Origin of the sequence: Mesorhizobium sp. WSM4311, assembly GCF_002295115.1 — a bacterium.
Classification (GTDB): domain Bacteria; phylum Pseudomonadota; class Alphaproteobacteria; order Rhizobiales; family Rhizobiaceae; genus Mesorhizobium.
Genome location: NZ_NSFV01000009.1, coordinates 221,388 through 275,458 on the forward strand (window position 1 = coordinate 221,388; position 54,071 = coordinate 275,458).

At 64.2% G+C, this 54,071-nt stretch carries 59 protein-coding genes and 1 tRNA gene (2 of these 60 cut by a window edge); 29 read left to right on the forward strand and 31 right to left on the reverse strand.

Annotated elements, in window-relative coordinates; all coding sequences use genetic code 11:
• On the reverse strand, positions 1–836 hold the 5' portion of the coding sequence (locus CK226_RS23960) for a threonine/serine dehydratase (protein ID WP_095793228.1). The gene continues 106 nt to the left of window position 1, outside the view; 836 of the gene's 942 nt are visible here — the first part of the coding sequence; its start codon is at positions 834–836; its stop codon lies beyond the left edge, outside the window.
• 50 nt (positions 837–886) lie between these two features.
• On the opposite strand from CK226_RS23960, the gene CK226_RS23965 reads away from it, so the two are divergent.
• Positions 887–1,189: a metalloregulator ArsR/SmtB family transcription factor gene (locus CK226_RS23965; protein WP_095793229.1), complete on the forward strand. Its 303-nt coding sequence runs from the start codon at positions 887–889 to the stop codon at positions 1,187–1,189.
• An 18-nt stretch (positions 1,190–1,207) separates the two neighbouring features.
• Here CK226_RS23965 and lysA read toward each other — a convergent pair whose 3' ends face one another.
• From lysA to argH, 3 genes are all read right to left on the reverse strand, one after another.
• Positions 1,208–2,476: a diaminopimelate decarboxylase gene (lysA, locus tag CK226_RS23970; RefSeq protein WP_095793230.1), complete on the reverse strand. Its 1,269-nt coding sequence runs from the start codon at positions 2,474–2,476 to the stop codon at positions 1,208–1,210.
• A gap of 66 nt (positions 2,477–2,542) precedes the next feature.
• Positions 2,543–2,749, reverse strand: coding sequence for a hypothetical protein (locus CK226_RS23975; RefSeq protein ID WP_019861402.1), 207 nt, complete (start codon positions 2,747–2,749; stop codon positions 2,543–2,545).
• A gap of 116 nt (positions 2,750–2,865) precedes the next feature.
• Complete coding sequence (gene argH, locus CK226_RS23980) at positions 2,866–4,266, reverse strand: argininosuccinate lyase (RefSeq protein WP_095793231.1); 1,401 nt, start codon at positions 4,264–4,266, stop codon at positions 2,866–2,868.
• Positions 4,267–4,301: 35 nt separating this feature from the next.
• Between argH and CK226_RS23985 the strand changes: the two genes are divergently transcribed.
• Positions 4,302–4,982 carry a TlpA disulfide reductase family protein gene (locus CK226_RS23985; protein WP_095793232.1) on the forward strand — a complete coding sequence of 227 codons (681 nt, stop codon included), beginning with the start codon at positions 4,302–4,304 and terminating at the stop codon, positions 4,980–4,982.
• 4 nt (positions 4,983–4,986) lie between these two features.
• Here the strand turns inward: CK226_RS23985 and CK226_RS23990 are convergent, their stop codons facing one another.
• Positions 4,987–5,172 carry a hypothetical protein gene (locus tag CK226_RS23990; RefSeq protein ID WP_095793233.1) on the reverse strand — a complete coding sequence of 62 codons (186 nt, stop codon included), beginning with the start codon at positions 5,170–5,172 and terminating at the stop codon, positions 4,987–4,989.
• A 235-nt stretch (positions 5,173–5,407) separates the two neighbouring features.
• On the opposite strand from CK226_RS23990, the gene CK226_RS23995 reads away from it, so the two are divergent.
• From CK226_RS23995 to CK226_RS24015, 5 genes are all read left to right on the forward strand, one after another.
• Complete coding sequence (locus CK226_RS23995; RefSeq protein ID WP_095793234.1) at positions 5,408–6,760, forward strand: extracellular solute-binding protein; 1,353 nt, start codon at positions 5,408–5,410, stop codon at positions 6,758–6,760.
• A gap of 104 nt (positions 6,761–6,864) precedes the next feature.
• The gene (locus CK226_RS24000; protein WP_095787875.1) at positions 6,865–7,749 is read left to right on the forward strand and encodes a sugar ABC transporter permease; all 885 of its coding nucleotides are present in this window, start codon (positions 6,865–6,867) and stop codon (positions 7,747–7,749) included.
• Between the two features lie 7 nt (positions 7,750–7,756).
• The gene (locus CK226_RS24005; protein ID WP_095772370.1) at positions 7,757–8,671 is read left to right on the forward strand and encodes an ABC transporter permease subunit; all 915 of its coding nucleotides are present in this window, start codon (positions 7,757–7,759) and stop codon (positions 8,669–8,671) included.
• Positions 8,672–8,681: 10 nt separating this feature from the next.
• Positions 8,682–9,782: a sn-glycerol-3-phosphate import ATP-binding protein UgpC gene (locus tag CK226_RS24010; protein ID WP_095772276.1), complete on the forward strand. Its 1,101-nt coding sequence runs from the start codon at positions 8,682–8,684 to the stop codon at positions 9,780–9,782.
• A 7-nt stretch (positions 9,783–9,789) separates the two neighbouring features.
• Positions 9,790–10,599, forward strand: coding sequence for a phosphodiesterase (locus CK226_RS24015; protein ID WP_095793235.1), 810 nt, complete (start codon positions 9,790–9,792; stop codon positions 10,597–10,599).
• A gap of 132 nt (positions 10,600–10,731) precedes the next feature.
• On the opposite strand, the gene CK226_RS24020 is transcribed toward CK226_RS24015, so the two are convergent.
• The 3 genes from CK226_RS24020 to CK226_RS24030 all read right to left on the reverse strand — a co-directional run bounded on the left by CK226_RS24020 (position 10,732) and on the right by CK226_RS24030 (position 14,574).
• Positions 10,732–11,814 carry an ABC transporter ATP-binding protein gene (locus tag CK226_RS24020; protein ID WP_095787873.1) on the reverse strand — a complete coding sequence of 361 codons (1,083 nt, stop codon included), beginning with the start codon at positions 11,812–11,814 and terminating at the stop codon, positions 10,732–10,734.
• Positions 11,811–13,391 (reverse strand): iron ABC transporter permease, encoded by a 1,581-nt coding sequence (locus CK226_RS24025; protein ID WP_179301116.1) that lies wholly within the window; start codon positions 13,389–13,391, stop codon positions 11,811–11,813. Before CK226_RS24025 ends, CK226_RS24020 begins: the two co-directional genes overlap by 4 nt.
• Before the next feature lie 175 nt (positions 13,392–13,566).
• Positions 13,567–14,574, reverse strand: coding sequence for an iron ABC transporter substrate-binding protein (locus CK226_RS24030; RefSeq protein ID WP_095793285.1), 1,008 nt, complete (start codon positions 14,572–14,574; stop codon positions 13,567–13,569).
• Positions 14,575–14,892: 318 nt separating this feature from the next.
• On the opposite strand from CK226_RS24030, the gene CK226_RS24035 reads away from it, so the two are divergent.
• The 3 genes from CK226_RS24035 (at position 14,893) to CK226_RS24045 (ending at position 18,209) form a co-directional block, all read left to right on the forward strand.
• Positions 14,893–15,444 carry a sigma-70 family RNA polymerase sigma factor gene (locus tag CK226_RS24035; RefSeq protein ID WP_095787871.1) on the forward strand — a complete coding sequence of 184 codons (552 nt, stop codon included), beginning with the start codon at positions 14,893–14,895 and terminating at the stop codon, positions 15,442–15,444.
• A gap of 1 nt (position 15,445) precedes the next feature.
• Positions 15,446–16,084: an NrsF family protein gene (locus CK226_RS24040; RefSeq protein WP_095787870.1), complete on the forward strand. Its 639-nt coding sequence runs from the start codon at positions 15,446–15,448 to the stop codon at positions 16,082–16,084.
• A gap of 163 nt (positions 16,085–16,247) precedes the next feature.
• Entirely contained in the window at positions 16,248–18,209 is a 1,962-nt protein-coding gene (locus CK226_RS24045; RefSeq protein WP_245437823.1) for a PAS domain S-box protein, read from the forward strand.
• A 96-nt stretch (positions 18,210–18,305) separates the two neighbouring features.
• Here the strand turns inward: CK226_RS24045 and CK226_RS24050 are convergent, their stop codons facing one another.
• The 7 genes from CK226_RS24050 to CK226_RS24080 all read right to left on the reverse strand — a co-directional run bounded on the left by CK226_RS24050 (position 18,306) and on the right by CK226_RS24080 (position 23,865).
• Positions 18,306–19,184, reverse strand: coding sequence for a 3-hydroxybutyryl-CoA dehydrogenase (locus tag CK226_RS24050; protein ID WP_015315562.1), 879 nt, complete (start codon positions 19,182–19,184; stop codon positions 18,306–18,308).
• Positions 19,185–19,300: 116 nt separating this feature from the next.
• Positions 19,301–20,230 carry an electron transfer flavoprotein subunit alpha/FixB family protein gene (locus tag CK226_RS24055; RefSeq protein ID WP_095793238.1) on the reverse strand — a complete coding sequence of 310 codons (930 nt, stop codon included), beginning with the start codon at positions 20,228–20,230 and terminating at the stop codon, positions 19,301–19,303.
• A 158-nt stretch (positions 20,231–20,388) separates the two neighbouring features.
• Positions 20,389–21,138: an electron transfer flavoprotein subunit beta/FixA family protein gene (locus CK226_RS24060; protein WP_095793239.1), complete on the reverse strand. Its 750-nt coding sequence runs from the start codon at positions 21,136–21,138 to the stop codon at positions 20,389–20,391.
• Positions 21,139–21,341: 203 nt separating this feature from the next.
• Positions 21,342–22,142, reverse strand: a complete 801-nt coding sequence (locus tag CK226_RS24065; protein ID WP_095772285.1) for a rhomboid family intramembrane serine protease — start codon at positions 22,140–22,142, stop codon at positions 21,342–21,344.
• A 39-nt stretch (positions 22,143–22,181) separates the two neighbouring features.
• A complete protein-coding gene (locus tag CK226_RS24070) occupies positions 22,182–22,763 on the reverse strand; it encodes a cob(I)yrinic acid a,c-diamide adenosyltransferase (RefSeq protein WP_095772286.1) in 582 nt (193 codons plus the stop codon).
• 18 nt (positions 22,764–22,781) lie between these two features.
• Positions 22,782–22,973, reverse strand: coding sequence for a twin transmembrane helix small protein (locus tag CK226_RS24075; RefSeq protein WP_095772287.1), 192 nt, complete (start codon positions 22,971–22,973; stop codon positions 22,782–22,784).
• 25 nt (positions 22,974–22,998) lie between these two features.
• Positions 22,999–23,865 carry an SDR family oxidoreductase gene (locus CK226_RS24080; RefSeq protein ID WP_095793240.1) on the reverse strand — a complete coding sequence of 289 codons (867 nt, stop codon included), beginning with the start codon at positions 23,863–23,865 and terminating at the stop codon, positions 22,999–23,001.
• A gap of 58 nt (positions 23,866–23,923) precedes the next feature.
• Here CK226_RS24080 and CK226_RS24085 point away from each other — a divergent pair, with 58 nt between their 5' ends.
• Positions 23,924–24,775 (forward strand): YihY/virulence factor BrkB family protein, encoded by an 852-nt coding sequence (locus tag CK226_RS24085; protein WP_027047430.1) that lies wholly within the window; start codon positions 23,924–23,926, stop codon positions 24,773–24,775.
• A gap of 149 nt (positions 24,776–24,924) precedes the next feature.
• Here CK226_RS24085 and CK226_RS24090 read toward each other — a convergent pair whose 3' ends face one another.
• Positions 24,925–25,839, reverse strand: coding sequence for a DMT family transporter (locus tag CK226_RS24090; protein ID WP_095772288.1), 915 nt, complete (start codon positions 25,837–25,839; stop codon positions 24,925–24,927).
• Between the two features lie 149 nt (positions 25,840–25,988).
• Entirely contained in the window at positions 25,989–26,864 is an 876-nt protein-coding gene (gene gluQRS, locus CK226_RS24095; protein ID WP_095793241.1) for a tRNA glutamyl-Q(34) synthetase GluQRS, read from the reverse strand.
• 75 nt (positions 26,865–26,939) lie between these two features.
• On the opposite strand from gluQRS, the gene CK226_RS24100 reads away from it, so the two are divergent.
• The 3 genes from CK226_RS24100 (at position 26,940) to CK226_RS24110 (ending at position 28,561) form a co-directional block, all read left to right on the forward strand.
• Positions 26,940–27,581, forward strand: coding sequence for a DNA-3-methyladenine glycosylase (locus CK226_RS24100; protein WP_095788036.1), 642 nt, complete (start codon positions 26,940–26,942; stop codon positions 27,579–27,581).
• Positions 27,582–27,709: 128 nt separating this feature from the next.
• Positions 27,710–28,267 (forward strand): HNH endonuclease, encoded by a 558-nt coding sequence (locus CK226_RS24105; protein ID WP_010911702.1) that lies wholly within the window; start codon positions 27,710–27,712, stop codon positions 28,265–28,267.
• 30 nt (positions 28,268–28,297) lie between these two features.
• Entirely contained in the window at positions 28,298–28,561 is a 264-nt protein-coding gene (locus CK226_RS24110) for a hypothetical protein (protein ID WP_095787863.1), read from the forward strand.
• Between the two features lie 18 nt (positions 28,562–28,579).
• On the opposite strand, the gene CK226_RS24115 is transcribed toward CK226_RS24110, so the two are convergent.
• On the reverse strand, positions 28,580–29,098 hold the full coding sequence (locus CK226_RS24115) for a disulfide bond formation protein B (protein ID WP_095772290.1): 519 nt from the start codon (positions 29,096–29,098) through the stop codon (positions 28,580–28,582).
• A gap of 28 nt (positions 29,099–29,126) precedes the next feature.
• Positions 29,127–29,711 carry a YqaA family protein gene (locus CK226_RS24120; protein WP_095772374.1) on the reverse strand — a complete coding sequence of 195 codons (585 nt, stop codon included), beginning with the start codon at positions 29,709–29,711 and terminating at the stop codon, positions 29,127–29,129.
• A 276-nt stretch (positions 29,712–29,987) separates the two neighbouring features.
• Between CK226_RS24120 and CK226_RS24125 the strand changes: the two genes are divergently transcribed.
• A tRNA-Leu gene (locus CK226_RS24125) sits at positions 29,988–30,072 on the forward strand.
• Positions 30,073–30,093: 21 nt separating this feature from the next.
• Here CK226_RS24125 and CK226_RS24130 read toward each other — a convergent pair.
• From CK226_RS24130 to secA, 5 genes are all read right to left on the reverse strand, one after another.
• Entirely contained in the window at positions 30,094–31,266 is a 1,173-nt protein-coding gene (locus tag CK226_RS24130) for a YncE family protein (RefSeq protein WP_095793242.1), read from the reverse strand.
• Positions 31,263–32,117, reverse strand: a complete 855-nt coding sequence (locus tag CK226_RS24135; RefSeq protein ID WP_245437824.1) for a creatininase family protein — start codon at positions 32,115–32,117, stop codon at positions 31,263–31,265. The genes CK226_RS24130 and CK226_RS24135 overlap by 4 nt, the downstream gene beginning before the upstream one ends.
• A gap of 89 nt (positions 32,118–32,206) precedes the next feature.
• On the reverse strand, positions 32,207–33,487 hold the full coding sequence (locus CK226_RS24140) for a GNAT family N-acetyltransferase (RefSeq protein WP_095793244.1): 1,281 nt from the start codon (positions 33,485–33,487) through the stop codon (positions 32,207–32,209).
• Positions 33,487–34,887, reverse strand: coding sequence for a lipopolysaccharide biosynthesis protein (locus tag CK226_RS24145; RefSeq protein WP_095793245.1), 1,401 nt, complete (start codon positions 34,885–34,887; stop codon positions 33,487–33,489). The genes CK226_RS24140 and CK226_RS24145 overlap by 1 nt, the downstream gene beginning before the upstream one ends.
• Positions 34,888–35,289: 402 nt before the next feature.
• Positions 35,290–38,022: a preprotein translocase subunit SecA gene (gene secA / locus CK226_RS24150; RefSeq protein ID WP_095793246.1), complete on the reverse strand. Its 2,733-nt coding sequence runs from the start codon at positions 38,020–38,022 to the stop codon at positions 35,290–35,292.
• A 262-nt stretch (positions 38,023–38,284) separates the two neighbouring features.
• Here secA and CK226_RS24155 point away from each other — a divergent pair, with 262 nt between their 5' ends.
• Positions 38,285–39,196, forward strand: coding sequence for a peptidylprolyl isomerase (locus CK226_RS24155; RefSeq protein WP_095787858.1), 912 nt, complete (start codon positions 38,285–38,287; stop codon positions 39,194–39,196).
• A 68-nt stretch (positions 39,197–39,264) separates the two neighbouring features.
• Here the strand turns inward: CK226_RS24155 and CK226_RS24160 are convergent, their stop codons facing one another.
• Positions 39,265–39,861, reverse strand: coding sequence for a TetR/AcrR family transcriptional regulator (locus CK226_RS24160; RefSeq protein ID WP_095793286.1), 597 nt, complete (start codon positions 39,859–39,861; stop codon positions 39,265–39,267).
• A 259-nt stretch (positions 39,862–40,120) separates the two neighbouring features.
• On the opposite strand from CK226_RS24160, the gene CK226_RS24165 reads away from it, so the two are divergent.
• Complete coding sequence (locus CK226_RS24165; RefSeq protein WP_095793287.1) at positions 40,121–41,338, forward strand: MFS transporter; 1,218 nt, start codon at positions 40,121–40,123, stop codon at positions 41,336–41,338.
• Between the two features lie 22 nt (positions 41,339–41,360).
• Here the strand turns inward: CK226_RS24165 and CK226_RS35620 are convergent, their stop codons facing one another.
• The gene (locus tag CK226_RS35620) at positions 41,361–41,750 is read right to left on the reverse strand and encodes a hypothetical protein (RefSeq protein WP_245437825.1); all 390 of its coding nucleotides are present in this window, start codon (positions 41,748–41,750) and stop codon (positions 41,361–41,363) included.
• A gap of 73 nt (positions 41,751–41,823) precedes the next feature.
• On the reverse strand, positions 41,824–42,588 hold the full coding sequence (locus CK226_RS35625; RefSeq protein WP_245437826.1) for a caspase domain-containing protein: 765 nt from the start codon (positions 42,586–42,588) through the stop codon (positions 41,824–41,826).
• A 167-nt stretch (positions 42,589–42,755) separates the two neighbouring features.
• On the opposite strand from CK226_RS35625, the gene argJ reads away from it, so the two are divergent.
• The 5 genes from argJ to CK226_RS24195 all read left to right on the forward strand — a co-directional run bounded on the left by argJ (position 42,756) and on the right by CK226_RS24195 (position 46,018).
• Positions 42,756–43,997, forward strand: a complete 1,242-nt coding sequence (gene argJ / locus CK226_RS24175) for a bifunctional glutamate N-acetyltransferase/amino-acid acetyltransferase ArgJ (RefSeq protein ID WP_095793247.1) — start codon at positions 42,756–42,758, stop codon at positions 43,995–43,997.
• Between the two features lie 29 nt (positions 43,998–44,026).
• A complete protein-coding gene (locus tag CK226_RS24180) occupies positions 44,027–44,779 on the forward strand; it encodes a GNAT family N-acetyltransferase (RefSeq protein WP_095787856.1) in 753 nt (250 codons plus the stop codon).
• Positions 44,780–44,787: 8 nt separating this feature from the next.
• Positions 44,788–45,210, forward strand: coding sequence for a (deoxy)nucleoside triphosphate pyrophosphohydrolase (locus tag CK226_RS24185; protein ID WP_095772298.1), 423 nt, complete (start codon positions 44,788–44,790; stop codon positions 45,208–45,210).
• 203 nt (positions 45,211–45,413) lie between these two features.
• The gene (locus CK226_RS24190; RefSeq protein ID WP_095793248.1) at positions 45,414–45,731 is read left to right on the forward strand and encodes a hypothetical protein; all 318 of its coding nucleotides are present in this window, start codon (positions 45,414–45,416) and stop codon (positions 45,729–45,731) included.
• A gap of 107 nt (positions 45,732–45,838) precedes the next feature.
• Positions 45,839–46,018: a Flp family type IVb pilin gene (locus CK226_RS24195; protein ID WP_095793249.1), complete on the forward strand. Its 180-nt coding sequence runs from the start codon at positions 45,839–45,841 to the stop codon at positions 46,016–46,018.
• A gap of 24 nt (positions 46,019–46,042) precedes the next feature.
• Here CK226_RS24195 and CK226_RS24200 read toward each other — a convergent pair whose 3' ends face one another.
• Complete coding sequence (locus tag CK226_RS24200) at positions 46,043–46,915, reverse strand: methyltransferase domain-containing protein (RefSeq protein WP_095793250.1); 873 nt, start codon at positions 46,913–46,915, stop codon at positions 46,043–46,045.
• 65 nt (positions 46,916–46,980) lie between these two features.
• Here CK226_RS24200 and CK226_RS24205 point away from each other — a divergent pair, with 65 nt between their 5' ends.
• The 4 genes from CK226_RS24205 to CK226_RS24220 are packed head-to-tail and all read left to right on the forward strand — an operon-like array spanning position 46,981 to position 49,376.
• Positions 46,981–47,781 (forward strand): ComF family protein, encoded by an 801-nt coding sequence (locus tag CK226_RS24205; protein ID WP_095793251.1) that lies wholly within the window; start codon positions 46,981–46,983, stop codon positions 47,779–47,781.
• 26 nt (positions 47,782–47,807) lie between these two features.
• Positions 47,808–48,077, forward strand: a complete 270-nt coding sequence (gene grxC / locus CK226_RS24210; protein ID WP_095772303.1) for a glutaredoxin 3 — start codon at positions 47,808–47,810, stop codon at positions 48,075–48,077.
• Positions 48,078–48,087: 10 nt separating this feature from the next.
• Positions 48,088–48,954 (forward strand): carbon-nitrogen hydrolase family protein, encoded by an 867-nt coding sequence (locus CK226_RS24215; protein WP_095793252.1) that lies wholly within the window; start codon positions 48,088–48,090, stop codon positions 48,952–48,954.
• The gene (locus CK226_RS24220) at positions 48,951–49,376 is read left to right on the forward strand and encodes a DUF1178 family protein (RefSeq protein WP_095793253.1); all 426 of its coding nucleotides are present in this window, start codon (positions 48,951–48,953) and stop codon (positions 49,374–49,376) included. The genes CK226_RS24215 and CK226_RS24220 overlap by 4 nt, the downstream gene beginning before the upstream one ends.
• Before the next feature lie 3 nt (positions 49,377–49,379).
• On the opposite strand, the gene CK226_RS24225 is transcribed toward CK226_RS24220, so the two are convergent.
• Positions 49,380–49,865: a MarR family transcriptional regulator gene (locus CK226_RS24225; RefSeq protein ID WP_095793254.1), complete on the reverse strand. Its 486-nt coding sequence runs from the start codon at positions 49,863–49,865 to the stop codon at positions 49,380–49,382.
• Between the two features lie 117 nt (positions 49,866–49,982).
• Here CK226_RS24225 and CK226_RS24230 point away from each other — a divergent pair, with 117 nt between their 5' ends.
• Positions 49,983–50,891, forward strand: coding sequence for a DMT family transporter (locus tag CK226_RS24230; protein WP_095793255.1), 909 nt, complete (start codon positions 49,983–49,985; stop codon positions 50,889–50,891).
• Between the two features lie 6 nt (positions 50,892–50,897).
• On the opposite strand, the gene CK226_RS24235 is transcribed toward CK226_RS24230, so the two are convergent.
• Positions 50,898–51,494, reverse strand: a complete 597-nt coding sequence (locus CK226_RS24235; protein WP_179301118.1) for a winged helix DNA-binding protein — start codon at positions 51,492–51,494, stop codon at positions 50,898–50,900.
• Between the two features lie 110 nt (positions 51,495–51,604).
• Between CK226_RS24235 and CK226_RS24240 the strand changes: the two genes are divergently transcribed.
• Together CK226_RS24240 and CK226_RS24245 are read left to right on the forward strand one after the other, a co-directional pair.
• Entirely contained in the window at positions 51,605–52,729 is a 1,125-nt protein-coding gene (locus tag CK226_RS24240; protein ID WP_095793257.1) for an LLM class flavin-dependent oxidoreductase, read from the forward strand.
• Between the two features lie 24 nt (positions 52,730–52,753).
• Positions 52,754–53,251: a flavin reductase family protein gene (locus CK226_RS24245; protein WP_095787850.1), complete on the forward strand. Its 498-nt coding sequence runs from the start codon at positions 52,754–52,756 to the stop codon at positions 53,249–53,251.
• 121 nt (positions 53,252–53,372) lie between these two features.
• On the opposite strand, the gene ubiG is transcribed toward CK226_RS24245, so the two are convergent.
• Positions 53,373–54,071 carry the 3' portion of a bifunctional 2-polyprenyl-6-hydroxyphenol methylase/3-demethylubiquinol 3-O-methyltransferase UbiG gene (ubiG, locus tag CK226_RS24250; RefSeq protein ID WP_095772310.1) on the reverse strand. It continues 51 nt past the right edge of the window, so only the last 699 of its 750 coding nucleotides appear in the window; the start codon falls outside the window, past its right edge; its stop codon occupies positions 53,373–53,375.

Here is a 54,071-nt window from a genome sequence, read left to right on the forward strand (position 1 = left end):
CCACCCGGCTCGGAGATGATGCGCACCCGATGCCACAGCGCCTTCTGCGCGGCGATGATGTCGTCATCACTGACCAGGATGGAGCGCTCGACGAAGGCCTCGGCGATCGGGAACATCATTTCGCCGACGCGCTTCGGCGCCAGCGAATCGGCGGCGATGCCTTCCGCCGGCGCGTCGACGGGATGGCCGGCCTCGAAGGCGCGATGAAGCGTCGGCGCGCCCTCGGGCTCGATGGCGATGATGCGGATGCGGCCGGCATACCAGGCGGCGATGCCGCCGATCAGGCCGCCACCGCCGACGGCGACCAGCAGCGTGTCGATCTCGGGCAGGTCGTTCTCGATCTCGAGCCCAAGCGTGCCCTGTCCGACCAACGTTTCCTCCTGGTTGAAGGCATGGATCTGCAAGGCGCCGGTCTCCTGCGCGAAACGTTCGCTGGCGGCCAGCGCCTCGGCATAGCGGGCACCACCAACCACCAGGTCGGCGCCATAGCCGCGAATGCGGTCCAGCTTAGCCTGCGGGCTCACTTCGGGAACGAAGATGGTCGCCTTGTGGCCGAGCCGCATGGCGGCATAGGCGACGGCAGCGCCATGGTTGCCGCCCGAGGCGGCGACGACGCCGGCCTTGGGAACCGGCCTTTCCAAAAGATTGGTGAAGGCGCCGCGCGCCTTGAACGAACCGGAATGCTGCAGGCATTCGAGCTTGAGGTCTACCGCCAGCGGCGGCCGGTCGAAGTCGGCCATGTCGACGCGCAGCACCGGCGTGTGCCTGATATAGGGCCGGATGCGCGGTTCCATCGCGGCAATGCGCTCGCGTGTAACGGGGTTGCCCTGCGCCATGGCGATCTCCTTGGGATTGACAGCAATTAGTAACTTGGCAAAATGACTAAATGCAAGAGGTTGATGTCTTCAAGGCGATCGCCAACGAACGCAGGCTGCAGATCCTCAACTGGCTGAAGGATCCGCGCGCGCATTTCCCGGCTCAGGCCGACGGCGATCTGATCGAGGACGGCGTTTGCGCGCTGCTGATCGCCGAAAAGCTCGGTATCACGCAGGCGACGCTCTCCGAGCATATGCGCGTGCTCACCCAGGCCGGCCTGCTGCGGCCCAAGCGCATCAAGCAATGGACGTTCTACCGCCGTGACGAAGACAGGATCGCCGAGACAAGGACGCTCCTGCAGAACCGGCTGTAGCGCTGCCGGCTGTGGCTTCTATGCCAGCCAGTCAGGCACCGAATCCAGCCCGATCAGATCGTCATAGGTCAGGCGCGGGCGCACGATGTGGAACCGGTCGCCGTCGACCAGCACCTCCGGCACCAGCAGGCGGGTGTTATAGGTGCCTGCCTGCACCGCGCCATAGGCACCGGCGGTGGAAACGGCAATGAGATCGCCGGCCTTCAGCCTGGGCAAGTCGCGGTCGAGACCGAGATAGTCACCGGTCTCGCAGACCTGGCCGACCACGTCGACCATCATGCGCGGCGTGTCGGCCGGCGGCTGCACGACCGGCCTGATGTCGTGGAAGGCGTCATAGAGCGTTGGCCGGATCAGATCATTCATGGCGGCGTCGACGACCAGAAAATTCTTGGCGTCGCCTTCCTTCACGAAGATCACTTCCGAAACGAGGATGCCGGCATTGCCAACGATCAGCCGGCCCGGCTCGAACATCACCTTCAGACCGAGCTTGGTGACATGCTTCCTGACGATCTGGGCATAGGCGTCGGGCAAGGGCGGTGGGTTGTTGTCGACACGGTAAGGGATGCCGAGGCCACCGCCGACATCGACATGCTCGATGGCGTGGCCATCAGCGCGCAGCGCGCCGACCAGATCGACCAAAAGGGCGAAGGCGTCGTCGAAGGGCTGCAACTCGGTGATCTGGCTGCCGATATGGGTGTCGATGCCGGTGATCTTGATACCCGGAAGCGTCGCCGCGCGGGCATAGACCTGCCGTGCGCGCTGCCAGGCGATGCCGAACTTGTTCTCGGCCTTGCCGGTGGAAATCTTCTTGTGGGTCTTGGCGTCGACATCGGGATTGATGCGCAGCGAGACCGGCGCCACCTTGCCGAGTGCCGTGGCTCGCGCCGACAACAGTTCAAGTTCAGGCTCCGATTCAACGTTGAAGCAAAGGATGCCGGCTTCGAGCGCAAGGTCCATTTCGCGCGCGGTCTTGCCGACGCCGGAAAACAGGATCTTACTTGCCGGGATGCCGGCCGCCAGCGCCCGGCGCAGCTCGCCTTCCGAGACCACGTCGGCGCCGGCGCCGAGCCCGGCAAGGGTGCGCAGCACGGCCTGGTTGGAGTTGGCCTTCATGGCGTAGCAGACCAGTGCGTCGAGGCCGGCAAAAGCCTGGGCAAAGACGCGGTAGTGCCTGGTCAGCGTGGCCGTCGAATAGCAGTAGAACGGCGTGCCGACCTGAGCGGCGATATCAGGGATTGCCACGTCCTCGGCATGCAGCACGCCGTCGCGGTAGTCGAAATGGTTCACGAGGGTGATTCCGGAAGTTGGAGCACGATAAGATCGGGCTGGAAGCCAAACCCGGCCTGATCGGTTCTAGATCAGCGGGTCGAGGATGAACTTCTTGTCCTTGACTGGTTTTTCCGGCTCCGGCGGCAGCGGCTGCTTGGCCTTCTCGGCATCCTTTCGCGCCTGGACGGCCGCCTCATAGGGCGTGTCGAGACCGGCCTTGCGGCCGCAGGCGGTCACGGCGGCCATCGCCGCCAGCAGCGTCAGCGTCACCAAAATCCTGCTTCCGGTCATCGATCCATCCGTCCGAAACGTTTTGTCAGCCGCCGCTTTTAGCCGAGTTCTCGGCGCATTGCACCCCGGATATTGCCGGTTGCAATATCCGGGATATTGCCGTCGCATATCGGGCTTCAGGCTTTGACCAGCCGCTTTTTCCAATAGCGGATCTGCTTCCTCACTTCCGACGGCGCGGTGCCGCCGAAACTGGTGCGGCTCTTGACCGAATTCTGCACCGCCAGCACCGAGAAGATATCCGATGTGATGCCGGGATTGATCGACTGCAGATCCACCAGCGAAAGCTTTTCCAGGCTTACCTTCTTCTCCTCGGCCAGCGCCACCGCACGGCCGGTGACGTGATGCGCCTCGCGGAACGGCAGGCCCAGCGTGCGCACCAGCCAGTCGGCGAGGTCGGTCGCGGTCGCGTGGCCGGAGCCGGCGGCCCTCTTCATCGCGGCCGCGTTGATAGTCATGTCGGAGACCATGCCGGTCATCGCCGCCAGCATCAGGTCGAGCGTCTCGGCGGCGTCGAAGACCGATTCCTTGTCTTCCTGCATGTCCTTGCCATAGGTCAAAGGCATGCCCTTCATCACCGTCAGCAGGCCGACCAGATGCCCGTTGACGCGGCCGGTCTTGCCACGCACCAGTTCGGCGGCGTCGGGGTTCTTCTTCTGCGGCATGATCGAGGAGCCGGTGGAAAAACTATCCGACAGCCTGATGAAGCCGAATTGCGGCGTCGACCAGATGATGATCTCCTCGGCCAGCCGCGAAAGATGCGTGGCGCAGACCGCCGCCATGGCGAGGAAGTCCAGCGCGAAGTCGCGATCGGAAACGCTGTCCAGCGAATTGCGCATCGGCTCGCGGAAACCCAGCGCCTTGGCGGTTCTGTGGCGGTCGATCGGGAAGCTGGTGCCGGCAAGGGCGGCGGCACCGAGCGGGCTCTCGTCCATGCGTTCGATCGCATCGCGCACGCGCGACAGGTCGCGTGCAAACATCTCGACATAGGCCATGCAGTGGTGGCCGAAGGTCACCGGCTGCGCCGCCTGCATATGGGTGAAGCCCGGCATCACGGTCGCCGCGTGCTCCCCGGCCCGCTCCAGCAGCGCCGCGATCAGGCCCTTCAGCGCCTCGGCGACGCGGAAGCACTCGTCCTTGACCCAGAGCCTCAGATCCACCGCCACCTGGTCGTTGCGTGAGCGCGCGGTGTGCAGGCGGCCGGCGGCCGGGCCGATCAGGTCGGCGAGACGGGCCTCGACATTCATGTGGATGTCTTCGAGCTTCGTCGAAAACTCGAAGCGGCCGGCCTCGATCTCTTTCAGGATCGTGTTCAGCCCGTGAGCGATTTTTTCTTGATCGGCCGCCGAAATAATGCCCGTTTGCGCCAGCATCTCGCTGTGGGCGATCGAGCCGCGTATGTCCTGTGCGTAGAGTTTGCGGTCGAACGAGATCGACGCGTTGATCGCTTCCATGATCGCGGCCGGACCCGAGGCAAATCGTCCGCCCCACATCTGGTTGCTGGTCTTCTTGTCGCTCATCGCTATAAAACCCGTGCTTCGGAGCAGTTTGAGAAATGGCAGACGGAAACAGATTTTTCCCGGCCCCGCGCCTGATCCTCGCCGCTTTGGTGGCGGGAGCGCTGGCCGGCGCGGTCGCGGTATATGTCAGCGAGAGCCGGTCTGGCAACAATGCACCGGCCCAGGTGGCGGTCGGCGGCAGCAAGGATGACGTCGCCTGCGCCGCCAAGAGCGACCGCGCCAAGAAGATCGCGGCTGCCGCCACCGGCCAGGTCGCGGCCCTGTTGCCCGCCGATCCGCCGCAGTCGATGAAAAGCCTTGCCTTCAATGGCCCGGACGGCAAGCCAATGACGATCGCCGACCATGCCGGCAAGACGGTGCTGCTCAACCTCTGGGCGACATGGTGCGCGCCTTGCCGCGCCGAAATGCCGGCGCTCGATGCGCTGCAGAAGGAGAAGGGCAGCGACAGCTTTCAGGTGGTCGCCGTCAATGTCGATGCCGGCGACGATGTGAAGCCGAAGAAATTCCTCAAGGAAACAGGTGTCGAAGCGCTCGGCTATTACCGGGATTCGACGGTGGCCCTGTTCAACGACCTTAAGACGCGCGGCCTGGCGCTCGGCCTTCCCGTCACCATGTTGATCGACGGCGAAGGCTGCCTGATCGCGCATATGAACGGCCCGGCTGAATGGTCGGGGCCTGACGCCAGGCGGCTGATCGACACGGCGCTCGGATCGTGAGCGGTCAAGCCGAGCGCACGCCTGGCTTGAGCAATACGAGACTGCCATCCCGCTGGTCGGTGCGCGCCGGAGTGCGCTTGCCGTGGCCTGTCAGGTCGTCGAACGCCTCGATGGGCGCCAGTTTGCCGAGATAGTAGCCCTGGCGTGCTTCCCCGGCGCATTTACGCCCGCTGCGGCACCTGGATATCATTGTCCCCTTAGCCGGATAATCATGGCGGCCGATGCGGTCTTTACGTCTTCGACAGTCGCCCTAGCTACCTAAAACGCCGGTGCGTTTTAATGCCGGCCAAAGCCGCCGAGGGAGAGGAACGGGCAGCTGTGCAAAGGCCGGGGAGCCACAACAGAACTGTCACATACCTTCTCTAAGAGAGCGGGCAAGGACTTGCGCAAGACCCTTGTCACCAGCCACTCAAGAGGGAAAAACCATGACCATGATCAAGCGGGGCTTTGCTGCCCTTGCCGCTGGTGCGCTCAGCACCGCGCTGGCAATGCCTGCCTCTGCAGAACCGGTAAAATTCGACTTCTGGTTCGGCCTTTCGGGCGACCTTGCCCGTGTCGTCGACACGCTGTGCAAGAACTTCAACGCCTCGCAGAAGGACTACGAAGTCGTCTGCACCAGCCAGGGCAATTATGACGCCACGCTGCAGAACACCATCGCGGCCTTCCGCGCCGGCAAGCAGCCGGCCGTCGTCCAGGTCTACGATGTCGGCACCGCCACCATGATGCTGTCGGGCGCCTACAAGCCCGCCGACAAGCTGATGGAAGAAAACGGCTACAAGATCGACTATGCCGACTATTTCCCAGGCATCGCGCGCTACTACGCCACGTCGAAGGGCGAGATGCTGTCCTTCCCGTTCAATTCCTCGACCCCGCTGATGTACTGGAACAAGGACGCCTTCGCCAAGATCGGCAAGACCGAAGCACCCAAGACCTGGGAAGATGTCGGCGCCGACCTCAAGGCGTTGAAGGACGCCGGCTACGAGTGCCCGATGGCGATCAACATCTCTGCCAATGAAAGCTGGCAGCTGATGGAGCAGTTCTCGGCGCTCCACAACCAGCCGATCGCCACCAAGAACAATGGTTATGACGGTCTCGACGCGCGTCTGGAAGTCAACAAGACCAAGTTCGTCCAGTATGTCACCGATCTCAAGAAGTGGTATGACGCCGGCCTGATCAAGATCAAGTCCAAGGATCTCGGCCAGGATATGGTCCAGGCCTTCGCCTCGGGTACCTGCCAGGTCATCCTGACCTCGGTCGGCGACCACGGCACGGTCGGCAGGACCCAGAAGGAAGGCATGAAGTGGGATGTCGCCGAATTGCCGGTCTATGCCGGCACCGAGCGCAAGAATTCGCTCGTCGGCGGCGCTTCGCTATGGGTGCTCTCCGGCAAGTCGGACGCCGAGTACAAGGGCGCTGCCGCCTTCCTGAACTTCATCCACGACCCCAAGACCGCGCTGTTCTGGTCGACCAACACCGGCTACATCCCGGTGACCAAGTCTGGCTTCGACTACATGAAGGGCCAGGGCTTCTACGACAAGGCGCCCTACAAGGGCCGTGAAGTCGCCATCGCCAGCCTGACGGCGTCCGAGCCGACCGAAATCACCCGCGGCATCCGGCTGGGCAACTTCACCCAGATCCGCGCCGAGTTCGGCACGCAGATGCAGGCGATCTTCGCCAACAAGGTCAGCGTCCAGGAAGGCCTCGACACTCTGGTCAAGAACGGCGACGCCATCCTCGAACGCTTCCAGCAGACCTATCCGGGCAAGACCCTGCCCTGACCTCCGATTGCGGAACGGCCGTCCGTCGAGATTCGACGGGCGGCCATTTCATATCTAGTCTTGCCCAAGAAGCGGGCTGACGGTTCAACGGCATCGGCGGATCGATGGAAAAACGCGTCACTTTCGGCAAATGGACGATCGGCATCCTTTTCGCGGTGCCGCAGCTCCTCCTGATCTTCACGTTCTTCTACTGGCCGGCCGGCCAGGCCGTGTACTGGTCGCTGACGCTGCAACAGCCCTGGGGCGGCGGCAACATCTGGGTCGGGCTCGACAATTTCCGCTCGATCCTGTCCAACGCCGACTACTGGAACTCGATCACCGCCAGCCTTGTCTTTGCCGGCATCAGTACCGGTCTCGCAATGTTCATCGCGCTTGTGCTCGCCGCCTTGACCGACCGGCAGCTCGCCGGCTCGCGTCTCTATCGCGTGGTGCTGATCTGGCCCTATGGCATCGCCGCGCCCGCGCTGGCGATGGCGTTCCGCTTCATCCTGGCGCCGGAGGCTGGCTTCATGGCCGTGGTCAACCGGGTCTGGCCCGGCTTCTGGGATCCCGGCCTCGACGGCGCCGACGCCATGGCCTCGATCATCGTCGCCTTCTCGTGGAAATATGTCGGCTACAACTTCATCTTCTTCCTGGCGGCGTTCCAGGCCATCCCGCGTTCGCTGATCGAGGCCGCGGCGATGGACGGTTCCGGTGTCATCAGGCGTTTCTGGGACGTGCAGTTTCCGCTGATCACGCCGACCATCTTCTTCCTGCTGGTCATCAACATCACCGAGAGTTTTCAGGACTCCTTCGGCATCGTCGACATCATGACCGCTGGCGGTCCGGCGAACGCGACCAATCTGATGGTCTACAAGATCTATTCCGACGGCTTCAAAGGCCTCGATTATTCAGGTGCCGCCGCGCAGAGCATCATCCTGATGCTGCTCATCATCGTGCTCACCATCTTCCAGTTCCGCTTCATCGAGCGGCGCGTGCACTACAGGTGAGATGGATATGGTCGAGCGCACCCCGTTCCTCAATTTCTTCACGCATCTGATCCTGTTCATCGGCTTCATCTTTTGCATTGCGCCGTTCGTGGTCGTGGTGATCGCGGCGTCGCACAACCTCAAGGATGTCAACGATGTGCCGATGTCGCTGCTGCCGGGCAGCGACTTCTGGGTCAACATCAAGACCGCCTGGACGACCGCCGATCTCGGTCCCAAGCTGCTCAACAGCTTCATCATGGCGACCGGCGTCGCCGCCGGCAAAGTGATCGTCTCGGCGCTCACCGCCTTCTCGATCGTCTACTTCCGCTATCCCGGCCGCATGCTGATCTTCTGGCTGATTTTCATCACACTGATGCTGCCGCTCGAAGTGCGCATCGTGCCGACCTACGCCGTGGTCGCCAACGTGCTCGAGCCGTACCAGGCGATCCTGGACCTGACCGGCATTTCCTGGCTGATCGAAAAAGTCTCGGGCGTGCAGGTCCAGCTCAGCCTCGGACTGCTCAATTCCTACAGCGGCCTGATACTGCCGCTGGTTGCCACTGCGACCGGCACCTTCCTCTACCGGCAGTTCTTCCTGACCGTGCCGGACGAACTGACCGAGGCCGCGCGCATGGACGGCGCGGGCGCGCTGCGCTTCTTCATCGATATCTTGCTGCCGCTGTCGCGCAACAACATGGCGGCGCTCGGCACCATCATGTTCCTGTGGGCCTGGAACCAGTATCTGTGGCCGCTGCTCATCACCACCGATCAGTCGCATGCGATGGCGGTGACCGAGCTCAAACAACTGATCCCCAATGTCGGCGGCATTCCGGAATGGCACATCGCCATGGCCGGCACGCTGATCGTCATGTTGCCGCCGCTGATCGTCGTGGTGCTGATGCAGCGCTGGTTCGTGCGCGGCCTGATCGCCACCGAGAAATAAGGAGACAAAAATGGCCTCCATCACAATACGCGGCGTCAAGAAGAACTACGCCAAGACGCAGGTCGTGCACGGCGTCGACCTCGACTTCGCCTCAGGCGAATTCGTCGTCATCCTGGGACCTTCCGGCTGCGGCAAGTCCACGCTGCTCAGGATGATCGCCGGGCTGGAGGAGATTTCCGCCGGCGAGATCGCGATTGACGGCACGGTGGTCAACAGGCTGGAACCGCGCGAGCGCGGCTGCGCCATGGTGTTCCAGAATTACGCGCTCTATCCGCACATGAGTGTTTCGCAGAACATCGGCTATTCGCTCAAGGTCGCCGGCGTTCCCTCGGCCGAGCGCCAGCAGCGCATCCAGGCGGTCGCCCGCACACTGGAGCTCGAACATCTGCTCGACCGCAAGCCGATGGCGCTTTCCGGCGGCCAAAGGCAGCGCGTCGCCATGGGCCGCGCCATGATCCGCGAGCCGAAGGTGTTCCTGTTCGACGAGCCGCTGTCCAATCTCGATGCCAAGCTGCGCGTGCAGATGCGCTCGGAAATCCGCAAGCTGCATCGCCGGCTGAACGCCACCTCCGTCTTCGTCACCCACGATCAGGTCGAGGCGATGACGCTGGCCGACCGGCTGGTGGTGATGAATGGCGGACGCGTCGAGCAGGTCGGCACGCCGGGCGAAATCTATACCCGCCCGGCCAGCCGCTTCGTCGCCACCTTCGTTGGCGCGCCGGCCATGAACATTCTGGAAGGCACGGTCGAGCTCGACGGGCTGTCGCTGCTTGGCGGCAGCCGGCGCCTGGCCATGGCACGCACCGGCCTGCCGGTTGGCGCGAAGGTCGCGATGGGCATCCGGCCCGAGGCCGTCCGGCTGGTGGCGCCCGGCACGGCCGGCGCGCTCAACGCCACCGTCGATCTGGTCGAGGAATTGGGGGCGGGGCGGGTCATCTATGTCGATCTCGACGGCGCACCGTTTTCGGTGATGACGTCGGAGGCGGTCCATCCCGAGCCCGGCAGCCAGGTCGGCCTGAAGATTTCGCCTGAAGACATGCATTTCTTCTCGTCGGAGACGGGAGCCCGCCTCGATGTCTTCAAGGCGTCCGTACCCGAGCCGGCGCTCTGAAAGCGTGATGAAAATCATCCAGGTCACCGATGTGCATCTTGGCCGGCAAGGCGAGCGCCGCTATGGCGCGGACCTGCATCAAAGGCTGGCGTCCTGCATCGCGCATATCAATGCGCATCACGCCGACGCCGCCCTTTGCGTCTTCACCGGCGACCTGACCGAGAGCGGCGCGCCGGAGAGTTACGCGGATCTGCGCGCTGCCCTGAACACGCTGTCGGTGCCGTACAGGCTGCTGCCCGGCAACCATGACCGGCGGGCCAATCTCATCGCGGCGTTCCCGGAAAATCCGGTCGACGAGAATGGCTTCGTGCAGTCGGTCCATGACACCGGCAACGAAGTGCTGCTGTTCCTCGACTGCCTGGCGGAAGGGCGCATCGAAGGCGAATTGTGCGAAAGGCGGCTCGCCTGGCTCGAAGCCCGCCTGAACCGATCAGCCGGCAGGCCCGCCTACATCTTCCTGCACCATCCGCCGGTCGCGCTCGGCCTGCAGCAGCTCGATCCGCTGGCGCTCGAGCAGCCCGAGCGGTTGCTCAGCCTACTGAAGCGCCATGGCGATGTCCGCCACATCTTCTTCGGCCATGTCCATCGCGACATCGCCGGCACAGTCGCCGGAATTCCGTTCTCGGCGCAGCGCGGCCTGCACGCAAGGTTCGAACTTGCGCTTGATCGGTCGAGCGAAATTGTCGAGCAGGCGCCGCCCGCCTACGCCGTCATCCTTGTCGACAGCGCCAACGAGACGGTTGTCGTGCATGGCTGTGATTTTCTCGAGCGCTGGCCGATCTATTCAGCCGAAACCGGCGAACGCATCACGGCATGAACCGCGCGCCGGGCGCCGGCCTTCGGTCGCCTAATGCATGTCGCCCAAAAGTGACCTCGGTTTTGGGAGAACGACATGCATAAAGCAGAGACCTAAAGCGCGTCGCATGAATCCATTTCAACGCGACGCGCTTTAGACGAACACATGCGCCTTTCCCGACACGGTGAGCCGGACGATCTCACCGACCGTCGGTGCGTCCATGCCGGATTTGCGCAGGATCAGCGGCGTGTTGCCGATGGCGGCGGCGTCCGGGGGATCGGCATTGTTCAGGAGCCGCACCGCGATCATGCATGTCGAGCCGGCGAATTCCGATTCCGTCACTTCGCCGAACAGCATGTCTGGGGTGCCCGACATGCCTTCGCGCGACGTGCGTTTCAGCCCGATCTGCTCCGGCCGCAGCATGATGCGGGCGACATCGCGGCTGTCATTGGTATCGACGGCGATGCGGCCGAGCGGCGAGTTGGCGAAGCCGCCCGAAATGCTCGCCGGCAGGATGATGGCGTCGCCGAGGAATTCGGCGATCATCCTGTCCTTCGGCTTGAGGTAGAGATCGCGAGGCGTGCCGACCTGCGAGAATTTTCCATCGCGCATCACCGCCACCTGGGCAGCGAAGGACAGTGCTTCGGCCTGGTCGTGTGTCACCAGGATGGTGGTGATGCCGGCCGCCTCCAGAAGTTCGGCCACGGCCTTGCGCATCGAGGCGCGCAAGCCGGTGTCGAGCGCCGAGAACGGCTCGTCGAGCAGCATCAGCCGCGGCTTCATCGCCATGGCGCGGGCGAGCGCCACGCGCTGCTGCTGGCCGCCGGAAAGCTCGTGTGGGCGGCGCTTGAGGATCGCCTTGTCGAGCCCGACGATGTAGGCCAACTCGACGATGCGCTCGGCGCGTTTGTCATCGCCGCGGCCCATGCCGAAACCGATATTGTCGCCGATGGTCAGATGCGGGAACAGGGCGCCGTCCTGCGCCACCACGCCGATGCCGCGGCGATGCGCCGGGACGGCGGCGCCGCCATTGGCCAGCACCTCGCCACCGAGCACGATGCGGCCCTGGTCCGGTGCCTCGAAGCCGGCGATCAGCCGCAGCAAGGTGGTCTTGCCGCAGCCGGAGGGGCCGACGATCGCGGTGCGGCTGCCGCTGGCGACATCGAGGTCGACACCGGCCAATGCGGCGACCGGGCCGTAATGCTTGTGCAAACCGCGGATTTCGAGAAAGCTCATCGTCCGGCCATCCGTTTCGACTGGACATAGAGCAGCCAGGTCAGGGGCAGCGACATCGCCACCATGATGAAGGCGTAGGGGGCCGCCGAGGCGTAGTCGATCTCGCTGCTGTAGGACCAGAATGCCATCGCCAGCGTGCGGGTGCCGTTCGGTGCCAGCATCTGGGTCGCGGTCAGTTCGTTCATGATGCCGAGCGCCACCAGCGCCATGCCGGCCGCGGCACCAGGGGCCGACAGGCGGATGGTGGTCGACCACAGCGCGTTGAGCGGACGCCTGCCGAGGCTGGACGCGGCGCGCTCGAGCTCGACCGGCGCCTGGGCGATCGAGGCGCGCAGGCTGACCAGGGCGCGCGGCAGGAACATGAGGGCATAGGCGACCAGGATGGTGAACAGCGTCTGATAGAGCGGAAGCGCGATGCGCACGGTGATGGTGACCAGCGCCAGCGCGATGACGACACCCGGTAGCGATCCGACGATGTAGTTGCAACCTTCCAGCAGGCGCTGCAGCGGCCCTGGGGCGCGGATCGAGATCCAGGCCATCGGCATGGCGGCGACAGTGGCAAGCAGTGCCCCGGCAAGCGACAGGAACAGCGTCTGGCCGAGCGCCAGGCCAATCTCGTCGAGACGCCAGACCTCGGCGCCGCCGGCGATGAGCCAGCGGCCGATGGTCACGAACGGCACGCCGAGCGCCAGCAGCGTGGTGGCGACCAGCAAGAGCAGGCTCGGCATGGTGGCGCGGCCGAGGTTCGTGCGCTGCTGGGAACGCGCCGCGCCGGCGCCGACACGGGCATAACGCTCCTCGCCGCGCACCAGCACTTCGAGGCCCAGGAGCACGAAGCAGCAGGTCACCAGCACGCCGGCCAGCATGTTGGCGGCCGGTCCGTTGAAGGTCGATTGAAACTGGTCGACGATCGCCGTGGTGAAGGTGTCGAAGCGGATGAAGACATAGAGGCCGTATTCGGCCAGCAGATGCAGTCCGACCAGCAGCGAGCCGCCGCAGATGGCGAGCCTGAGCTGCGGCATCACGACACGCCAGAAGACGCGCGATGGCCCAAGGCCAAGGGCGGCTGCCGCGTCCTCCAGGGCCGGATCGAGACGGCGCAGCGCTGCCGATATGGGCAGATAGAGGAAGGGAAAATAGGCGATCACGGACACCAGCACGCCGGCCCACAGGCCATGCAGGCCGGGCACCATGGTGATCCAGGCATAGGAGTGCACGAAAGCGGGGATGGCGAGCGGCGCCACGCACAGCCAGGCCCACAGCCTTGCGCCGGGCAGGTCGCTGCGCTCGGTCAGCCAGGCCAGCGCGACAGACAGAATGATGGCGATCGGCACGGTCAGCAGCACCAGCAGCGTGGTGTTGAACAGCAGTTCCCCGACGCGCGGCCTGAAGACCAGCGCCGACACGGTCTCCCAGCCGGTCTGCACCGCGATCCAGACGATGAAGGCAAGCGGCAAAAGGGCGAACAGCGCGACGAAGACGGCGGCGGAGACAAGCCAGCGTGCCGCCCGCCGATGCGGCATTCGGCGCATCTTCGACGGCAAGCCGGCGCGCCCGAGATCTACGGCGGACTGCATCAGCTCGGACGCCCGACGGTTGCGGCGGCGTGCCGGCAATCGAGGGACCACTGTCGGAGGTCAGGAACGCAGCGTGTCGTCATCGACGAATGCCATCTCGAAAACAAAACGCTCCCGCGGAAGGTGGATTCCCGCGGGAGCACGGTCTGTTTGTCCTTATTAGGACGAACGGCAACTAAAGCAAGCCGGCTGCCGTCATCAGGTCGGTGACCTTCTTGGAGTTCAGCGTCGCGGCGTCGACTTTCGGTGCCTGCAGGTCGGCCAGCGGAACGAGCTTCGGGTTGGACCCGGCACCCTTGCCGACGGCGTATTCGAAGGAGTTTCCGTTCTTCAGCACATCCTGGCCGCCCTTGCCGGTCACCCATTTCAGGAAGGCCTGGGCTTCCTTCTGATGCTTGCTCGAGGCGAGCACGCCGCCACCCGAGACCGAGACGAAGGCGCCTGGATCCTGGTTCTTGAAATAGTGCAGCGCGACGTTCTTGCTGTTCTCGCCGGTCTTGGCCTGATCGCCGAAGTAGTAATAGTGGTAGATCACCCCACCCTCGATCTCGCCGGCGTTGACCGCCTTCATCACCGTGCTGTTGCCCTTGTAGGCGGTGAAGTTCTCCTTCATCGCCTTCAACCAGTCCGCCGTGGCGGCCTCGCCCTTGAGCTGCAGCAGCGCGCTGACGATGGCCTGGAAATCGGCGCCCGACGGCGAGGCCGCCCAGCGGCCCTTCCAACTCGGGTCGGCGAGGTCGAGCAGCGACTTAGGCAACTGCTCGGTCTTGAGCTTGGTCGTGTTGTAGGCAAAGACGGTGCTGCGCGCGGCCACGCCCACCCATTTGCCGCTGGCCGCCTGATAGTCCTGCGGCACCTGTGCCAGCGTGTCGGCATCGACGGGCGCGAACAGGCCGGCATTCTCGACCAGCACCATGGCGGGCGAATTCTCCGTCAGGAACACGTCGGCGGGCGAGGCGGCCCCTTCGGCAACGATCTGGTTGGAGAAATCGCTGTCGCCGCCATTGCGCAGCGTGACCTTGATGCCGGTCTCCTTGGTGAAACCTTCAGCCCATTCCTTGCCAAGGCTTTCGTGCTGGGCGTTGTAGACGATGATGCCGGCATCCTCGGCCCGCGCCGGACCGGCGGCCAGGCCGATTGCAAGTGCGGTGGCGCCGACAAGGGCGGAAAGGGTGTATCTCATGGCGTCATCCTCGCTTTCGTTGGTCTTGGCACGCCGCACCTATCGATACATGACACGAATAGTCAACATTGTTGGCCTGCTTCAATCGGTCGCTGAGGCACAAAGAGCGGCGCGAGGCGGACAATTCCATGTGATGGCATCCCGGACCGACGGTTTCCGCAAGACGTACGAGCAAGGCCCATGAGGTCGTCCGGCCTGAGGCTGAGCCTCCAGGACCCGCAAACTTTCGTGATTTGCCCGCAGTTTGGCTTGGACATTATTTCGCCGGCCACGTAACAAATCAGTGCCGAGGCACGAAAATCGGGGGAGTGAACTCTTGTGAGCGGCAAGGACGAGGCCGAGCTTTCCCGGCTGTTGCGGGCCGCGATCGCCGGAGATGAAAAGGCCTATGCCGACTTTCTGCACCGGATTGCCGCGCTGGTGCGCGGCTTTGTCCGGCGCAAGATCGTGCAGGGCGGAGTCGATCCCGAGGATGTCGTGCAGGAAACCTTGCTGGCCATTCATGTGAAACGGCATACCTGGCGCCAGGACGCGCCGGTGCTGCCGTGGATCTATGCGATTGCCCGCTTCAAGCTGATCGATGCGTTCCGGCGGCGCGGTCGGCGCATCGAAATCGATGTCGACGATATTGCGGAGACCTTCGCCGAACCGGAAACCGAAACCGTCAGCGAGCGCGACATCAACAGGGCCCTGGACGGGCTGCCGCCGGGACAGCGTTCAGTGGTTTCGGCGGTATCCGTGGAAGGCCGCTCGATCGGCGAGACGGCAGCGAAGTTCGGCATCAGCGAGACGGCGGTGCGTGTGTCGTTGCATCGCGGGCTAGCCGCCATAGCCAAGCGATTCGGGCAGGGGCGATCCGGGCGGGAATGACATGAGGACCGAGGATCTCATCAAGGCGCTAGACGCCGATACAAGCAGCAAGGCGATGCCGCTGCGCTCGGCCTGGTGGCTGGCGGCTGGCGCGGCCATTGTCATCGCGGCAGTCGTTTTCCTGCTGACGATCGGCCCGCGCCCCGATTTCATGGTGGCCGCGCACACGATGCGCTTCCTGTCCAAATTCGTTTTCACCATCGTGCTTGCCGTCACCGCCTTCGGCCTGATCCGGGCGCTGTCGACACCTGGCGCCTCAACGGCCAGGGCCGTGGCCTGGATGGCCGCAGCCCCTCTGCTGGTGGCCGTGGCGGTGGTTCTGGAGCTCTTCATGGTGCCGGAGGCGTTGTGGGGCACCAGGATGATCGGCTCCAACATGATGATCTGCATGGGCTTCATCCCGCTGATCGGCATCGGCCCGCTGGCCATCTTCCTGTGGATGCTGCGCTATGGCGCGCCGACACGGCCGGTGCTTGCCGGCGCGGTGGCGGGGTTGCTCGCCGGCGGGCTGGCGGCGACCTTCTATGCCGCGCACTGTTTCGACGATTCGCCGCTTTTCGTCGCCACCTGGTACACGATCGCGATCGCCCTTCTCACCTTGCTCGGCGCGCTCGGCGGACGGTTTTTCGTGCGCTGGTAGCAGGATAGAAGCGACCACACCCCGTGCACACCGATCCTTAATCATGCCGGCGATTGTTTGCCGGTTGACCATATCGCGGTACCTCCACGCAACCTTTCCTTAAAATCGATCCTTCAGGGTTCTCTCGAGCAAAAAGCGATTGCCCACGGGGGTGGCACGGATCGTGAGACTGCGAGGACCGATCAGGCTCAACAAACATGCAACTCCGGCGTTGCTCGTGGCCGGCTTCGCCGTGGCCGCGGTCCTGGTCGTGCTGTCGAGGCTGGACCTTGGCGCGGAAGCGCTCAGACTTTGCCTTCAAATGTCGGTCGCGATGACAATCGGCGCGCTTTTCTTCGCCTGTCTTTTCATCGGCCGCATCTCGAAAGATCGGCGGCAGATCGCCGAGAGCGAGCAGCGCTTCCGCCAGGCGATGGAGGACTCGGCAATCGGCATCGCCGTCGTCGGCCTCGATGGGCGCATTGTGCAAACCAATCCGGCGTTCGCCTCGATGCTCGGCTACAGCCGCGAAGAGATCGAGGCGCTGACCTTCTTCCAGATCACGCACCCCGACGACCTGCATGTCGGGCGGGAGACCATGGAAGGCATCAAAGCTGGCACGGTCAACGCCTTCCAATTCGAGAAGCGCTACCTCAAGAAGGACGGTACAGCTGTCTGGGCGCATCTCGCCGGCTCCGTCATTCGAGAGGAGAAGAGCGGCCGCGCGCTCTATCTCGTTTCACAGATCGAGGACATCGACGCGCGCAAACAGGCCGAGGCGCGTATCGCCGAGGCCGAAACGCGCTGGAATTTCGCGCTTGCCGGCGCCGGCCAGGGCGTCTGGGATCTCGACATCCGCAAGGGCGGCACGACCTACTCCTCGACCTGGGTCAAGATGCTGGGTTATGCGGATGGCGAACTCGACGGCGACCCCGATCTTTGGCTGACGATGATCCATCCCGACGACCGCGAAACCGTCGCCGAGGCGGATCGCGCCCATCTAGACGGCCAGACAGAGTTCTTCGAGGCCGAGTTCAGGATGCGTCACAAGGACGGCCGCTGGATCTGGATCCTCGACCGCGGCAAGGCCATCGAGCGTGACGGGGACGGGCGTCTGATCCGGGCCATCGGCAGCCTGACCGACATCACCCGGCGCAAGGAGGCCGAGGAGCGTCTGACCGTATCGGCGGCAATGCTGGCCGACGAGAAAGAGCGGCTCCGGGTGACGCTGCAATCGATCGGCGATGCCGTCATCTGTACCAATGCGGCGAACCGCGTCACCTTCATGAATCCGGTTGCCGAGAAGCTGACCGGCGTCCCGACGGAGGCGGCTCTCGGCAAGACGCTCGGTCATGTCTATTGGGCGGTGGACGAGGAGACGGGACACAGGATCGGCGTGACACGGCCGGCGATCGGTGCGGAGACGCCCTCCGACCAGAACAGCCGCGCCGTGCTGGTCCGCCGCGACGACACACGCTGCAGTATCCGTCAGGTCGTGTCGCCGATCATGAACGAGCGCAACGAATTCTGCGGGCTGGTCATCGTTTTCCAGGATTTTACCGATGCACGCGCCCTGCAGCGGCAGCTTGCACACGCCGCCGCGCATGATGCGCTGACCGGCCTTGCCAATCGCTCGAGCTTCATCCGCACCATGGAGGAGCTGGTCGTTCAGGCCCGCAAGGATGCCGCCGGGGCTGGCAGCAGCCGCCATCAGTTCATGTTCATCGACCTCGACCATTTCAAGCTGGTCAACGACACCGGCGGTCACGCCGCCGGAGACGCCTTGCTGAAGCGGGTCGCACAGGCCGTGCGTGGCGTAGTCGGGTCCGAAGACCTCGTCGCGCGCCTGGGCGGCGACGAATTCGCGGTCATCCTGAAATCGGGCTCGACCGCCGGCGCCAGGGTCGCGGCGCGCTCCATCATCGATGCGATAGCGGGATTGAACTTCAGCTGGGATGACCGGCCGCATGCCATCGGCGCCAGCATCGGTGTTGCGGCAATCAACGCCAATTGCGGCGAAGCGGACGAGATCATCGCAAGGGCCGACGCGGCCTGCTATGCCGCCAAGGCGGCCGGCCGCGGGTGCGTCTGCGTGGCGCCCGACGACAAGTCGGAGCCGCAGGCGCCGCTTGCCGCGGCGTCGTGAACGGACGCGCTCTATCTCTTTGTTTTAACGCAATTCCCAAGCGAAAGCGCTTCGCGCTCTTCCCGGGAAACCGTTCACTCTTTTCGTGGAATTGGCCTAGCGCGTCGGAACGGGGTGCTCGCCGCGATAGTCGTAGAAACCGCGCCCGGTCTTGCGGCCGAGCCAGCCGGCTTCGACATATTTCACCAGCAGCGGGCAGGGGCGATACTTCGAATCCGACAGGCCGTCATGCAGCACCTGCATGATCGACAGGCAGGTGTCGAGGCCGATGAAATCGGCCAGCTGCAGCGGTCCCATCGGATGATTGGCGCCGAGCCGCATGGCGGTGTCGATGGCGTCGACGGAGCCGACACCCTCATAGAGCGTGTAGATCGCCTCGTTGATCATCGGCAGCAGGATGCGGTTGACGATGAAGGCCGGGAAATCCTCCGAGACCGTGATCGTCTTGTCGAGCTGCTTCACATAGGTCTTGGCGGCCTCGAAGGTCTGATCCTCGGTGGCGATGCCGCGCACCAGCTCGACCAGCTTCATCAGCGGCACCGGGTTCATGAAATGTATGCCGATGAAGCGCTCCGGCCGGTCGGTCTGCGCGGCGAGCCGCGTGATCGAGATCGACGAGGTGTTGGTCGCCAGTATGGCTTCAGGATTGAGCTGCGGACAGAGCTGCGCGTAGATCTTGCGCTTGACCGTCTCGTCCTCGGTCGCCGCCTCGATCACCAGATCGGCGCCGGCAAGATCGGCCATCGTCGGTGCGGAGGCAATGCGCGCCATCGCCTGGTTGCGCAGCTTCTCGTCGAGCTTGCCGGAGCCCACCTGGCGGGCCATGTTGCCGCTGATGGTGGCGATGCCCTTTTCAATGCGGTCGGGCGAAATATCGTAGATCAGCACCTTGTAGCCCGAAAGCGCGGAGACATGGGCGATACCCCCACCCATCTGGCCTGCGCCGATGATGCCGATCGTCTCGATCTTGCTCATTACACCGATCCCGTCCAAAGGCTTTTGCAGCCTGCTTTTTGTGCGGTGCAAACTAAAAGGGCGGGGCGACTTCGTCTACCCCACCCCAAGCATTTAATACGCTTTGCCAGAGAGCGTCAAAGCGCCTTCTGCAACTCCGGCAGAATGACGAAGAGATCGCCGACGAGGCCGTAGTCGGCAACCTGGAAGATCGGCGCCTCCTCGTCCTTGTTGATGGCGACGATGACCTTGGAATCCTTCATGCCGGCGAGATGCTGGATGGCGCCGGAGATGCCGACCGCGATGTAGAGGTCCGGAGCGACCACCTTGCCGGTCTGGCCGACTTGCCAGTCGTTCGGTGCGTAGCCGGCATCGACAGCGGCACGCGAGGCGCCGACCGCCGCACCGAGCTTGTCGGCGACCGGCAGGATGACCTCCTGGAACTTCTCCGACGAGCCGAGCGCGCGGCCGCCCGAGATGATGATCTTTGCCGAGGTCAGTTCCGGACGGTCCGTCTCCGAGAGCTTGTTCTCGACGAAGGTGGACAGGCCGGGATTGGCTGCGGCGTTGACCGTCTCGACCTGGGCCGAGCCGCCCTCGGGCGCCGCCTGGAAGGAGGCGGTGCGCACGGTGATGACCTTCTTGGCGTCTGTCGATTGCACGGTCTGGATGGCGTTGCCGGCATAGATCGGGCGCTTGAACGTGTCCGGCGAGACCACTTCGATGATCTCGGAGACCTGCGCGACATCGAGCAGGGCCGCGACGCGCGGCGCGACATTCTTGCCCGACGAGGTCGCCGGCGCGATGATGGCGTCGTAACCGCCAGCAAGCGACACGACGAGGGCTGCCGTCGGTTCGGCGAGGCGCTCGGCGAGCTCGTCTGCTTCGGCAAGCAGCACCTTGCCGACGCCCTTGAGCTTGACGGCAGCGTCCGCCGCACCCTTGGCGCCCTTGCCGGCCACCAGCACATGCACGTCCGAGCCGATCTGCAGGGCCGCCGAAAGCGCCTTGGCGGTCTGGTCGGAAAGGCTGGCATTGTCGTGTTCAGCAATCAGAAGAATAGCCATTGATGATATTCCTGACTTTCGTTTTCGAGGCTCCCTGAAATCCGGTCAGGCCGAGTCGAAAACGGTTGGTTTCGAGAACCGGAGCGGAGCGTACTTTTGTACGTGAGCACCGGAAGCGGAGAAACCGGCCGTTTGCAGGCCGGCCTCATCGGATTTCCTTACAAAACGCCGGCTTCGTTCTTCAGCTTGTCGACCAGTTCGGCGACGCTCTTGACCTTGACGCCCGCCTTGCGGCCGCCCGGCTCCTCGGTCTTGATGATCTTCAGCCGCGGCTTGACGTCTGCGCCGTAGTCGGCCGGAGTCTTTTCGTCGAGCTGCTTCTTCTTGGCCTTCATGATGTTGGGCAGCGAGGCATAGCGCGGCTGGTTGAGGCGAAGATCGGCGGTGACGATCGCCGGCATCTTCAATTCCACCGTCTGCAGGCCGCCGTCGACTTCGCGCGTCACCTTGGCCTTGTCGCCGTCGAGCACCACCTTGGAGGCGAAAGTGCCTTGCGCCCAGCCGAGCAGGGCCGCCAGCATCTGGCCGGTCTGGTTGGAATCGTCGTCGATCGCCTGCTTGCCGAGAATGACGAGGCCGGGCTGTTCGGCCTCGACGACGCCCTTCAGCACCTTGGCGACGCCGAGCGGCTCGGTCTGCTCGTCGGTCTTGACCAGGATGGCGCGGTCGGCGCCCATGGCGAGCGCGGTGCGCAGGGTTTCCTGCGCCTGCTGCGGGCCGATCGAGACGACAATGATCTCCTCCGCCTTGCCGGCTTCCTTGAGCCGGATCGCCTCTTCCACCGCGATCTCATCGAACGGGTTCATCGCCATCTTGACGTTGGCGAGTTCCACCGCCGAACCGTCGGCCTTCACGCGAACCTTGACGTTCGCATCCACAACCCGCTTCACGGGCACAAGGATCTTCATTTGCCTGTCACCTCTTCACGCTAGTTGGGCGCGCTATAACAGCTTGCGCCCCTTCTGAGTTGTCGAAAGCCGACATTCCGGATGGAAATTCTGGTCTTTGCCCGTCTTGGACTGCTCCTTAACAGCCTTGGGGCTCGGACGGAGACGTTTCCGTAGTTGCGGTAACCCTTGCCGTCAATACGCTGAAAGCGGCTCAAATCGGTTCAGTTTGGGCCAGGGGGGGTTCCCCGGCCCCAGCGCGTCGTGGTGGCCTGCGGTTCAGGCGCCGCTGGTTCGGCAGCAACCGGCGGCTGGTCGAGCTTGGGAGCCACGGCATCCTCGTCCGCGCCGGCAAAAAGCGGCACGCCGCGGCTGCGCAGGACCAGCACCAGCACCGCGCCGGCGATGATGCCGCCAATATGGCAGGCCCAGGAAATCTGGTCCTCGCCGCCGGCGGCGAACATGAAGACCTGGAACAGCACCCACAGGATAAGCGGGATGAAGGCCGGAATGCGCAGCGGGATGCGGGCAAAGGCCAGGACCCAGACCTTAACCCTCGGATAGAGGATCAGATAGGCGACGACCACGCCGGCGATGGCGCCGGAGGCGCCGATCAGCGGCACCTGCGAATCCCAGGCGACAAGCCCCTGGAAGGCGGCGCCGGCGATGGCGCACAGGAGATAGAAGATCAGGTAGCGGATGTGGCCGAGCGCGTCCTCGACATTGTCGCCGAACACCCACAGGAACAGCATGTTGCCGCCAAGATGAAAGATGTCCGCATGCAGGAAGGAATAGGTAAGGTAGCTCAGGCTTTCCGGAATGATGATGAACCGAGGATCAAGCTCGGCCGTGTTGTGAACCACGGACGGAATAAAGCCGAGGCCAAGCACGGCGGCATTGGTGAAGTTCTCGCCGCCGAGTGCCGTGGCGCAATAGACCAGCGCGTTGACCACGATCAGGCCGATCGTCACATATTGCAGGCGGATGTGGCGCAGCCTGTTTGTGTCGTAAAGCGGGATGAACATGCGTGCCTGGTCCCCTCCCGCCTTTTCGATCCGTTCAGCTCAGCGGTTCTTGCCGGGAACCCATAGCACGTCGGCATTTCCATTGTCATTGACCGCCCGGGCGGCGACAAACAGGAAATCCGAGACGCGGTTGATGTATTTCAACCCCTCAGGGTTGACGTGCTCGCCCGGGTCTTGAGCCAGCGCCACCATCAGCCGTTCGGCCCGCCGCGCCACCGTGCGGGCCAGATGCAGCGCCGCCGCCGCCGGCGTGCCGCCGTTGAGCACGAAGGATTTGAGCGGCTGAAGATCCTTGTTGAGGAGGTCGATGTCCTTCTCGACGCGGTCGGTCTGCGCGGCAACGATACGCAGCGGCTCGTAGCCAAGCGGCTTGCCGTCATCGGGCACGGCGAGATCGGCGCCGAGGTCGAAGAGATCGTTCTGGATGCGCGACAGCATGGCATCGATCGCCGGGTGGTTCGCTGCGGTATGCACGCGCGCCATGCCGATGCAGGCATTGGCTTCGTCGACCGTGCCGTAGGCGTCCACCCGCAGGTCGGATTTCAGCCGCCGCTCACCAGTGCCGAGACCCGTCGTGCCGTCATCGCCGGTGCGGGTGTAGATCTTGTTGAGCTTGACCATGTCGCCTCCCGAACGGCCTCACTTGCGGGTGAAATACACGGCCAGCAGGATCAGCAACAGCGCCACGGCCTGCAGCATGACGCGCGCCTGCATCAGCTTGTTCGAGGTGACGCTCGAACCGCCACGCATCATGTTGACGAGGCCTCGGATCAGCACGATCGCCACGGCGGCCATGACCAGAATGGCGAGGATGTTGAAGACGGTTGCCATTGTTGCGTTTCCAGTTGTTTCGCGTTCAGGCGCGTTTGGCCATCAGGCGGTAGAGCATCGATGCCGGCAGGATGCGTTTGAGCGCCGCGCCGATTCTGGCCGGCACAGTTACCACATAGTGCGGACGCGGGCGCGGCGACAGAAGGGCATGACGCAGAACCTTGTGGACCACTTCCGGCCCGGGCTTCAGCGCCGATTGGCTGCCGCCGGCGCGCAGCCGCTCCAGCTGCGCGGCATAGTCCGCCCTGTGCACGGAATTGTCGATGTCGATGTTTTTCAGGAACCAGGGCAGGCCGTTGCTGGCGATTTTCGATTTCACCGGCCCCGGTTCGATCAGTGAAACATGGACGCCGCTGCCGACCAGTTCCTGGCGCTGGCAGAGCATCAGCGCCTCGAGCGCATGTTTGGATGCCGAATAGGCGCCGCGAAAGCGCACCGGCACCAGACCGAGGATAGACGAGCAATGGACGAGGCGGCCGTGACCCTGACGGCGCATCATCGGAATCAGGCGGCGGGTCAAGTCATGCCAGCCGAAGAAATTGACCTCGAATTGCTGCTTGAGCGCGGCCACCGACAGATCCTCGACCGCACCGGCCTGGGCGTAGGCGCCGTTGTTGAACAGGGCATCGAGCCGGCCGCCGGTGCGCTCGAGCACCGCCGTTACCAGGGCTGCAATGGAGTCCGGTTCGCTGTAATCGAGATAGAAAGCCTCGATGCCGTCGCTTTCGAGGGCGGCGATGTCCTCGGGTTTTCGGGCTGTTGCAAAGACCCGCCAGCCTTCCGCCTTGAGTGCCCGGGCGCAATATGCCCCTATGCCGGACGAGGCGCCGGTGATGATGATGGTGCGCAATTGCTGCGCCGTCGGACTCGTGGTTTCGCCAAGGGTTGCCATTTGCCGCATTCACTTCCCATATTCGCGGCGTCGAGACAATCGAAGGGAACGCGGGTTCTTGTTGCGGAATATAGTCGCCCTGCGTCGCGTGCTCTACGACGCGCTCGGCCATTTCAACACCGATGACGGCTGGGCGATGGCCAGCCATCTGGCGATCACCTCGCTGATGGCGCTGTTTCCGTTCCTGATCTTCGCCACGACGCTGGGCAGCTTCCTCGGCGCCCAGGCCTTTGCCGACACGGCCGTGCACCTGGTCTTCGACACCTGGCCCGATCAGATCGCCAAGCCGATCGCGCATGAGGTGCTGAACGTGCTGACCGTCCGGCGCACCGACCTGTTGACCTACGGCGTGCTGCTTGCCGCCTATTTTGCCTCGAACGGCATCGAGGCGCTACGCACTTCGCTCAACCGCGCCTATCGCGTCACCGAGACGCGCGGCATCATCTATCGCCGCGTGCAGAGCATCTTCTTCGTGCTGATCGCGACGGCCGGCTTCCTGGCGATCAGCGTGCTTCTGGTGTTCGCACCCCTGCTGGCGCGGCTGGCGGAGGCGCATTTCGAATGGATAAAGCCCTATACCGGCACGATCACGCTGTGGCGCTACGTCATTGCCTCGGCCGTCATCATCGGCGGGCTGTTTGCCGTGCACTACTGGCTGCCGGCCGGCAAGCGCCGCTTCGTCTCGCTGGTGCCGGGCATCGTCTTCACACTGGCCGCATGGCTCATCGGCTCGACGATGTTCGCCACCTATCTCGACCATTTCTCGTCCTATGTGACGACTTACGCCGGGTTGGCCTCGATCATGATCGCGGTGGTCTTCCTCTACATCGTCTCGGCGATCTTCATCCTCGGCGGCGAGCTCAATGCCGCGATCAGTCGCTATCTCGAGGCGCGTGCCCGGGTCGGATGAGGCGGCGCCGATGAGGAATTGGGGAATTGAAGAACTGGAGAATTGAAGAAAAAAGGGGCCATATCTGGCGCCGTGTGCTTCTTCCTCAATTCCTCAATTCCTCAATTCCTCAATTCCTCAATTCCTCAATTCCTCAATTCCTCAGTTCCTCAATTCCTCAATTCCTCAGTTCTTTTCAATCCCTCAATTCTTCCCTTGGCAGGCCGCGCCGTCGCCAGGCCGACGCCGAAGGTGGTGATCGCCATGCCGACGATCTGCAGCGCGTTGAGCTGTTCGTCGAACAGTGCCCAGGCGATGACCGCCGTCACCGCCGGTACCAGGTAGAACAGCGAGGCGACTTTCGACATTTCACCGTCACGAATCATCACCATCAGCAGGAAGATGGCGCCGAGCGACAGCACCAGCACCAGCCAGGCCATGGCGAAGATCAGTTCGCCGTTGATGGTGACGGTGTGCGTTTCGAAGGCGAGCGCGGCCAGGATCATCAGCGAGGCGCCGCCGACATATTGCCACATGGTCGCGGCGACGAGGTCGCCGCCGGAAGCAAAACGCTTCTGCCAGATGGTGCCGGCGCTCATGCCGAGCACCGAGACCAGCGAGGCGGTCAGCGTCGCCGCGGTCACGCCACCACCGAGCGCGCCAAGCTTTGGCCACAGCACGATGACGATGCCGATCAGGCCAATGCCAAGGCCGAGCCAGTGGCGCGGCAGGATCGCTTCTCCCAGGAACTTGCCGGCAAGCACTGCGGTGATCAGCGGCTGCAGGCCGACGATCAGGGCCGAAAACCCGGCCGGCATGCCCCTGTGGATGGCCCAGAAGACGGCGCCGAGATAGACGCCATGCATCAGCACGCCGGCGCCGGTGGCGTGTAGCGCCTCCTTGCGGGTGGCTCGCTTCGAACCCAGAACGGGCATCAGGGCTGCCAGCAGGATGGCCGCTATGACGAAACGGGCGGCGAGGAAGGTGAACGGCTCCGCCCATGGCATGGCATAGCGCGCGCCGATGAAGCCCGTTGCCCACAGGACGACGAAGGTGGCGGGGATGAACCGCTTGATGCTTTGCATTTTCCGGAGACCGCCACGCTGGTGAAAAACTGACCGTGGCGCTGCTCTAATCCCGTTCTACCCGGCGCGCAAAACGAAACGATTGATCCATGCATCACCGGAATTCAATCGGTGGCGGATTCGTCACGCGTGCCCAGAGCTCCACCGGCTCAGAGACCGACCATCCGTCTGACGTCGTCAGGCGATGCGCCGGCCTCGCGCAGCTTGCCAAGGCCGATGTCGCCAAGGCTTTTCGACAGTTTCCGCCCGTCCGGCCCAAGGATGAGCCGATGGTGGAAATAGGCGGGTTGCGGAAGCCGAAGAAATTCCTGCAGCAGGCGCTGCACGCCGGTGGCGGAAAACAGGTCCTGCCCACGCACGACATGACTGACCGCTTGCAGGGCGTCGTCGACAATGACGGCCAGGTGGTAGCTGGTCGGGATGTCGCGGCGCGCCACGATCACGTCGCCCCAGTCCTGCGGGCGGGCCTCGACCGAGCGCGTCGCCGATAGTGTCTCATCGCTGAATTCGGTCCATGCGAGGTCCCTGCCTACGCGTGCAACAGCGGCATCGACATCAAGTCGCCAGGCGAAGGGCTCGTTTTCGGCGATACGCCGTTTGCGTTCCTTGAGCGGCAACGCCTTGTCGGACGGAGGATAGAGTGGCACGCCATCGGGATCGCGCGGCCAGTCACGCCCGCGCTTTTCGCTGTCGGCTATGAAGGCCCTGATCTCGCCACGGCTCATGAAGGCGGGGTAGACGAGGTCCTCGCGGATCAGCCGGTCGAGCACCGCCTGATATTCTGCGAAATGCTCCGACTGGCGGCGCACCGGCTCTTCCCAGCCAAGGCCCAGCCACTTCAGGTCGGCAAGCACGCCGGCTTCGAATTGCGGCGTGCAGCGCGTGGTGTCGATGTCCTCGATGCGCAGCAGCAGGCGGCCGTCGTGGGTCTGCGCGAGCTTCTGGTTGAGCAGCGCCGAATAGGCATGGCCGAGATGCAGTTCTCCGTTGGGGCTGGGCGCGAAGCGGAATGTCAGGAGCGTCATGTCTGAGGCGGCAATCGGGTTGTGCTGTGCTTTTGGCGGTTGCTACTTTGCTGCACATTGGTGGACAAGGATACCATGCAACGCATCGCGACACTGGACGACATTGCGCGGGGGCTCGATGCGCTTTGCATCATCGACCCGCGCCTGGAAAAGGTGCGCGGCATGGCCGGCGAGGTGCCGCTCCGGCTTTCGGAGCCGGGATTCAGGAGCCTGGCCTCGATCGTCGTCTCGCAGCAAGTGTCGCGGGCGAGCGCCGACGCCATCTTCGGCCGGCTGACGAAGCTCGTCGATCCGCTGACGCCGCAGGCGATCCTGGCCGCCGGCGAGGACATGTTTCGCGAGGCAGGCCTGTCGCGGCCCAAGCAGCGCGGACTGATCGCGGTTGCCCAGGCGGTGGCCGACGGGCTCGACCTCAATCACCTCTGTTCGCTCGACGCGACCGAGGCGATCACCGCGATGACGGCGGTGCCCGGTATCGGTCCGTGGACGGCGGAAGTGTACCTTCTGTTTGCCGCCGGGCACCCCGACATTTTCCCCGCGCGTGACGTTGCGCTGCAAAGCGCGGTCGGCCATGCGCTCGGTATCGACCCGCGTCCGCCGGAGAAAACACTGATCGCATTGGCCGAATCATGGAGCCCGTGGCGAGGTGTCGCATCGCGGCTTTTCTGGTCCTATTATCGCGAAACCAGGGGCAGGGATGCCGCGCCGCCGTCCTGAATCTACAAAAAAGCATAAAAATCGGGGTTTTTTGACGCTTTGGGCAAGCGACAATCCGCTTCACATCCCTGTCATGTCGGGCTTACAGTATCCGCGCCGTTCGGGTCTAGAACCAAGGAGGTAAACACGTGACGGTTGCCGTATCTCCGGATGGGCTTCCAGCACTGGTGCTGAACGCGGATTACCGTCCGCTCAGCTACTACCCCCTGTCGCTCTGGTCCTGGCAGGACGCCATCAAGGCGGTGTTCCTCGACCGTGTGAACATCGTCGCCGAATACGAGCATGCGGTGTCCTCGCCGACCTTCTCGATGAAGCTGCCGAGCGTGGTCAGCCTGAAGGCCTATGTGAAGCCGTCCAGGCACCCGGCCTTCACCCGCTTCAACGTCTTCCTGCGCGACCGCTTCCAGTGCCAGTATTGCGGCACGCCCGACGACCTGACCTTCGACCATGTCATCCCCCGCCATCGCGGCGGTGCGACGACCTGGGAGAATGTCGTCGCCGCCTGCTCGCCCTGCAATCTGAGGAAGGGCGGCATGATGCCGGCGCATGCCAAGATGTGGCCGCTGCAGAAGCCCTATCAGCCGACCGTGCATGATCTGCACAACAACGGCCGCCTGTTCCCGCCGAACCATCTTCATGAAAGCTGGATGGATTATCTCTACTGGGATGTCGAGCTGGAACCATAGTGTCGGTGAGCAGAGCCGATTGGCCGACGCATGTACAAGATCACCATCGAGTGCCATGACGTTGCGCCGACGCTAGGCCCGCGAGCCGCCGTCGATATAGAGCAAGAGTTCCGCGCTGGCCGAACCTGGCACCGGCAGCCCAGCTGTACCTATGCCGACGGGAAACTTCTGCTTGTCGCAAGAAATGACTTTGACGCCGACGGAAAGGCGCTGCTCGACGAATTCTGGGACTGTCTCGCCGTGTATCTTGGAGAACACGGAGCCATGAACATCCTCAGCGTCGAGCAGGTCTGAAAATCGCCCCGATCCGCGTCAATCGCGGGCCAGCGCACCGCGGAAGGCGACGGCGGCCAGGATGAGGCTGGCGATGGCGTTCCAGCCCGCCAGCGACAGGCCCAGGATGCGCAGAGCCGCCTTGTCGCAGGACGGCGGCACGAATTTGTCGAGCGCGTCGAGCACGCCCTTGCCGCCGGTGTCGACCGGGCCGGCGCCCGCCGTGCAGTCGGTCGGACCGGCCCACCACTGCCATTCGACTCCGGAATGATAGACGCCGAGATAGAGGCCGTAGAGCATCAACAGGCCGCCAATGCCCAGCAAGCCGCGCGTCAGCCAGGCCGGCGCCCGCAGCATCGATGCGATCACCGCCAGCACCATCAGCGGCGCGCCGATATAATAGGGCGTGCGCTGCTCGAGGCAGAGATGGCAGGGGATATAGCCGCCAATATACTGGAAGCCGAGCGCCGAGCCGACGGTCGCGGCCATGGCGACGGCGAGAAACAGGGCGGTCCGTGTCCGCTGGCGTCCGGTGTCGGCATTCATGGTCGCTGTCATGGGTCTTTTGTCCGTTGGTCCGGCCCGCTTAGAACGCGTATTTGACGATGATATAGAGCAAAATCAGGGCAGCCGCCGCGGCGCCTGCGATCAGCCCGAGGCGCTTTTCGATAAATTCGCGGATCGATTCGCCATAGCGCCGCAGCAGCCAGGCCAGGAGCAGGAAGCGCGCGCCGCGAGCGACGATGGCCGAGATGATGAAGATCAGCAAATTGACGTGCAGGGCGCCGGCAAGGATGGTGACGACCTTGATTGGCGGCAGGTGCGCGAGACCGGAAGTAACAAGCAGCACCAGCATCAGACCGACGCCAGAATTCTGCCAGCGCTCGAAGGTCTCCAGGCCGCCGAAATGCTCCAGGATCGGACGGGCGATGGTGTCGTAGGCGAAATAGCCGATCATCCAGCCGGCGATGCCGCCCAGCACCGAGGCGGCGGTGGCGGTCAGCGCATAGCGGTAGGCGCGGTCGGGGCGTGCCAACGCCATCGGAAGATAGAGTACATCGGCCGGCACGAAGAAGAACGAGCTTTCAATGAAGGCGATGATGGCAAGCCACCATTCCGCGGATTTCCTGGCCGCCAGCGACAAGGTCCAGTCGTAAAGTCCGCGAAGCATCGGCACTCCTATGCGTGTCGCCCAAACGGTGCGCAGCGATTTCGGGGCAATGGCATGCACAAAACAAAAAACCCAAAGCGCGCCATCCATCCGCCGGGACGCGCCTCGCTTTGATGCGCCGCCTGTCTAGAAAGATTTTCCGCGACGCACAATGGCAGCGCGGTCACGAAATCAAAAGGCGAAGATTGGTCGCATCCTGGTGATCTCGAGATTTGGCCAGTTGACGAACAGGCCTCCGACCGTATAGTCCGCGCCCATCCAGGCCGCCCGGCCTGAGCCCCTATGGCGGAATTGGTAGACGCGCTCGACTCAAAATCGAGTTCCGCAAGGAGTGCTGGTTCGATCCCGGCTAGGGGCACCAATTTTTTCCGCAACCGCAACGCTACCGCATGTTGCCGGTATGGCCCTGCGAATATCTGCCGGGCTGCGGCCAGACCGTCAGACCATGCGGCTCGACGCCGACCCGGATTTTCGTCACGGCGCCCGAGGTGGTGTCGATCATGTAGGCCTCGCTGTCGAAGCGGCCGGACAACCACAATTGCCTGCCGTCGGCGCTGACATTGCCCATGTCGGGGCTGCCGCCACCGGGTATTGGCCATTGCGCGACGACCGAACGGGTGGCGAAGTCGATGACGGTCACGCTGCCCGGCCCCTTTGCACGGCCTTGCTCCATCTTGTGTGAGCCGCGGTTTGAAACGTAGAGTTTTGTCCCGTCGCGGCTCACGACAAAGCCGTGCGTTCCGATGCCGGTGGCGATGAAGCCGATCTCGGAAAAGCTGTCTCCGTCGATCAGGAACACGCCGTCGTTCATCATGTCGGCGACATAGAAGACCTTGCCGTCGGGCGAAAGCCGGATGTCCTGCGGCATGCCCATCTTCGACAAAGCGAGGTGGCCGAGCACCTTCTGGTTTTTCAGGTCCACCTTCAACAGTCCGCCATCGCCGTATTCGCAGGTGAATATGGCGTAGGCATTGTCGGCGGAGAAATCGGCATGGTTGATGCCGGGACAGGTCGGGGTCGGTATTGATGACTTCAGCGCCATGGTCTGCGGATCGCGCAGATCAAGCCGCTGATAGGCCTCATCGACGATGACGGCCGCACTTCCATCCGGCATGAAGTACATGTTGTAGGGGTCATCGACCGGGATTTCGTGACCCGGCCTGGCGGTCTTGGGGTCGATCGGCGTCACGCTGCCCTTGCTGGTGCCGCTGGCGTTGTTGGCGACCCAGAGCGTCCTGAGATCCCAGGCCGGAACGACGTGCTGCGGCTTGCGCCCGACAGGGAACCTGTCGACCTCCTTGAGCGTCGCGGGGTCGATGACCGATACGCTGTTGGACGAGCGGTTCGGAACATAGACGCGCGGCAGCGCGCCTGTCGTGGCCGGGCTCAAATGATCAGAGGTTGTCTGGTCGTAGATATTGACCGGAGAGCCGGCAGGCGGCGGCTCGCTGCAATCCTCCGGGCACGAGCCGGCCCAAGCCGATGCCGGCGAGAGGGCAAGCAACAAAACGAGCAGGGCGCGGAAGCTCGTGAACCGTGGATATGGCTTGATCATTTGGGCTGCTGTCTTGCGAATTCGCGGATCGCTTCGGTCGTCCCGTTGACGATCAGGTCGACGCCGAGTTGACCAAACTCGGCCGACGATCGTGTCGGGTCGCCACCATAGACGCCGTCGTCGGCGCCGAGCTTCGGCGCCGCCGCGAGGCGATCCTTGCGCACCATGGAAGGGTCGATGGCGAGCATCAGCGATGTGTCAGCCAATCCGGCGTGGGTTCCGATCTCGGACTGCCTCGCGCCGGCCGACAGGAGCCTGTCGACATAGGCGCCCTGGGTGATCTGATAGTATTGCAGCGCCGCAAAGACCCGGACCGGGCTTTTGCTCCATTCGGCATTCAGACGATCGGCCACATGGCGCTCGTCGGCCTGATAGCCGCCATGGTCGCCGATCAGCACGATGGTCCTGAAGCCGTGCAGCTTGAAGCTGCGCGCCGCGGATTCGAGCAATTGCTCGAAAATCTTGTCGCTGATGGTAATCGTTCCGGGAAACCGCATATGGGCGCTCGGCGGGTCGATGGTTCCTTCCGGGACATAGGAGATCACCGGGGCGACCAAGGCGTTGCCGAGTTGACCGGCAATCTTCTCGGCCAGGAACTTGACCCGCACATTGTGCTTGCCCAAGGCCATGGCAGGACCGCTTTGTTCGGTGCCGCCGATCGGGACGATGATCGTCGTCGTCCCGGCGCTGATCCGATCGCGCAGTTCGGTCCAGGTCTGGTCTTCGAGGAAGACCGACGCATTGGCAGCATGGGCCGCCGAGGCAAGACCCGACAGAACCCAAAGGCCCACGACAATGCCCGCGAGGGTGAAATCGTGCCGTGCGATCAGCCTTCGGGCGATGCGTTGCACCGGACCGGATGTCGGCCGATTTCCCGCAGTCAATCCGGGGGCGGAGGTCGCGGCATGGCGTCGGCGGCCACGAAGGTTCGGGATCATGGCTATCGCCGTCTCAGCAGGCTCTTCATGCGGTTGCGCAGCAGGCGGGCCATGTTGCGGGTCTCGCGGTAGAGATGCAGCTGCGAGGCGGCCTGGCGGGCGAGCCGGTCGGCGTCCGGGGTCAGCCCGATCACCAGCGTGCCGATCGGCTTGCGCTCGGCCCACAGCCGGCTCATCACCGGATGATCCGGCACCGCGCAGGAATCGGTCATCATGATGTTGGGATCGTCGAGATGCTGCCGGGTGACCTCGATCATCAGCAGCGTGCCCGGCGAATAGGCGGCCAGCGTCTCGTCATAGGCCGTCTTCCAGGTATAGGCGACGCCGGCCTCGACGAAGACGATCAGGCAAGCGATGGAGCGGCCGTCGAGCGTCAGCGAATGGATGCGGCACATGTCCTGTTCGGCCAGCCGGTGCACTGCCTCGCGGGCAAAGGCGGCGCGGAAGCGGTCGATCGCCATGGCGGTGCGCTCACGGCCCTTCCAGCCGGAGGCTTCCAGCGTCAGGAAACCTTCGATGGCGTGGCGGATCTCCTCGGGGCCGCGCGCCACGACATGCTCCAGCCTGCCGAGGTCGGCAAGGCGCCGCTTCAGGCGGCGGAACTCGCGATAATGGTGCGGGCGCAGCGAAGCCTTGAGGTAGTCGTCGCCGTCGAGCTCGCTCTCCAGAACGGGGCGCGGGGTCTGGCCGGTGGTGACCAGCGTCAGGCCGCGCGTCTCGGCCACGGTGTCAAGCAGGCTCGCCACCGGACCGTCGAGCCTGATGTCGGGCAGCACGAAGACTTTCGGCAGCTTGAGGTGCGGGCGCGACAGCATCGAGAAGAAATCCTCGACGACGCCGACCGGATCGTCGCGGTCGATCAGCGGCGTGCCAAGCGGACCGAACGGGCTCGACCAGGTGCGCATCACCGGAACGCCGAGCGGCACCACCGGACGCTCCACCGAGATCGGCACCAGCAGGCGCAGCCGGTTGCGGTATTCGTCGCCGTCGCGGATCACCGCCAGCCGCACCTCGCGATCCTCCAGCCGGGGCATGGCCGGCGCCAGGAAGCGCGGGTTGAAGAAGACGTTCGGCTCGATCGTGCGGGCGCACAGGTAATCCAGCTCCTCGACCAGGTCGAAGCCGGCGGACGCCGGGTAGATGGCAAGCTTGCGCTCCGGCCGGTTGTTGGCGAGGATTTCGATATGGGCGGGATCGGGATCGCGCGCCAGCCCGGCAAGGCCGGACACCATGGCGCCGGCGGTGCCGCCGCTGGTCTCCTCGAGCAACGGGATGGCGACCATCAGGCGGCTCCTTTGGCAGGCACGAAGATCGCCATGACGATGCCGAGCTTGCGCCAGACGGTGAAGGACAGCGCGCCGGCCTCGAAGATCATGGCGAAGGCGGTGGCCATGGCGGCGCCCCACAGGCCGAAATGCGGGATCAGCACCACGTTGAGGCCGATGTTGAAGGCCAGTGTCATGGCATAGACGGCGGCGCAGATGTTCTGGTTGCCGCTCATGGTGAGCAGGCTTTCGCAAGGGCCGACAGCGGCGCGCGCCACGACGCCGAAGACGAGCAGGAACAGCAGCGGATAGCCCGACGTGAATTCGGGGCCGAACAGCACCAGCATGGGTTTGCCCAGCGCCAGCACCAGCAGCGCCATCAGCAGCGAGGGCCAGAAGGTCCACGACACCGTCTCGCGGGCAAAGACGGCAAGCTTTTCCGGCTCGCCATGGGTGAATTGCGCATAGCGCTGGGCGACACCGGCCTTGACGGCGAAATAGACGAAATGCACCAGAGCCAGCGTCTTGACCGTGGCGAAATAGACGGCGACGTCGTTGGGATCCATATAGGCGCCGACCATCAGCACGTCGGCATTGGTGAGCAGGAAGAAGAAGCTTTCGACCAGGAAGATCGGCAGCGAGACGATGAACCATTGCGCGAAATGCACCTTCATCGGCCCGGCCGGGATCTGCCTTTCCATGCGGTGCGTGACGCCGACCAGCTGGGCGAGCGTGGTAACATAGGTGGCGCCGATCGAGGCGAAGATCGCCGTCCTGGCATCGGCCGCGTAGCCGGCGAACAGCATCAGCGCCATGAACAGCAGGATCAGCACCGGCCGTATCAGATAGGTCGGCGACAGGGCAAACAGCGCCCAGCTGTTCGCCCTGGCCTGGCCCTGCAACAGATCCGACAGCGCGATCATCGGCAAGCAGATGACGCCGAGGATGAAGGGGATCACGTAATAGTTTTCGATCCAGGGCGCCGCCAGCCAGACGCCGAGCGCGCCGAGCCCGGCAATGATGGTGGAGGCGATCAGCACGAACAGGCGGCTGGCCACGACGATGCCGCGCAGTTCATCCATCAGGCCGCGCTCGCGGTATTCGGGGATGAAGCGAATGACCGAGGTGTGGAAGCCGAGGCAGGCGAGGTTGCCGACGATCACCATCGTCACCCAGACCAGCACGAAGATGCCGTATTCGAACGAGCCCATCCAGCGCGCCATCAGCACCTGGCTGATGAAGGCGATGACGGCGCTGACGATGCGGATGGAGAAGGCGATGACCGACATGCGGCCGGCCTCGCCACGCTCATCGGCGGTGAACAGCACGGCGTCGATGCGGCCAAGCAACGGCCCGACGCGCAGCGCCAAACGCTGCGGCAAGAACCGCCCGGCAGTCGTGGCCGCGGAAAAGCGCACCCCGATCTCTCTCCGTTTTCCGCCTCTTTTTCAGGCGTTGGTGTAGCGGAGACACATTAAGAAAACGTGGGTGGGCGTCCTTCGTCCCGTGAGCAGGAGAAGGTGCCGGCAGGCGGAAGAGGGGCAGCGCCGGCTTCGAGAATTTCTGCTGATGCGGGAAGTTCGGGAAGAATTATCTACGAACGCACCGGGCTTTGCCGGGCCCGGAATGTCATCTCATCAATTGGAGATTTGGGCTAATCACGGAGCTCAGCGCCGCCCCTCATCCGCCCTTCGGGCACCCGGCCCTTCGCTATCGCTCCGGGCGTTCGTCGTTCGAAAAGCCAAGCAATTGGCTTTTCGTCCGCTGCGCGGACCACGCCTCACCCCCGGATAGTGACGGGGAGAAGGAAGAGCGCGTCCTTACGCAAAGGCCCCGTGGCAGTGCTTGTACTTCTTGCCGGAGCCGCAGGGGCAGGCTTCGTTGCGGCCGACCTTGCCCCAGGTCGCCTGGTTGTTCGGGTCGCGGTCCTCGGGGGCGACGACGGCGCTCTGCTCCTGGCGCACCAGGACGGCGGTTTCGCTGCCTTCGAAATCGTTCTCGCCAGTGGTGCCGTCAATATGCGTGCCGAACATGTCGGGCGCTTCCGGCGGCGGGGCTTCGGCGGCCTGGCGGACCAGTTCGACGCGCATCAGCTGCGCGGTGACGGCCTGGCGCAGATTGCCCAGCATCGCCTGGAACAGCTCGAACGCCTCGCCCTTGTACTCCTGCAGCGGGTCGCGCTGCGCGTAGCCGCGGAAGCCGACGACCGAGCGCAGGTGGTCGAGGTTGACGATGTGCTCGCGCCACAGATGGTCGAGCGTCTGCAGCACCACGGAGCGCTCGACATAGTTCATCACTTCGGGGCCGAAGCGCTCGGCGCGCTCCTTGGCGGCGGCGTCGGCGGCAGCCGTGATGCGCTCGCGGATGTCGTCCTCGGCGATGCCCTCTTCCTTGGCCCAGTCCTCGACCGGCAGGTCGAGATTGAGGAATTCGGCGACCTCGGCCTTGAGGCCGGCGACATCCCACTGTTCGGCATAGGCGTTTTCGGGGATCGCCTTGGCGACGATCTCGTCGATGACGCCCTCGCGCATCTCGGTGATGGTTTCCGAGAGGCCTTCGCCGTCCATCAGCTCGATGCGCTGCTCGAACACCACCTTGCGCTGGTCGTTGGAGACGTCGTCATACTTCAGCAGGTTCTTGCGGATGTCGAAATTGCGCGCCTCGACCTTCTTCTGCGCCTTTTCCAGCGCCTTGTTGATCCAGGGGTGGATGATCGCCTCGTCTTCCTTGAGGCCGAGCTTCTGCAGCATGCCGTCCATGCGCTCGGAGCCGAAGATGCGCATCAAATCGTCCTGCAGCGACAGGAAGAATTTCGAACGGCCCGGGTCGCCCTGACGGCCGGAACGGCCGCGCAACTGATTGTCGATGCGGCGCGATTCATGGCGCTCGGTGGCGAGCACGTAGAGGCCGCCGGCGGCCAGCGCCTTTTCCTTCAGGCGCTCGACGTCGTCATTGATTTCCTTTTCCCGCGCCTCGCGCTCCGGGCCTTCCGGCATGTCGCCCAGTTCGTCGGCGATGCGCATCTCGGCATTGCCGCCGAGCTTGATGTCGGTGCCGCGGCCGGCCATGTTGGTGGCGATGGTGATGGCGCCGGGCTTGCCGGCCTGGGCGACGATCGCCGCCTCGCGCTCGTGGTGGCGGGCGTTCAGCACCTCGAAGTCCTTGAAACCTTCCTTGCGCAGGCGCTCGGCCAGCTGCTCGGATTTTTCGATGGAGGTGGTGCCGACCAGCGTCGGCTGGCCCTTGGCGCTGGCCTCGCGGATCTCCTTGACGATCGCCTTGTACTTCTCCTCGACCGTCCGGTAGACCTCGTCGTCCTCGTCCTTGCGGATGACCGGCAGATTGGTCGGGATCTCGGTGACTTCGAGACCGTAAATGTTGCCGAATTCCTCAGCCTCGGTCAGCGCCGTGCCGGTCATGCCGGACAGCTTCTTGTAGAGGCGGAAGTAGTTCTGGAAGGTGACGGATGCGAGCGTCTGGTTCTCCGGCTGGATCGCCACATGCTCCTTGGCTTCCAGCGCCTGGTGCAGGCCTTCCGAATAGCGGCGGCCGGGCATCATGCGGCCGGTGAACTCGTCGATGATGACGATCTCGCCGTTGCGCACGATGTAGTCCTTGTCGCGCTGGAACAGCTGGTGCGCCTTCAGCGCGTTGTTGACGTGGTGGACGATGGCGACGTTCTCGACGTCATAGAGCGACTCGCCCTTCAGCAGGTCGGCATCGCGCAGCAGGTTCTCCAGCTTCTCGGTGCCTTCCTCGGTGAAGATCGAGGTCTTCTGCTTCTCGTCGATCTCATAATCCTGCGGCTGCAGCTGGATGATGAAAGTATCGATGGTGTTGTACATTTCCGAGCGGTCCTCGAGCGGACCGGAAATGATCAGCGGCGTGCGCGCCTCGTCGACCAGGATGGAATCGACTTCGTCGACGATCGCGTAATTGTGGCCGCGCTGGACCATCTGGGCGCGCTCGTACTTCATGTTGTCGCGCAGGTAGTCGAAGCCGAGCTCGTTGTTGGTGGCGTAGGTGACGTCGGACGCGTAGGCGACGCGGCGCTCCTCGTCGGACAGGCCGTGGACGATGACGCCGACCGAGAGGCCGAGGAATTTGTAGACGCGGCCCATCCATTCGGAGTCGCGGGTGGCGAGATAGTCGTTGACGGTGACGACATGGACGCCGTTGCCGGCGAGCGCGTTGAGGTAGACCGGCAGTGTCGCGACCAGGGTCTTGCCCTCGCCGGTGCGCATCTCGGCGATGCCGCCATTGTGCAGCACCATGCCGCCGATCAGCTGGACGTCGAAGGGACGCATGCCGAGCACACGGCGTGCCGCCTCGCGCGCGGTGGCGAAGGCCGGGACCAGAAGGTCGTCGAGGGTGGCGCCATTGGCGATGTCCTGGCGAAATTTTTCCGTACGCCCCGCGAGTTCGGCGTCGGAGAGCGCCCGCATCTCGTTTTCCATGGCGTTGATCGCCTCGACACGGGGCCGGGTCGATTTGACCCGACGGTCGTTGGAGGAACCGAAAACCTTACGGGCGAGACCGCCGAGACTGACCATCCAATGGTCCTTTCGATAGAATTCTCAATCTTGAGACAGGCGCCGGCCGGCCCCATCAAATCCGCGTGATCGCACCGCCTGAATACGGGCAAACACAAAAAGCGCCCGGAAAACGGTTCTGGACGCAAAGTCGTTGGACAGATAAGAGGGGGCTCAACTGATGTCAACGCCGCGCTGGCCCTGCCGGTCGCGCCAAATTCCGCCACAATCTGGCTGATCTGGAAGCCACCCCTCCTTACAATCCTCCACCGGAGTCATCCTTATGCCCTTGTTGTTCCGCCGTGCGTCGCTTGCCAGCCTTGGCCTGGCCTTCGGCCTGTCGGCTCTTTGCCTGTCGCCCGTCATGGCGCAGGAGGCCGCTCCTGCTGCTCCGGCCGCACCCGCGGCGGCGCCGGTCGACCCCAATGCCGTGGTCGCCACCGTCAATGGCCAGCCCCTGACCGAAGCCGACCTGGTGCTTGCCGAGGGCGAGCTGTCGCAGCAGTTCGCGCAGCTGCCGCCCGAACAGCGCCGCGCGGCTGCCCTTTCGGCGGCCATCGAGATCCGCGTCATGGCCGCCAAGGCCGTTACCGACGGCCTCGACAAGGATCCCGACTTCCAGCGCCGCATGGCCTTCCTGCAGCAGCGCGCGCTGCATGGCGAGATGGTCGAGAAGGGCGTCGTCAACAAGGTCACCGACGCCGAGATCCGCGCCCGCTACGACCAGGAAATCGCCAACACGCCGCCGGTCAACGAGGTGCATGCCCGTCACATCCTCGTGAAGACGAAGGAAGAGGCCGAGGCGATCATCAAGCAGCTCGACGGCGGCGGCGATTTCCAGAAGCTCGCCAACGAGCACACCAGCGATCCATCGGGCAAGTCCAATGGCGGCGATCTCGGCTGGTTCGGACCCGGCCAGATGGTGCCGGAGTTCGACAAGGCGGCCCTCGCGCTCGAGGTCGGCAAATATACCGAGCAGCCCGTGCAGACGCAGTTCGGCTGGCATGTCATCAAGCTCGAGGACAAGCGCGCCAAGCAGCCGCCGGCCTTCGACGACGTCAAGGACCAGGCCAAGCAGGCAGTCATCCGCGACAAGTATTTCGCGCTGGTCAAGTCGCTGCGCGCCGGCGCCAAGGTCGAGATCCCCGACGCCAAGCTGAAGCAGGCCGTCGACACAATGGAAGCCGGCAAGTAAGCCTGATTGAGTTTCAAAAGGGCGCGGCAGCCAAGGGTTGCCGCGCCTTTTTTTTGACCGGCATACCGCTATCTGCCGGCTGCTATGCCTTGCAGGAGATAGCGGACCATCTTGCGTATCGTTGCCTCGGGCTCGTCGAGCCGGTTGGTCAGGAGATGCCGCCAGGCGTAGGAAGCGATGAGATCGGCGACCACGCCCGCATCGATATCGCCGGCGATCTCGCCCCGCGCCTTGGCGCGCTCGATGATCTGGCCAGTGTGGGTGCGACGCGCTCCGGCATAGCCGGCCAGGGCGGCCGCCGCGGTTTCATCCGACTGTGCCTCGGCGATCAGCGACTTGAAAACATTGCCCGACGATGTCTCGCGCCAGTGCGTGAACAGATTGACCAGGAAGCCGACGAGATCCTCCTCCAGGCTTCCCGTATCGGGAATGTCGACGCGCTTCTGGCGCTGGTAGACTTCGAGCAGCAGTGCCGCCTTGCTCGGCCACCAGCGGTAGATGGTCGGCTTGCCGGCACGGGCGCGGCGCGCCACCGCCTCGATCGAGAAGCCGGCATAGCCGGCCTCGACCAGCACAGCTTCGGCAGCCTCCAGAATGGCTTCGGCGCTGTCGGGATTGCGCCTGGCGCCAATCGATTTGCGTGCCGGATCGGCGATTTCGCCCATGAGCCGTTCCTCCTGAAGCGGTTGCGGGTCGGCTACGACAACCCAACTGCAACCGTTGCCTTCGCCCGCATTCGCCAGCTGGAGGCCGGCCATCCGGGAGCAAAAGCGGTCGTTTTCCTTGCAGCGTTCCTGCTGGCGCCAAATGAAGTCATTTGGCCGCAACATACGCTGACGCCAAGAGACGTTCATACATCATTGCTTGACGAAACGGAACGGTTCGTTCTATTCAACGAAACGTTTCGTTCCGATGGACATCACCATGACAACCATTATCGCATCCGGCTCCGCACCCGCCGAGACGACAATTTCGAGTTGGATCACCTTCTTGCTGGCTGCCGCCTGCGGGCTGATCGTCGCCAATATCTATTACGCACAGCCATTGATTGGCCCGATCGGCGCCGAACTTGGCCTGCCCCCGCATGCGGCTGGCCTGATCGTTACGATGGCGCAGATTGGCTACGGGGTGGGCCTGCTGTTCATCGTGCCGCTTGGCGACCTCGTCGAGAACCGCAGGCTCGTGCTTGGCATACTCGCCGTTGCGACGCTGGCCTTGCTGGGCGCGGCGATTTCAACGCAGCCGGCGGCATTTCTGGCCGCGATGCTTTTTGTCGGCCTTGGCTCGGTCGCGGTGCAGACCCTTATCCCCTATGCGGCCCACCTGGCGCCGGAAGCCAGGCGTGGCCGCGTGGTCGGCAATGTCTCGGTGGGATTGTTGCTGGGCATAATGCTGTCACGGCCGTTTTCCTCCTTCATCACCGCGCTCTCGTCCTGGCATGTCGTCTACTTCACCTCTTGCGCCGTCATGATCGTGCTGACCGTGGTGCTGCGGTTCGCGCTGCCCAGGCGCGTGCCGACGGCGCGTCTGAGCTACGGCGCGCTTTTGGCGTCCATGGTACAGATTGCGCGCTCGACACCGGTCCTGCGGCGGCGGGCTCTCTATCAGGCCTTCCTGTTCGCGGCCTTCAGCCTGTTCTGGACGACGACGCCGCTGCTGCTGGCCGGACCCGATTTTGGCTTGACGCAGCGCGGCATAGGCCTGTTCGCTTTGGCGGGCGTCGCCGGCGCAATCGCCGCGCCGCTCGCCGGAAGGGTCGCCGACCGCGGATGGAGCCGCCCGGCGACAGCCTTTGCCATGCTGTGCGTCGCCGCCGCCTTTCTTGTAACCCATATCGCCCATAGCGGTTCGACGCTTTCGTTGGCGCTGCTGGTCGCCGCCGCCATCGTGCTCGACTTCGGCGTGCAGACCAACCTTGTCCTCGGCTATCGGGACCTGTTCGCGCTCGGCGCCGCGCATCGCAGCCGCCTGAACGGACTCTACATGGCGACGTTCTTCATCGCCGGCGCGATCGGCTCGGGCGTCGGCGGTTGGGCCTATGCGCAAGGCGGCTGGCCACTGGTGTCCTGGATCGGCCTGGCGCTGCCGGTTGCTGCACTGCTCAGTTTCGGCACCGAATTCATGTCGCGCCAAAGCCCGTGAATTCGCGCCCCGGGTCAGCGCATCATTGCGTCGCCTGCGAGGTTTCGGATTCGATGCGCCATCCCTCCACGGCCTTGACCAGCCCGAGCGTGACGCGCGCCTTGCCGGTCAGCCGTGCCGCCGACTTGTCCTTCGGCACGTAGTCGTAGCGCATGGCAAAGGCGGCGTCGGCGCGGTCCTCGCCATGCGGCGTGATCTCCAGGCTGCCGGGTTCCAGCCCGAGCGACCACGAGGACCACTGCGCGAACCAGTCGGTCTTCACCTTGACGATGGCATCGGCGTCGTAGCGTGTGCCGAAAATGGTGGCCGACGCGCCGTAGATCCGCTTGACCGTTTCAGCCATCGTCTTGGTGTCCGGCGTCAGATAATCCCGGCGCAGGAATTGTTCGATCGAAGTCTTGTCGTCACCCACGGAGCGTTCAAGTGCAGCGACCTGTGGAGCCGGCGCCGGCTCGGCCGCCGGCTTGGGTTTCGGGGCAGGGCCTTCACCCGGGACGAATTCGAAGCGTTCGAGCAGCGAGCCCTGCTCCCAGGGGCGCTGGCCTTCGGGTTTGCGAAACGACGTCGCGGCGCACCGCGATCATCATGTCGTTGATGCTCTGGCCGGGCTCGGCGATGTGCCGCAACAGGGCGGCGGCAAAGGGCGAGTTGCGCCCGGTGCCGTCCATGGCGACCGCGCCCGGCGCCGTCGAGAAGGCGATGAAGGAGCCGCGCGTCGAATCGAACTGCGCCAGGCCGGCGAGCGCCGTCGCCGAGCGCGTGGTGGCGGCGCGGCTCATGCTGCGCGCAAACGGGTTGTTGCGGCAGGCATCGAGAAACACCAGGCTGACCGTGGTCTGCTGTTCCATGATGTCGAGGACTTCGTCGATCGGCACGGCTTCGAGCTGCAGTTTCACCGGCATGTCGAGCCTGGCGTCGACCGGCACGATGTAGTTGCGCCCGTCGACCTGCAGGCCGTGGCCGGCATAGTAGAAAAGCCCGACGCCCGCGCCTTGGAGCGCATCGGAGAATTCGCCGATGCTGCGTTCGAGCTCGCGCTTGCCGAGATCGTTGCCTTCGATGACCTCGAAACCGATGGAGCGCAGCTTGTCGGCGATGTCGAGCGCGTCGTTGACCGGATTGGCCAGCGTGCCGGCCTCGGCATAGGTGCCGTTGCCGATGACGAGAGCCACGCGCCGCGCCGGCTCAGCGTCGGCGCTCAGCAGCAACAGTCCCAGAAATGCCCAAGCGAGGATCGCGAGCCTGCCCATGGGCGCGATCATAGCGTCACAGGGCCCGGCGATGCCAACAGACTTGAAATGCAGGCTTAATCCGGCGTGGTTCGCCGCCCCGGCAGGCGCGGCGAAAACGCCCTTGCGCCCGCGCGCCGTATCGGGCAAACCGGCCTTCCCTTGCGATTTTCCCGCCCGAGGTCCCCATGTCCACGACGATTTCGCCGCTCGCGCCGAAGAAGTACCCCAAGATGCCTGTCATTGAAGGGGTGCGCATCGCCACCGCCGAAGCGGGGATAAAGTACAAGAACCGCACCGACCTGCTGGCCATGGTGTTCGATGCCGGCACCGCGGTCGCCGGCGTGTTCACCAGGTCGAAATGCCCCTCGGCGCCGGTCGATTTCTGCCGCCAGAACCTTGCCGCCGGCAAGGCGCGGGTGCTGGTCGTCAATTCCGGCAATGCCAACGCCTTCACCGGCAGGAAGGGCCGCGAATCCACCGCGCTGACCGGCGAGGCGGCGGCAAAGGCTGCCGGCTGCACGGCAGGGGAGGTCTTCCTGGCCTCGACCGGTGTCATCGGCGAGCCGCTCGACGCGACCAAGTTCAGCCACCTGCTCGCCGGACTGGTCAGCGTTGGCAAGCCCGACCTGTGGACCGAGGCGGCGAAGGCCATCATGACCACGGACACCTATCCGAAAGTGGCGACGCAGACCGTCAAGCTTGGCGATACCGAGGTCACCATCAACGGCATCTCCAAGGGCGCCGGCATGATCGCGCCCGACATGGCGACGATGCTGTCCTTCATCGCCACCGACGCGCCGATCGCGGCCCCTGTGCTGCAGGATCTGCTGTCGCGCGGCACGGCCAAGACCTTCAACGCGGTGACCGTCGATAGCGACACCTCGACCAGCGACACGCTGCTGATCTTCGCCACCGGCAAGGCGGCGAAGCGCGGTGCGCCCGAAATCACCGACCCGAACGACGCACGGCTCGGTCAGTTCCGCCGGGCGCTCGGCAAGGTGCTGAAGTCGCTGGCGCTGCAGGTGGTGCGCGACGGCGAGGGCGCCCGCAAGCAGGTCGAAGTCACCGTCACTGGCGCGAAATCGGCCCGCTCGGCCAAGCGCATCGCGCTGTCGATCGCCAATTCGCCCCTGGTCAAGACGGCGGTCGCCGGAGAGGACGCCAATTGGGGCCGTGTCGTCATGGCCGTCGGCAAGGCCGGCGAGCCCGCCGACCGCGACCGGCTGTCGATCTGGTTCGGTGACAACCGGCTGGCGCATGAGGGCGAGCGCGATCCGGCCTATTCGGAAGAAGAGACCTCGGCCTACATGAAGCGCGACGATATCCGCATCCGTGCCGATATCGGCATTGGCCGCGGCAAGGCGACGGTGTGGACCTGCGACCTCACCAAAGAATATGTCGCCATCAACGGCGATTATCGGAGCTGATGGTTTTGGCTTCCAGGCATCCGGCAAGCATGCTTGCGATCGTGCGCCGCTACGAGGCGGCCGGCTTTCGCGCCTGGCCGGCGGCCGCCGTCCATTATGACGGCACCTGGGTGGTGCGGCTCACCGCCGGCCATCCGGCGAAGCGGTTGAATTCGGTCAACCCGCTCGATCCCGGCGACATCCAGCACATAGCCGACCGCATCGGCCGCGCCAGCCGCCGTTTCGACGCCTATGGCAGGCCGCTGACGTTCCGCATGTCGCCGCTGTCGGGTCCCGATCTTGCCGGCCATCTCGACAAGGAGGGCTGGAGCCGGTTCGACGAATCGCTGGTTATGCGGCTGCCGCTGGCCGACGCCCAGCTCGATGCCGCCATGGACCAGATTCCGCTCAAGGACATCAGCCGCTTCATCGGCGCGTCGCTCAAGGTCAGCGGCTCGGACGTTTCGCTGCGGCCCGGCCTGTCGGAGATCATCGGCGCCATCCAGCCCGAGGCCGGGCTGTTCGCACTGGAAGATGGGGCGGAGGCGCTGGCGACGTTGATCTGCGTGCATGACGGCGATCTCGCCGGCCTGTTCGAAGTCGCCACCGACAAGGCCGCGCGCAACAAGGGCCATGGCAGCAACCTGATCCGGTCGGCGCTGAAATGGGCACGGCTGCGCGGCGCGCGGGAAGCCTGGCTGCAGGTCGAGGCCGGCAATGTGCCGGCTCTGGCGCTCTATCGGTCGCTCGGCTTCGAGGAAGTCTATCGCTACCATTATCGCCGGCCGCCCGGTCATGAGTGAAATTGGGCATGAATGATCCGGCCAATACCGGCAAGCGCCTGCTCCTGGTCGCGGCCTGCGCGCTTGTCGATACCGACGGCCGCGTGCTGCTCGCGCAGCGGCCCGAGGGCAAGCAGCTTGCCGGCCTGTGGGAATTTCCCGGCGGCAAGGTCGAGCCCGGCGAGACGCCGGAACAATGCATCATCCGCGAATTGCACGAGGAGATCGGCATCGAGACCGAAATCCCGTGCCTGGCGCCGCTTACCTTCGCCAGCCATTCCTATGACGGCTTCCATCTGTTGATGCCGCTGTTTGTCTGCCGCCGCTTCCGCGGCATTGCCCAGCCCCGGGAAGGGCAGGCGCTGAAATGGGTACGGCCGAAGCAGATGCGTGACTATCCGATGCCGCCGGCCGACGCGCCGCTGATTCCGTTCCTGATCGATCTGCTCTGAGGATTTGTCTTGACGCAATTCCCAAGGGAAAGCGCTCCGCGCTTTCCCGGGAAAACCGCTTCACACGTTTTCCTGGAGTTGCTCTGAGGAGCGGGCCACCGCCCATATCAGCCAGCGTTAATGGAAGATTTATCTCATCATGAAAAATTGATGCATGGCCGCGTCGTCGCGGCCGCGTCGCGGATTGGCGGGGGAGCGATAGGATGAGCCTGGACAGGGATTGGGATTCGATCCGGCCCGACCGCGGCTTTCGTGCCGCCGATGCGGGCATGGGCATCCTGCGCGTGACACTGCTGTTCGGCTCGGCCGCGGTGGCGGTGGCGCTGATCGCGACCCCATACCTCGACAGCCAGACGCGCTCGCAATCGGCGCGCGATGATTTTCCCGGTGGTCTCGACATGACGGCCACCGGCTCGATCGGCCATCGCACCACCTATACGGTGCGGCGCAGCGTGCTGCAGGCGCAGCCCGATTCGGTCTGCATCATCGGCTCCGATGGCAGAACCAGCGGCGACTGCTGACATGGTTGGAATTTGCAAGAGTTGGCGGTTTCACCGCCTGTTAAGGCTTTGCCGTTAACCTTTCTTAACAGGTCGGCGGTAAGGTCCTCGGCGAGGGGATCGAGGTGATGAAACCAGTGCTGCTGCATTTTCTGAAAGACGAAACCGGCGCCACGGCGGTTGAATATGGCTTGATCATCGCTGTGTTGTCGCTGACCATCGTCGCCGGCATCGGTCAGGTGTTCAACTCGATCACCTGGCTGTTCAGCGACAATGGCAGCCGGCTTGCGAACGCGTTCGCACCCTGATCCGGCTGTCCGCGGCTGACCCGATCATTGCCCGTCGGGGGCTTCCAGTATCGTCTTCAGCGAGACTTTGGCTGAACCCGGCTTCAGCGGTTTCTGCTGCGATGCATCGGGCGCCCAGCCGGACATCCAGACCATCGAGAAACTTGCGCGGATCCGGCCGTCGGCGTCGGAAAACCGCTCGGCATAGATTTCCGCGGCACGCGCAAACAGTCTGCGTGTGCCCGGCCGCCGGCTGCGATCGGTGAGGGCGCTGGTTTCGCCCATGGCGCGCAGATCGGCCATCAAGGCAAACAAATTGGCATAGCGCACCGTCACGGTCTCGACATCGGCGACCGGCAGGGCAAGACCGGCGCGCTGCAGTAGCGCACCGGCGTCGCGCACGTCGGTAAAGGGGATGACGCGGGGGCTGGCGCCGCCGTAAAGCTCGGTCTCGGCGGCAAGCAGGCTCTCACGCAACTCGCCGAGCGTGCCGGCGCCGGCGAAGGCGCCGAGAAAGAGCCCGTCCGGCCGCAGCGCGCGACGGATCTGGATTAGCATGCCGGGAATGTCGTTCATCGCCTGTAGCGACAGAAGCGATACCGCCAGATCGAGGCTTGCCGGCTCGAACGGCACGGTTTCCAGCGGCGCGACGAGGCCGACGGCACCCATCAGGAAGACGGCGTCCGTCTCGACGCGGACGATCTCCGCCACCTTACCGCTCGCGGCGAGCACATCGGCCGCGGCCGGCGTCTGGCAAAACAGCACCGCCGCCTTGCCGAACCGCCGCTCGACGGCACCCAGCCGGTCGGCAAGGTCCTCGGCGGCACGGTTCATCAGGAAATCGGCGCCGTCGACAGGATGGCTGAGCGCGCGCCGCTTGTGCGCCAGCCACAAAGAGGTATCCATAATAGGCTGCAACGGGTGGATCCTTGTTTGTCCACGCCCTGATATACTTGGTACACTCGGTGCGGAGAACCAACCACGTGGCCGATCCGATGCCAGAGATCAAGTCCATCGGGATCAGGAACCTCGCACGATCGGCCCTGGGCTGGCCGGCGCGCATGCTGTTTCCGCCGGTCTGTGCCGGTTGCCGCCGGCATGTCTCGCAGCCGGGCGTGCTGTGCGGCGCCTGCTGGCCAAAGCTGCGGCTCTTGGAACGGCCCTGGTGCCCGGTGATGGGCACGCCGTTCACCCACCATATGGGCGAGGGTTTTCTGTCGGCCGAGGCGATCGCGGATCCGCCGCCCTTCGAGCGGGCGCGGGCAGCCGTCGCCTATTCCGGCGTTGCCCGCCAGATGGTGCAAGGGCTGAAATACCAGGATCGCACCGATCTGGCGCCTTGGATGGCGCGCTGGATGGTGCGCGCAGGCGCCGATCTCATCGCCGAAGCCGATGTGGTGGTGCCGGTGCCGCTGCACTGGCGGCGTTTTTTCCGGCGGCGCTTCAACCAGCCGGCGGAACTGGCGCGTGCGGTTTGTGAGCTCAGCGGCCTGTCTTTCGCGCCTTCCGCCATGCGGCGCGTAAAACTCACCCGCCAGCAGGTCGGGCTCGAGCGGCAGGAGCGCGAGGAGAATGTGCGAGCCGCCTTCCGCGTGCCTGCCGAGGCGGAGATCGAGATCGCCGGCCGCAGGGTGCTTCTGATCGATGACGTCTACACCACGGGCGCCACCGTGCGCGCGGCCACCAAGGCGCTGAAAAAGGGAGGTGCCGCCGCCGTCGACGTGCTGACCTTCGCGCGTGTGCTGCCGGGGGACTTCCGGGCGGACGAGTCCGTGACTATATAAGTCGGCAACAGAAGCGGAAATTCGTCATGGTCGATGTCACGATCTATACGCGCATGATGTGCGGCTACTGCACGGCGGCCAAGCGGCTGCTGGAGCGCAAGGGCGTCACCTATACCGAGCATGACGCCTCGTTTTCGCCGGAACTGCGCCAGGAGATGATCTCGCGAGCCCACGGCCGAACGACCTTTCCGCAGATTTTCATTGGCGACACGCATGTCGGCGGCTGCGACGATCTCCACGAGTTGGAGGCCGAAGGCCAGCTGGACAGGCTGCTCGCCAACGGCGCGACGATTTGAGGGTGTGACGATGGGTGTTTTCAAGGCTGCGGCGGTCCAGATGCGTTCCGGTGAAAGCCCCGAGCGCAATGCGGTCGATCTCGAACGGCTGGTGCGGGAGGCGGCCGGTCAGGGCGCGACCTATATCCAGACGCCGGAAATGACCGGGGCGCTGATCCGCGACAAGCAGGCGCGCGCCTCCTCCTTCACCTCCGAAGACAAGGACATCATCGTCGCGACTGGGCGCGGACTGGCGCGCGAACTCGGCGTCTTCCTGCATATCGGCTCGACCGCCCTCCTGCGCGCCGACGGCAAGCTCGCCAACCGGGCGCTGTTGTTCGGTCCGGACGGCGCGACGCTCGCCACCTATGACAAGATCCACATGTTCGACGTTGACCTCGACAATGGCGAGAGCTGGCGCGAATCTGCGGCCTACGAACCGGGCACCGAGGCCGTCGTGACCGAGGTAGCGGGCGCGAAGCTTGGCTTTGCGGTCTGCTACGACCTGCGTTTCCCGCAACTGTTCCGCACCGAGGCGCTGGCTGGCGCCGATGTTTTGACCGTGCCCGCCGCCTTCACCCGACAGACCGGCGAGGCGCACTGGCATGTGCTGCTCAGGGCCCGTGCCATCGAGAACGGCGCCTTTGTCGTCGCCGCCGCGCAAGGCGGCCTGCACGAGGACGGCCGCGAGACGTTTGGGCATTCGTTGATCGTCGATCCCTGGGGGCGCATCATCGCCGAAGCCGCGCATGACGAGCCAGCGGTGATCGTCGCCGAGATCGACCCGGCGCAGTCGCTTGCGGCGCGCAAGAAGATCCCCAATTTGAAGAATGCGCGGGATTTCACCATCAATGCCGGCGCGGTGGATGCGCCGCGACTCAGGGGTGCTGCCTCTTGATCCGCTTTACCCTGATCTGCGAGAACGAGCACGAGTTCGAGGGCTGGTTCCGCAGCAATGACGATTTCGATACCCAGAAGAAGCGTGGCTTTGTCGATTGCCCGAGCTGCGGCTCGCACAAGGTAGAGAAGGCCCTGATGGCGCCCGCTGTTTCCACGGCGCGCAAGCAGGAGACCATAGCGCTCGCCATGGGCGAGGCGCAGAAACAGGCCCTGGCGCAACTGAAGGCGATGGCCGAGAAGGTGCGCGAGAATGCCGACTATGTCGGCGACAAATTCGCCGAGGAAGCGCGAAAAATCCATTTCGGCGAAACCGACCCGCGCGGCATCTATGGCGAGGCGACGCTGGAAGAGGCCAAGGGGCTGGCCGAGGATGGCGTCGATTTCATGCCGATCCCGGTGTTTCCCGACGACCGCAACTGAGGTTCAGCTCACGCTGCCTATCAATTTCTCAAGCAGGTGCGAGAGCGTTTCCCGTTCCGCAGGCGTCAGGCCCGCGAGGATCTCGTGCTCATTGGCGACGTGGGCGGTCAGGGCCTCGTCGATCAAGGCGAGACCCTTCTCGGTAACCTGCACGACGATGCCGCGCCGGTCGTTGGGGTGCGGGCCGCGCAGGATCAATCCGGCCTTTTCCAATCGGTCGAGCCGGTTGGTCATGGCGCCTGAGGTTACCATGGTCGCTTCGTAGAGATCTGTCGGCGTCAGCGCGTAAGGTGAGCCTGAGCGGCGCAGCGTTGCCAGCACGTCGAACTCGCCGGCTTGCAATCCGAATTGCGCAAACAGCGGAGCCAGGCGATCACGCGCGATCAACGACGAGGCTTCGTTCAATCGCCCAAGCACGCCCATCGGCGAGACATCAAGGTCCGGCCGCTCCCGTTTCCACTGCTCGATCGCCTTCGCCGCGCGATCCATCTGTCTCACCGTTAAATATCTTGACGTTAAGAATCTTTGCGTTATCTTATCTTAAGGTACAGCACCGGCCAAGCGCCGCAAGTGCCAAATTTTACGATTGAGTGACGGGACCATCCGATGGAATTTCTCTGGGATTCGGCGCTCGGCCTGCTGGTCGTCACCGGCGGCCTGCTCGGCCTGACACTGCCCTTCGGCAAGCTCGCCACGGCAGCCGGCGTGCCGGCCATGGTCTGGGCTTTCGTCATTTCGCTCGGCGCCGGCGGCGTGCTTTTGTGCGTGCTTTTGCTGCGCGGGCAGCGTATCCGGCTCACCGCGCACAAACTGCGCTATTTCCTCGTCACGGCCGCCGTGTCCTATGCCGTCCCCAATCTCTTGATGTTCTCGGCCATCCCGCATCTGGGCGCCGGCTATACCGGCATCATGTTCACGCTGTCGCCTGTCGTCACGCTGGTGTTCTCGATCCTGCTGCGCGTCCGGCGCCCCAACATGCTGGGCATATCAGGCATAGCCGTCGGTTTCGTCGGCGCCGTGATGGTGGCGGCGACGCGCGGCGAGGCCGGCCAGCCGGCCGATCTGTTCTGGGTGGTGATGGGGCTGCTGATCCCGGTCAGCCTTGCCGCCGGCAACATCTACCGCACCGTCGACTGGCCGGAAGGCACCGGCCCGATCGAGCTTGCCGTCGGCAGCCATCTGGCGTCGGCGACACTGCTGCTCGCCGGCATTCTCGCTCTGTTCGGCATCAAGGCCTTCGCGCCGCTCGGAGGCGTGCCGCTGGTCGTCATCGCGCAGGTAGCATCGGCGTCTGCGATGTTTGCCTTCTTCTTCCGGCTGCAGTCGGTCGGCGGCCCGGTCTATCTCAGCCAGATCGGCTATGTGGCGGCCGCGGTCGGCCTGTTTGCCGGCACGATCTTCCTTGGCGAGCACTATCAGTTGCTGACCTGGGCCGGCGCCGCCATCATCACCGCAGGCGTCTTCATCACCACGAAGGCGCAGAGCCAGGTCGTCGCGGAGCCGCAGCCTGCGTAAACGTCGTCAGAGTTTTCCGCCGCCGTCGGCGTCGCCGCCGGGCTCCGGCCTTGGGTTCCGGCGGCGGTGCGTGGCGGCGGCCCGCGCCGCCTGTTCGTAGATGCCGGTCATCAGTTCGAGCGTGCGCGCGACATCTTCAAGCTTGTCGGCCATTTCGGGAATGCGCGTCACCGCATCGATGAGCAGGACGGAGCGGATGTCGGCGTAGCGCTCGGTCACGCGATGCCCGAGCGGCGTCACTTCGTAGGTGACGCCGGCCCTGCCGCTGCCGGTGCGGATGATCAAACCGCCCTTCAGCAGTTTGCGCAGGCTGTACTGGATGTTGGGGATGTCGTCGCGGTTGGTCATCTGGGCAAGATCGCGCACGCTTTTCGGACGGTCGTTCATGCGGATGATGTGGAGCAGCGCGTTCTCGGGTCCGCTGGCGGAAAATTCGATGACCGTGGCTAGGCATTCAGCCTGCCAATGGCCGAACGCCTCGTAGGAGCGCATCAGCGCGTACTCGACTTCGGTGACGTCGATCTCCAGCGGCGTGCGCGCCAGATGCCAGCCGCGATCCAGCAGTTCGGCCTGTGTTTCCAAAGATTTGCGCCGTTCGTTCATCTGCCTGTCCCCTGCCGTCAGCATGCGCTGATCCCGGTGATTGCGTCCACATGAATTTATGATAGACTTTCTATTATAAATTATAATCAAAAAATGAGGAGAACACGGCAATGAGCATGCTCGACAAGACCGCGCCTCACGCGCAACCCTTCTTTCTCGGCACTTTCGCGTCCAATTGTTCCGGCGGCATGACCGTCACCAAGGTTCCCGAGCGCTGGGCCAGTTCCTGGGACAACAATCTGCGGCTGGCGCATCTGCTCGACGAGGCCGGCATCGACTTCATGCTGCCGATCGCGCGCTGGATCGGTTATGGCGGCGAGACGAATTTCCACGGCAATGTGCTGGAGACGATCACCTGGGCGGCCGGGCTTCTGGCGCTCACCCGCAACATCACGGTCTTCGCCACCACCCACACGGCGGCCAACCATCCGGTGGTCGTCGCCAAGCAACTGGCGACCATCGACCAGATCAGCCGCGGGCGCATCGGGCTCAACATCGTCGCCGGCTGGAACAAGCCGGAATATGAGGCGCTAGGGCTGACACTGCCCGATGACCATGTCACGCGCTACGGCTATGCCCAAGAATGGTTCGATATTGTCCAGGCGCTGTGGGAGCGCACGGAAGCCTTCGACTGGGACGGCACCTGGTTCAAGCTCAAGAATGTGCTTGGCGACCCGCGTCCGTCGTCTCGGCTGCCGATCCTCAATGCCGCCGGGTCGGAGGAGGGCCGCAAATTCGCGGTCCGCAACGCCGATTTCCTGTTCACGCCGGCAATCGAACTGGCGCGCTCCAAGGATGAGATCATTGCGCTGAAGGAGCAGGCGAGGGCCGCCGGCAGCAAAGTCGACGTGCTGACCTTTGCCCATGTCGTCTGCCGGCCGACCGAAAAGGAAGCCAAGGACTATCTCGAACATTTCGGCCGCGCCAACGCCGACTGGGCGGCGGTCGACAATCTGGTTCGGCTGCAGTTCGCCCATGCGCAGTCGTTCCCGCATGATCTTCTGGCGCTCATTCGCGACCGCATGGCGGCGGGCCATGGCGGCTTCCCGCTCACCGGCACGCCCGAGCAGGTCGCCGACGGGATCACCGCCTTGCACGCGGCAGGCTTTCGCGGCTCGACACTGTCCTTCGTCGATTATGTCGAGGAATTCCCCTATTTCCGCGACACCGTGCTCCCCATTCTCGAAGAGAGAGGCATCCGCATCGCACCGACCGCGATGCAGTCGGCGGCTTAGCAAAAAAGCGAAGAGGCAATGTCCATGACTGAAGCTTCGGTCAGCGTCGCCGACTTCCGCGCCGCCATGCGGCTGATCGTCGGCAATGTCAGCGTCATCACCGCCGGTGTCGGCGACGACCGGTCCGGCCTTGTCGTCATTTCGGTGGTCTCGCTGTCGGCCGAACCGCCAAAGGTGATCGCTTGCGTCAACCGATCGTCATCGACCTGGCCGGTTATCGAGCGCTATGGGCATTTCGGCGTCAATTCGCTGGGACCTCGGCATCAAGCCGTGGCGGAGCGTTTCTCCGGCTTTGGCGGCATCAAGGGCAAGGACCGCTATGAGGGCGCCGAATGGGTGACGCTGAAGACCGGAGCCGCGCTGCTTTCGGACGCGGTGGCCGCCTTCGACTGCAGCCTCGACGAGATGATCGACCGCGGCACGCACTCCATCGTCATCGGTTCGGTCGAGGCGGTGCGCACCCGCGATGCCGGCCAGGCGCTGATCTACTGGCGCGGAGGCTATCGGCCACTCGACGCCTAAGGCCGGTGCTCGCGTAGCCAAAAATGCGCTCCGCTCCGGTTCTCGGAAGCCACCATTTTCGACTCGGCCTGACCTCAATCCCGACACACCTTGGAGGAAATTCCAGGAAAAGTGCGCCGGATCAGACGGATCCCTTCTCCGCCAGCACCATGTAGTTGACGTCCATGTCCTTCGACCGCGCCCAGCGGTCGGCAAGCGGATTGTAGGTGACGCCGGTACGGTCGATGACCGTCAGGCTGGCGCCGTCGAGCGCCTTCTCCAGTTCTTCCGGGCGCACCAGCTTGCCGAACTGGTGAGTGCCGCGCGGCAGCCAGCGCAGCACATATTCAGCACCGATGATGGCGAGCCCCAGCGCCTTCAGCGTGCGGTTGATGGTGGCCACGAACATGATGCCGCCGGGGCGGACCATCTGGCCGCATTTGGCGACGAACAGATCGATGTCGGCGACGTGCTCGACCACTTCCATGTTGAGGATGACGTCGAATGTTTCGCCGGCGTCGGCAAGATCCTCGGCAGTTGTGGCTCGGTAGTCGACGATCACATTGCCCTCGGCTGCGTGCAGTTTCGCCACTTCGATGTTTGTCTCGGAGGCGTCCGCTCCCACGACCTCGGCGCCAAGACGCGCCATCGGCTCGCACAAAAGACCGCCGCCGCAGCCGATATCGAGGATGCGCAGCCCCTCGAACGGCCGCGCGGCACGCGGGTCACGACCGAAGCGCGTCGCTATCTGGTCGCGGATATAGGAAAGCCGGACCGGATTGAATTTGTGCAGCGGACGAAACTTGCCGTTCGGGTTCCACCATTCGGCGGCAAGGGCGGA

Bases quoted from the DNA above. Each gene is read 5' to 3' on its own strand.
- CK226_RS23975 (WP_019861402.1), bottom strand. From the start codon at position 2,749: ATGACCGGAAGCAGGATTTTGGTGACGCTGACGCTGCTGGCGGCGATG.
- CK226_RS24190 (WP_095793248.1), top strand. From the start codon at position 45,414: ATGAGCCTGGACAGGGATTGGGATTCGATCCGGCCCGACCGCGGCTTT.
- CK226_RS24245 (WP_095787850.1), top strand. From the start codon at position 52,754: ATGACTGAAGCTTCGGTCAGCGTCGCCGACTTCCGCGCCGCCATGCGG.
- CK226_RS24195 (WP_095793249.1), top strand. From the start codon at position 45,839: ATGAAACCAGTGCTGCTGCATTTTCTGAAAGACGAAACCGGCGCCACG.
- CK226_RS23995 (WP_095793234.1), top strand. From the start codon at position 5,408: ATGACCATGATCAAGCGGGGCTTTGCTGCCCTTGCCGCTGGTGCGCTC.
- gluQRS (WP_095793241.1), bottom strand. From the start codon at position 26,864: ATGACGCTCCTGACATTCCGCTTCGCGCCCAGCCCCAACGGAGAACTG.
- CK226_RS24000 (WP_095787875.1), top strand. From the start codon at position 6,865: ATGGAAAAACGCGTCACTTTCGGCAAATGGACGATCGGCATCCTTTTC.
- CK226_RS24025 (WP_179301116.1), bottom strand. From the start codon at position 13,391: ATGCAGTCCGCCGTAGATCTCGGGCGCGCCGGCTTGCCGTCGAAGATG.
- CK226_RS24020 (WP_095787873.1), bottom strand. From the start codon at position 11,814: ATGAGCTTTCTCGAAATCCGCGGTTTGCACAAGCATTACGGCCCGGTC.
- CK226_RS24065 (WP_095772285.1), bottom strand. From the start codon at position 22,142: ATGTTCATCCCGCTTTACGACACAAACAGGCTGCGCCACATCCGCCTG.
- argJ (WP_095793247.1), top strand. From the start codon at position 42,756: ATGTCCACGACGATTTCGCCGCTCGCGCCGAAGAAGTACCCCAAGATG.
- CK226_RS24060 (WP_095793239.1), bottom strand. From the start codon at position 21,138: ATGAAGATCCTTGTGCCCGTGAAGCGGGTTGTGGATGCGAACGTCAAG.
- CK226_RS24235 (WP_179301118.1), bottom strand. From the start codon at position 51,494: ATGAACGAACGGCGCAAATCTTTGGAAACACAGGCCGAACTGCTGGAT.
- CK226_RS24225 (WP_095793254.1), bottom strand. From the start codon at position 49,865: ATGGATCGCGCGGCGAAGGCGATCGAGCAGTGGAAACGGGAGCGGCCG.
- CK226_RS24010 (WP_095772276.1), top strand. From the start codon at position 8,682: ATGGCCTCCATCACAATACGCGGCGTCAAGAAGAACTACGCCAAGACG.
- CK226_RS24090 (WP_095772288.1), bottom strand. From the start codon at position 25,839: ATGCAAAGCATCAAGCGGTTCATCCCCGCCACCTTCGTCGTCCTGTGG.
- CK226_RS24015 (WP_095793235.1), top strand. From the start codon at position 9,790: ATGAAAATCATCCAGGTCACCGATGTGCATCTTGGCCGGCAAGGCGAG.
- CK226_RS24185 (WP_095772298.1), top strand. From the start codon at position 44,788: ATGAATGATCCGGCCAATACCGGCAAGCGCCTGCTCCTGGTCGCGGCC.
- argH (WP_095793231.1), bottom strand. From the start codon at position 4,266: ATGAGCGACAAGAAGACCAGCAACCAGATGTGGGGCGGACGATTTGCC.
- CK226_RS24230 (WP_095793255.1), top strand. From the start codon at position 49,983: ATGGAATTTCTCTGGGATTCGGCGCTCGGCCTGCTGGTCGTCACCGGC.
- CK226_RS35625 (WP_245437826.1), bottom strand. From the start codon at position 42,588: ATGGGCAGGCTCGCGATCCTCGCTTGGGCATTTCTGGGACTGTTGCTG.
- CK226_RS24160 (WP_095793286.1), bottom strand. From the start codon at position 39,861: ATGGGCGAAATCGCCGATCCGGCACGCAAATCGATTGGCGCCAGGCGC.
- CK226_RS23985 (WP_095793232.1), top strand. From the start codon at position 4,302: ATGGCAGACGGAAACAGATTTTTCCCGGCCCCGCGCCTGATCCTCGCC.
- CK226_RS24040 (WP_095787870.1), top strand. From the start codon at position 15,446: ATGAGGACCGAGGATCTCATCAAGGCGCTAGACGCCGATACAAGCAGC.
- CK226_RS24155 (WP_095787858.1), top strand. From the start codon at position 38,285: ATGCCCTTGTTGTTCCGCCGTGCGTCGCTTGCCAGCCTTGGCCTGGCC.
- CK226_RS24075 (WP_095772287.1), bottom strand. From the start codon at position 22,973: ATGGCAACCGTCTTCAACATCCTCGCCATTCTGGTCATGGCCGCCGTG.
- CK226_RS24030 (WP_095793285.1), bottom strand. From the start codon at position 14,574: ATGAGATACACCCTTTCCGCCCTTGTCGGCGCCACCGCACTTGCAATC.
- CK226_RS24120 (WP_095772374.1), bottom strand. From the start codon at position 29,711: ATGCTTCGCGGACTTTACGACTGGACCTTGTCGCTGGCGGCCAGGAAA.
- CK226_RS24115 (WP_095772290.1), bottom strand. From the start codon at position 29,098: ATGACAGCGACCATGAATGCCGACACCGGACGCCAGCGGACACGGACC.
- secA (WP_095793246.1), bottom strand. From the start codon at position 38,022: ATGGTCAGTCTCGGCGGTCTCGCCCGTAAGGTTTTCGGTTCCTCCAAC.
- CK226_RS24005 (WP_095772370.1), top strand. From the start codon at position 7,757: ATGGTCGAGCGCACCCCGTTCCTCAATTTCTTCACGCATCTGATCCTG.
- CK226_RS23990 (WP_095793233.1), bottom strand. From the start codon at position 5,172: ATGATATCCAGGTGCCGCAGCGGGCGTAAATGCGCCGGGGAAGCACGC.
- CK226_RS24180 (WP_095787856.1), top strand. From the start codon at position 44,027: ATGCTTGCGATCGTGCGCCGCTACGAGGCGGCCGGCTTTCGCGCCTGG.
- CK226_RS24240 (WP_095793257.1), top strand. From the start codon at position 51,605: ATGAGCATGCTCGACAAGACCGCGCCTCACGCGCAACCCTTCTTTCTC.
- CK226_RS24100 (WP_095788036.1), top strand. From the start codon at position 26,940: ATGCAACGCATCGCGACACTGGACGACATTGCGCGGGGGCTCGATGCG.
- CK226_RS24215 (WP_095793252.1), top strand. From the start codon at position 48,088: ATGGGTGTTTTCAAGGCTGCGGCGGTCCAGATGCGTTCCGGTGAAAGC.
- CK226_RS24140 (WP_095793244.1), bottom strand. From the start codon at position 33,487: ATGGTCGCCATCCCGTTGCTCGAGGAGACCAGCGGCGGCACCGCCGGC.
- CK226_RS24050 (WP_015315562.1), bottom strand. From the start codon at position 19,184: ATGAGCAAGATCGAGACGATCGGCATCATCGGCGCAGGCCAGATGGGT.
- CK226_RS24130 (WP_095793242.1), bottom strand. From the start codon at position 31,266: ATGATCAAGCCATATCCACGGTTCACGAGCTTCCGCGCCCTGCTCGTT.
- CK226_RS24110 (WP_095787863.1), top strand. From the start codon at position 28,298: ATGTACAAGATCACCATCGAGTGCCATGACGTTGCGCCGACGCTAGGC.
- CK226_RS24070 (WP_095772286.1), bottom strand. From the start codon at position 22,763: ATGGTCAAGCTCAACAAGATCTACACCCGCACCGGCGATGACGGCACG.
- grxC (WP_095772303.1), top strand. From the start codon at position 47,808: ATGGTCGATGTCACGATCTATACGCGCATGATGTGCGGCTACTGCACG.
- CK226_RS23965 (WP_095793229.1), top strand. From the start codon at position 887: ATGCAAGAGGTTGATGTCTTCAAGGCGATCGCCAACGAACGCAGGCTG.
- CK226_RS24055 (WP_095793238.1), bottom strand. From the start codon at position 20,230: ATGGCTATTCTTCTGATTGCTGAACACGACAATGCCAGCCTTTCCGAC.
- CK226_RS24080 (WP_095793240.1), bottom strand. From the start codon at position 23,865: ATGGCAACCCTTGGCGAAACCACGAGTCCGACGGCGCAGCAATTGCGC.
- CK226_RS24165 (WP_095793287.1), top strand. From the start codon at position 40,121: ATGACAACCATTATCGCATCCGGCTCCGCACCCGCCGAGACGACAATT.